Origin of the sequence: Planotetraspora mira (assembly GCF_016863275.1) — a bacterium.
GTDB classification, from domain to species: domain Bacteria; phylum Actinomycetota; class Actinomycetes; order Streptosporangiales; family Streptosporangiaceae; genus Planotetraspora; species Planotetraspora mira.
Map to the genome: position 1 here is coordinate 226,483 of NZ_BOOO01000017.1, position 57,671 is coordinate 284,153.

The following is a 57,671-nucleotide window of genomic DNA, read 5'->3' on the forward strand; positions in this document are numbered from 1 at the left end:
GACACCGCACCAACGCTGACGCTGCGCCAGAGCTGACACTGCGCCAACGCTGACACCGCGCCAGAGCCACGGCTCGGAGATGGAATCACCGGCTGCTGACGGCCAGCCAGCCCAGCTTGGCCAGCCCTGCCGCGGACGGGCTGCCGGGCTCGGCCTGACCGACGACCAGAACATGCCCGGGGGCACTGTTGATCGTGAACCCTTCGAAGTGAAGGGCGAGGTCGCCGACATCGTGGTGGTGCAGACGAATGGACTCATGGGTCCTGACATGGACGTCGTGGCGGGCCCACAGCCGTCGGAAGGTCTCGCTTCCACGTGACAGCTCCTCGACCAGTTCGAGCAGGAACGGGTCGTCGCCACCCGCTCCCACCATGGCGCGAAGATGGGCCGCGTAGGCGTAGGCCTCCCGTTCCCAGTCAGTGGGGAGGAACTCCTGCGCCGCGGGGTTGAGGAACACCAGCCGCATCATGTTGTCGCTGTTCTCGAGCCACCCGCAGACAGCGGCGGACAGCGTGTTCCTGGCGAGCACGTCCCACCGGCGGTTCACGATGAACGCCGGCGTGTGCTCCCACGCGTCGACGAGTTGGAGCAAGTGGGAATCGACGTGGTCGGCCCGGCCCATCCGACTGCGCCGGGACCTCCGACCGCGAGCGAGTTCGTACAGGTGATCGGTGGCGTCCAGGTCGAGTAGGAGCGCCTGGGCCAGGGCGTCGAGCACCTGATCCGACGGATGTCGTTCTCTGCCCTGCTCCAGCCGGGTGTAGTAGTCGGTGCTGACGCCGGCCAGCATCGCGACCTCGTCGCGGCGTAGCCCGGGCGTCCGGCGACGGTCCCCGACCTCCGGCAGGCCCACCTGATCGACGGTGGTGACCCGGCGCCGGGCACGGAGGAACTCGCCCAGGGAACTCCTCATGTCGGACACAGTAGGAAATCCCAGGTCAATGCCGGGCAAATGATGGCTCAGCCTTTGCGTATATACGGGGCGCTCTCGACGTCGACCGGCGGACGGCGATCACGGCGTCATTGGGTGGGCGGTCACCCGAAACGACCGGGCGACGGCGGCCGCGGCTTCGGCGAGCATCGACTCGACACGTGCGGTCGCCTCCTCGGAGGGGAGTCCCGCGATCGCGGCGCGAGCCTCGGGCGAGGTCGCCAGCCGGACGATGCCGACGAGTTGGATCGCGTGCATGCGGTGTCGCGGTGTCGCCTCCGTGCCGGCCTCGCGGGCCAATTCCGCGGTGATCCGGTCCTCGAAGTCGGCCCACATCCGAAGCAGACCCGACTGGAGCGCCGCCGACTGACCGTAGCCGCGGTGGAAGCCTTCCAGGCCCGGGGTGCCGTCGCCGCCGCCCAGCGCCGCGATCAGCACTCCGGCCACCACCTCCGCCGCCGCCGTACCGGCCGGACGGTTCGCCAGCCCTTCGAGGAGGGCTTCAATGAGCCGTTTGTCGGCGAAGGCGAGGTCCTCCTTCGACCGGAAGTAGACGAAGAGCGTCTTCACCGACACGTTCGCCGCGTCCGCGATCTCCGCCACCGTCACCGCGTCGAAACCGCGCTCCTCGAACAACCGCTCCGCGGCGTCGATCAACGACTGACGGGTCATCGCCTTCTTGCGTTCCCGCAGCGGGGGTTTCGTGTCGGCGGTCATCGGCACAGTCTATGCGCGAAGAACAGTCAGTCACGTTCCTCAGCCATGGCGATACTGGATTGACACCATTTAGGTGAGTGACTTACCTTTCACATCTGCTCACCTACAGAACGGATCTCGCCGTGCCGACGACCACGCCGCCCCTGCTCACCCATCGCGCGATCATGGCGATCCTCGTCCCGCTGATGCTCGTGCTGTTCATCTCGAACCTCGACCAGACGATCGTCGCGACCGCCCTGCCGACCATCGGCAAGGAACTCGGCGGCGCCGATCAGATCTCCTGGGTGGCATCCGCGTATCTGCTCACCAGCGCCGTCACGACACTGCTGTTCGGCAAGCTCGGCGACATGTTCGGCCGGAAGCGGATCTTCCTCGTCTCGATCGTGGTCTTCCTGATCGGCTCGGTCCTGGCCGCGGCCTCAGGGAACATGCTCTGGCTGATCACCTTCCGTGCCTTCCAGGGCATCGGCGGAGGAGGCCTGAACTCCCTGGTGATGGCGATCGTCGGCGACATCGTGCCGGCCCGGCAACGCTCCCGATACCAGGCCTACACGGGCATCGTCGCCACTCTCGCGCTGATCGCCGGCCCGTTCCTCGGCGGCCTGTTCGCGGACACGGTCTCCTGGCGGTGGATCTTCTACATCAACATCCCGATCGGAGCGTTCGCGATCATCATGATCGCCCTCCGTGTCCACCTGCCCCGGCGTACCGGCCCACGCGGCCGCGTCGACGTCGCCGGGGGCCTGCTCGCCGCGATGGTGACCACAACGGTCCTGCTGTTCACCACTTTCGGCGGCCCTGTCCATTCCTGGGACTCACCCTTGATCCTCGGCCTCGCCGGGGTCAGCGTCGCAGGCCTCGCCGCCTACATCCTCGTCGAACGGCGGGCGTCGGAACCGATCACACCGCTCAGCCTGTTCCGATCGGGCATCTTCACCATCTCCTCGATCCAGTTCGGGTTCGCCTCCCTGGTCCTGTTCGTCGCGATGCTGTACGTTCCGCTGTTCCTGCAGACCGTGCAGGGATACTCCGCATTCGTGGCGGGGCTGTTCCTGATCCCGATGCTCCTCGGCCTCGTCGTCGCCACCGCGATCGCCGGGCCGTTCATCACGAGAACCGGCCGATACAAGATCTACCCGGTGATCGGGTCCGCGCTGGCGGGCCTGTCGATGTGGGCGGTCAGTCTCGCGGCTCAGGAAACCCCGGCATGGGCGATCATCGTGCCGCTGACCCTCGCCGGCGCCGGAATCGGATTCATGATCCAGGTCGCCCTCCTCGCCGGGCAGAACGCCGTCGAACACCGGCACCTGGGCACCGCGACCGGGGCGCTGAACTTCTTCAAGAGCATCGGCGGCGCGTTCGGCGCGGCGATCTTCGGCGCCATTCTCACCACCGCCATGGGCTCACACCCCACTCCCCTCTCGACCCTGCACGCGTTCCAGACGGTGTTCCTCTGGTCCGCCCCCTTCATGATCGCTTCCTTCGTCCTGGCCCTCGTCATGCGGGAGAAGCCGCTGTCGGAGGAGATGATCGAGGTCGCCGAGGGCAGGGTCGAGGTCCCCGAATACTGACCCACGCCGCCGATCAGCTGCTCATTCCTGCCTATTCTGGGCAAAGTACGAGATCGAGATGGGAGCGCACTGATGGAATACGTTCGTTTGGGAGCCTCGGGACTGGAAGTTTCGCAGGTGGTGCTCGGATGCATGAGCTTCGGCGATCCGGATCGGGGCACCCACAGCTGGTCATTCGGCCTCGACGAGGCCAGGCCGTTCGTCCAGCGGGCGATCGAGGCCGGCATCACCACCTTTGACACCGCCAACGTCTACTCGGCGGGAGCCAGTGAGGAGATCACCGGACGCCTGCTGGGCGAATTCGCCAAGCGCGACGAGGTGGTCATCGCCACGAAGGTCCACGGCCGGATGGGTCCCGGGCCGAAGGGCCGCGGCCTGTCCCGGGCCGCGATCCTCACCCAGGCCGACGAGAGCCTGCGGCGGCTGAACACGGACTACATCGATCTTTACCAGATCCACCGGTACGACCCGAATGTGCCGATCGAGGAGACGATGGAGGCGCTGCACGACCTCGTCCGAGCCGGCAAGGTCCGCTACATCGGTGCCTCGTCGATGTGGACCTGGCAGTTCGCGCAGGCGCAGTACATCGCCGACCTCAACGGCTGGACCCGGTTCGTGTCGATGCAGGATCAGTACAACCTGCTCATGCGGGAAGAAGAGCGGGAGATGCTTCCGTTCTGTCTCGATCAGGGCGTCGGAGTGCTGCCGTGGAGCCCGCTGGCACGAGGGCGCCTCACCCGCGACTGGGACGCCACGACCAAGCGGAGCGAAACCGACGCGTTCGGCGGCAGGCTCTACCGGCAGGCGGAGGAGTCCGACCGGAGAATCGTCGACGCGGTCGGCACCGTCGCCAAGGAGCGGGGAGTCCCCCGCGCCCAGGTCGCGCTGGCCTGGCTGCACCATCAGCCGTCGGTCACGGCGCCCATCGTCGGCGTGACGAAGGTCGAGCATCTCACCGATGCGATCGCCTCGGTCGACCTGCGGCTCGACGCCGACGAACTCGCCCGGCTCGAGGAGCACTACGTGCCCCACGCTCCCGAGGGCTTCTGACCTCATCGGAGCCTCCGCACGTCCGGTACGGCGAGCACGGCCAGGCCGGTGGTGATCTGCCAGATCGCCCCGAATCCCAGCACGGCCGTGGTCCCGGCCAGGGCGGCCACCGGACCCGCCGCGGCCAGGCCGAGCGGCCCGAGGGCGAACGCCCCCACGGTGGTGAGCGAGGTGATCCGGGCCATGACCTCGGCCGGCACGTGCCGCTGGTTGGTGGTCGCGTAGAGCATCCCGCAGACCGCCGAGCCGATCCCGGCGACGAACGCGGCCCCGGCCACGGACATCACCGGGAGGCCTGCGGCGATGGCGCCCGAGGGTAACGCCCATCCCGCCGTGGCGACCGTCGCGACGACGAGCGGCCTGCGCGGGATCCGGCCGCCCAGCGACGCCAGGCCGCCCACGACCGCGCCCGAGCCGTAGAACGCCATGATCAGCCCCCAGTCGCGGGCGCCGCCGAGACGCTCGTGCGCCACGACCGGTCCGAGCACGAGGAACGGCGCCCACACGAGCAGGTTGAACAGCGTGAACTGCAACGTCGTCACCCACAACCAGGTCCTCGACCGGAACTGCGCCCAGCCTTCGAGCAACGCCGCCCCTCCCCCGCGCCCCGCCTGGCGGGAGGGCCGGTCCTGGACGCGCAGGGCAAGCAGCGCCACGGCGCTGACCACATAGGTGAGCGCGTCGACCGCGACGACCACGCCGGAACCGGCCGTCGCCACGGCGATCCCGGCGAGCGCCGGACCCGCGACGGACGCCAGCGACCCGGCCATGCCGGCCAGCGCGTTGGCGTCACGCAGTTTGCCCTCGTACGGCTCGCCCCCGGCCGCGATCTGCGGGATGAGCGCGCCGCGCGCGGGGGCGTAGAACGACTCGCCCGCTCCCCACATCGCGAGCAGCACCACGAACGTCCAGACGGCAGGCCTTCCGGTCAGCAGCAACGCCGCCAGCACGGCCTGCACGACGCAGCGCAGCACGTCGGAGGCGACCATGACCCGGCGGGGGCCGAATCGGTCGGCGACCGCGCCGCCCACGAGCATCAGGACCACCATGGGGACGATCCGCGCCGCCATCACGTAGCCGAGATCGGCCTCGGTCCCTCCCCCGTCGAGCACGGCGAAGGTCACCGCGACCGTCGCCATCGACGATCCCAGCAACGACGCCGACTCCCCGATGAAGAACAGCCTCAGGTCGTGATGCGCCAGAGCGGCCAGCCGTGTCCTCGCCATGCCTCATCACCCTGCGAGGTCACGGGCGATCATTCAAGATTTCCGGCTCAACAAGGTTGAGTCCCTTTACTGCATAGGGCTGTGGACGCCCGGATGGACGGTTGAACCTGCGGAGTTATACTCACCACGACTCTGCCCAGCCCGGCCATTTACTGCGGAACGAGCCACGTATGACGTCGCCCCCGGCCCCCGTCGAATACGCGGTGGCGGTCGAGCACTACCTCGCGGCGCTGCGCCTGAGTGAGGCGTCCCGCCGCGTCTACCGCATCGCCCTGGCCACGTGGGCATGGGCGCTCGTCGCGAGAACGCCGCCGAACGGGAGGGCGCGCCGGGGGGCCGCCGCGCCGATCGTGCCGATGGCCCTGCTCGACGCCTCCGGCGCCGCGGGGCGACTGGCAGACGCCCTCGTACGGCGGGCCGCCACAGCCGACCCACGCACCGTCAGCAGGGAGTTGTCCATCCTGCGTGGCGCGATCTCCTGGTGGCGGATGCGCGGCTGGATCGACGCGGACCCGCTGGACGGGCTCCGCCCGCCTGTCACGCCGTCTTCCACACCCTCCACGCTGACGCCGGAGCAGGTGGCGGAGGTCTTCGCCCTCCCGGCGCCGCTCCGGGAGCAGACATGCTGGCGCCTGCTGTATGAGACGACCGCCCCCATCGAGCGTGTGCTCGCCCTGAACGCCGACGACCTCGACCTGATCAGACGACGGGTGCGCAAGGAGCCGGGCATCCGCTGGCGAGCCGGCTCGGCCCGCCTGCTCCCCCTGCTCCTGGCCGGCCGTACGACGGGGCCGGTGTTCCTGGCGAGCCGGCGGGCGGCGGCGGGCACGGCGGCCCGCGACCGCTGCCCCGTCACCGGGCGGGGGCGGCTGTCCTACCGCCAGGCGGCCGAACTCTTCGCCGAGGCCACCCGGCATCTCGACCCGGCGGGACGCGGCTGGACCCTGCGGCGGCTCAGGGCGGCCGGCACGTCGGCATGAGCCGCGGGTTCAGGGACACGGTCTACGAGGTCAACGGAGGTCAGACCCAGCTGTGAGCGCCGCCTGCCGCCTCCGCGCCCCGGGTGGTTCGAACAACCACGTCGCGTGTATCGCCATGAGTCCGCGGTGAATCGCAAGGCTCAGGCTCATCACCACGGCGGTCAGCACGATCGGGTAGCCCGCCGCGACGAACGCCTGGCCGTCTGCGCCCAGGCCTGACATCGGGCCGACGAGGAACCGGTGCGACAGGGCCAGCAGCGGCATGTGGATGACATAGATCGGCAGCGTCCGGCGCCCGAGGCCGGCGAGCGCGTCACCTACCGCCCGCCACCGGCTCAGTCGCGCGGCGGCGGTGATGCCGAAGGCCACCGCCGTGACGGACACCGCCAACCACACCCCTGCCCAGTGCTGGGCACCGGCTGCGGCCATGGCCGTCAGAGCCGCGGCGTACACGACGAAGGTCAGAACCATGCGGCGGTTCGTCGCGGTCGCCGCCCACCGCTCGACATAGGGCTTGAGGTACAGACCGCCGAGGAAGAAGACCAGATTCTGGTAGAAACCGCCGCGGTCTCCCGGGGTGGCGAGCACGCCCGCCGCCGTGATCACGGACAGGGCCGCGGCCGCGGCGAGCATCACCGGCCGCGGCACCCGTCGTACGGCCTTGGCGAACGCGAAATAGAGCGCGAGGGCATACAGGTACCACAGGTTGGAAGGGGTGATGGTGAGCTGTTCCACCAGGTCGAGCACGGAATCGGCGTGGTCGGTGAGGAAATCCGGGACCACGGCCAGGACCGCGGTGTGGATGAGCAACCAGACGGCGTACAGGTAGAGGAATTTGGCGATCCGGGACCTGACCAGCACCCGCCACGGTCGTTTTACAGCGTTCGCCGCGAATACCCCGGAGATGGTGAAGAACACCGGCATTCGGAGCGGCAGGAGTTGCTCGCCCAACGTTCCCCACGCGCTGGGGACGGGCACCCCGATATGCCAGCTGATCTGCAGGTAGTGCTTGACAATGACGTGCCACAACACCACGAGGATGATGCAGACGCCCTTCGCGACATCCGCCCACTGCGCTCGTTGCCGGGTCGCGCCGGCGCCGGACGCGGTCCGGGCATTCTCGCGGTCAACCCGAACAGTGGTCACGCGGTTCTCCTTGATTTGGGCATACGAAAAAGCACGCTCGATCGGCTGATGAATTACGGCGGGGGTCCGCTACTCCAGGCGTACGGACCCTCACGACCCGGGCCGTGTGGGGGATCCGGAGGCCGAATCAAGGGCCGCCGGGCGCCCCACGTCGTCCTGCCGGGAAAAGCGTGGCCCCCGGACCCGGACCGGCACATCGGTCCACAGCGGGAGCCCGGGTCGCCCCGGCTCTGACTTTCGGCCGATATGGGCATGACCGCAGGCTGACTACGCTGGTCCCGATGATGACTCCGCAACTCCGACGTTGGTGGTTCCGCCTGGGCCAACTGGCCGGGCTCGCGGTGATGGCGGTGCTCGGGATCATCGACATCCGGTTCGGTCTGATCCGGCCCTACGGTTCACTCGACCTTCTGCTGTCCCTGGAGCGGGTGGTGCTGGCGCTGGCCACCGTGATGGTCTGGATGCCCGCGCATCGGCAGGGCTCCCGGCGCCTGCCGAAACTCGCCCTGCTGCTCGCCGCGGGGTCGATCCTCGTCACGTTGGGCACGGTGGTCGCCGGCGGCGGCCCCCTGGGCACCTGGGGCCTCGCCGAGTCCTGCGGCCTGCTCGGAGGTCTCTATGTGGTGGCGCGCCGGGGGGCGGCCGGGTGGGCGGTGACCGCGGCCCTGGCCACCGGGGTGGCCGTCATCCTGTTGCCGTTGCGCGCGGTCACCGACAGCACGTACATCATCGCCGGGCTCGGCCTGGCCCTCGGCGCCGCCGCCGCGGCCGCCGCCGGGACCTACCTGCGCTTTCTTGACCAGGGACGGGAGCAGGCGCTGGCCGCCGTCCGGTCCGAGCAGCGCGCCGAGTTCGCCCGGGAGTTGCATGACTTCATCGCCCACCATGTGACCGGGATCGTGGTCCAGGCGCAGGGCGCGCGGTTCGTCGCCGAGCAGGATCCGCAGCGGGTGATCCTCGCCTTGGAACAGATCGAGCACGCCGGCGCGGAGACGATGAACTCGATGCGACGGATGGTGGGCATGCTGCGTGACCCGGACGCCCCGCCGAACGCGCCCTTGACACCGCTGGCCGGGTTGGCGGATCTCGACTCGCTGCTGGCGGGCTTCAACGGTTCGGCTCCCCCGGTGGCCCGGCTGCATGCCGACGGAGGGCTGGACGGGATACCCGTCGAGGTCTCCACCACGGCTTACCGGGTGGTGATGGAGGCGCTCACGAACACCCGCAGGCACGCGACCGGTGCCCGATCGGTGGACGTGCGGATCCGCCGCGGCCCGGAGTGGCTGCTGATCCAGGTGACCGACGACGGCGCCGCGCCACGCGCCACCGCGGCACGCGGGCAGCACCGGTACGGTCTGATCGGTCTGGCTGAGCGGGTCAGGACCCTCGGCGGCCGGATCGATGCCGGGCCCGGCATCGACGGCGGCTGGGTGGTCGACGCGGCGCTGCCGCTCAATCAGGAGGTGGCGCGGTGATTCGCGTGATGGTCGCCGACGATCAGGCGATGGTCCGGACCGGCTTCGGAATGATCATCGACAGCCAGCCGGACATGAAACTGGTCGGCGAGGCGGCGGACGGCATGGCGGCGGTCGCCCTGGCCCGGCGACTCCGGCCGGACGTGGCGCTGCTGGACATCCGCATGCCCCGGATGGACGGTCTGGAGGCGCTCCGGCTGCTGGCGGGGAAAGGTGTCGCCGACCCCATCAAGGTGGTCGTGGTGACCACCTTCGACCTGGACGAATACGTGCACACAGCGCTGAGCACCGGCGCGTGCGGGTTCCTGCTGAAGGACTCCGGCCCGGCGTTGCTGGTGGAGGCCGTGCGTGCCGCGGTGTCCGGCGACGCCCTGATCAGTCCCTCGATCACGGTACGGCTGCTGCGGCACCTCAGTCCCCCCGCCCCGGCGCGCGACGACGCGGGCCTGTCGCCACGAGAGCTCGACGTGGTGAAACTGGCCGCCCGGGGCCTGACCAACGCCGAGATCGCCGAGCGGCTGTTCATCGCCATCGGCACCGTCAAGACCCATCTGGGCAGCGTGCACATGAAGCTGGGCGCCCGCAACCGGGTGGAGATCGCGGCGTGGGCGTGGGAGCGCCGGCTCATCGACTGAAAATCGCCCCGGTTCGCGTGCCCGAGCGTGCGCTGGACCACACGGCCATGGAGATCCTGCCGCCGGAGAAGCGGGCCGCACCTTCGTTGACACACAAATATCAAAGTGATATCACTTTTTTAACCCGGCGCGGGCCCCCGGCGAAAGGGCGGCACAGATGGACGACCAGAACCACGGCGAGCGCACCCCGGCACTGTCCGTGCACGGTCTGAGCAAGCGCTTCGGGAACCGTGTCGCCTTCGAAGACGTCTCGTTCGAGGTCGGCCGCGGCGAGGTGTTCGGATTCCTCGGGCCCAACGGCGCGGGGAAGACGACGACGGTGCGGACACTCGGCACCCTCATCGCGCCGACGTCGGGGTCGGCGGTGATCGCCGGCATCCCGCTCACGCCCCAGAACGCGGTGCGGATCCGCCGGCGAATCTCGATCATGCCCGAGTCGCCGGGCCTGTACCTGCGCCTCAGCGTGGCGGAAAACCTCGAGTGTTTCGCCGACCTCTACCAGACACCCGACCCGCGCGAGAGCATCGCGCGCGCCCTACGGGCCGTCGACCTGACCGATCGGGCGAATGACACCTGCGCCTCGTTGTCCAAGGGCCTGCGTCAGCGAGTCGCGCTGGCCAGGGCGCTGCTCGGCGACCCGCAGATACTCTTCCTCGACGAGCCGACATCGAGCCTCGATCCGGTCGCCACCCGAGCCGTTCACGAGCTGATCGACCAGCTCCGCAGGCGGGGCGTGACCATCTTCCTCACCACGCATCGCCTGGAGGAGGCCGAGCGACTCTGCGACCGCGTCGCGATCTTGAACACCACGCTGCGGACGATCGGCCGACCCGACGAGTTGCGCGATCAACTGTTCGCCAGGTCCCTCACCGTCACCACCCTCGCCCCGCTGCCCGACCCCGATCGCGTCTTCGCCGGCCTCCCGGCCGTCGACGGCTGGCGCCCGGACGGCCGCAGCTCCTACAGGCTGGCGGTCAGCGACCCGGCGGTCGCCGCGCCGGCCGCCACCCGAGCCCTGGTGGGCGCCGGCGCCGACGTGCTGTCGATCAGCTCGTTGCACCACTCGCTCCAGGACGTCTACCTCGAACTGCTCGGCACCGACACCTCCGCCGACGAACGGGCAGGGAGCAGATGAGCGTGAGCAGCAGGTGCATCCGGGCCATCGTCCGCAAAGAGCTGCGCGAGTACCGCCGCACGCCCTCCATCGTCGTCGCGATGACGATCATTCCACTGATCTCCCTCATCCAGCCGCTCGTCCTGGTCTTCGGCTTGCCCTCCTCTTCCTCGGGGCGGCTGGCGCACGAGCATGTCCTGCTGTACCTGCTGGGCATCCCGGCGCTCGTGCCGGTGCTGATCGCCGCGTACGCGGTGGCGGGCGAGCGCCAGCAGGGCACCCTCGAGCCGCTGCTCACCACACCGGTACGCCGCGAGGAGTTTCTGCTGGGCAAGGCGCTGGCCGCACTCCTCCCCTCGTCGGTGGTGGCGTACGCGGTCTATGCGGTCTTCATCGCCTGCGTCGGGCTCTTCGCGGATCCGTCCGTGGCCTCAGCGCTGCTGCAGTCGCCGCAGATCCTCGCTCAGGTGGTCTTCACGCCGCTGATCGCCGCCTGGTCGATCTGGACCGGCATGCTCATCTCCGCGAAATTCACCGACGTGAGGGTCTCCCAGCAACTCGGCATTCTCGCCGGCCTCCCGACGATCGCGCTGACGTCCCTCATCGCGTTCGACGTGATCCACCCGACGCTCGGCCGTGCCCTCGCCTTCGTGGCGGCGCTGCTGTTGCTCGACGCCCTCGGCTGGCGGATCGTGTCCGCGGCGTTCGACCGCGAACGGCTCATCACCGGCACCCCCTGACCGGCGGGCCGATCAGCGCGCGGGGGGAAACCTGGTATCGGACATAAGTGCCATACCCCCCATAAAGGTCGACTCGGGCCTTCACATATAGTTGCCCTCGGCAACCAGATGAGCCGACTGATGGCGTCTGAGAACCGCCGACAGCTGTTTCCCTCCGTACCACCTCGCCGAGCCCCCTCGATGACCCGACGAGGAGATCGCCGAACTCCCCGCCGCGCGCGCCTCCCGCACCCCACCGCGCGGTCGGACAGTGAAAGGACTTAGATGACAACCGCAGTACCGGCCGAGGCGCGGGATCTGCATTCTGCTGCTCCGATGTCGCACAGGCAGATCCTGGAGGCGCTGTCGGGACTGCTGCTCGGCCTGTTCGTGGCGATCCTGGCAGCGACCGTCGTGTCGAACGCACTGCCCACGATCATCGCCGACCTGCACGCGAGTGAGACCACCTATACCTGGGTGATCACCACGGACCTGCTCGCGACCACGATCTCCACGCCTCTGTGGGGCAAGCTCGCCGACCTGATCAGTAAGAAGTTGCTCGTCCAACTGAGCCTGATCATCTTCGTGGTCGGCTCGGCGATCGCGGGGCTCTCGCAGGACCCCGGGATGCTCCTGGCCGCCCGTGTCGTCCAGGGCATCGGCGCCGGTGGTCTCACCGCCCTCACCCAGGTGATCATGGCGGTGATGATCTCGCCGCGCGAGCGCGGCCGCTACTCGGGCTACCTCGGCGCGGTCTTCGCCCTCGCCACCATCGGCGGCCCGCTCATCGGCGGCGTGATCGTGGACACCTCCTGGCTGGGCTGGCGGTGGTGCTTCTACGTCGGCGTGCCGTTCGCCGTCGTCGCGCTGATCGTCCTGCAGAGAACGCTCCGCCTCCCCGTGCACAAGCGGGAAGTCAAGATCGACTGGACCGGCGCGGTGCTGATCGTCGCCTCGGTGTCCCTGCTCCTGATCTGGGTCTCCTTCGCCGGCAACAAGTACGACTGGCTGTCGTGGCAGTCCGGCGTGATGGTCGGCGGCGCACTGGTGCTGGCGCTGCTCTTCCTGCTCGTGGAGAGGAGGGCCAGCGAGCCGGTCGTGCCGCTGCGCCTGTTCCGCAAGAGCGCGATCAGCCTGGCCGTCGTGTCCAGCCTGCTGGTCGGTGTCGCCCTGTTCGGCGCGACCACCTTCCTCAGCCAGTACTTCCAGCTGGCGCGTGGTGAGACGCCGACGAAGGCGGGGCTCATGACCCTGCCGTTGATCCTCGGTCTGGCCGTGTCCTCGACCGCGGCCGGGCAGATCATCACCCGCACCGGCCGCTGGAAGATCTTCCTGGTCATCGGCGGCCTGTTCCTCACCGCCGGATTCGGGCTCATGGGATCGCTGCGGTACGACACCGACTACTGGCTCCTGGCCGTCTACATGGTCGCCATCGGCATCGGCGTCGGTCTGACCATGCAGAATCTCGTCCTGTCCGTCCAGAACCAGGTGAGCTCCGCGGACCTCGGGGCGGCCAGTTCGGTCGTCGCGTTCTTCCGTACGCTCGGCGGTGCGATCGGCGTCTCGGCTCTCGGAGCCGTGCTGGGTCACCGCATCACGGACTACCTGGACGAAGGCCTGACCAGGTTGGGGATCCACAACACTCTGACCGAGGGCGCCGTTCCCCGGCTGTCCGCGCTGCCCGCCCCCATCCGGGCGGTGGTCCAGAGCGCGTACGGCCACGGCGTGGGCGACGTGTTCCTGTACGCGGCGCCGAGCGCGCTGCTGGCACTGATCGCCATCCTCTTCATCAAGGAGATCCCCCTCCGCAGCGCCGGTTCCGAGCAGCTTCCCGCGGGCGCGGACGCGCCGGCGGCGAACGGCTCGGCGCCCGGCCGGCACGCACAGCGCGACACGCAGGAACTGGTGTCCGTCGGCGCCGGCGCCCAGGGAGGGTCCAACGGCCTGGCCGGGGCACCGGCAGGGGCCCGGACAGCGGCACAGCACGCGGCGTACGCCTCGGCCGCCGAGCCTGGGGACGACAGCGGAATCCGCGGCTTCGTCCGCGGCGCGGACGGCACGCCGATGAGCCACGCCACCCTCACGCTGATCGACGTGCGGGGTCACCAACTCGGGCGCGCGGTCACGACGCCCGACGGCGCGTACGGCATGTGGACGCCCGGCAGCGGCACGTACGTCCTGATCGCCTCCGCCAGCGAGTACGACCCTCAGGTCGCGACCGTCGTCGTGGGCGACCGGCCGCTGGACTTCGACCTGGTGCTCGCGGGCTCGGGGAAGCTGTCCGGAACCGTGCGCGACACGGAGGGCGCACCGGTGGCCCAGGCGATGGTCATCGTGACGGACGTGCGGGGCGAGGTGGTCACCACGGCGGTGACCGACTCGGACGGCGCCTTCGGCTTCACCGGAGTCGTCGCGGGGACCTACACGCTCGCGGTCAGCGCCGCCGCGTACCGTCCGGCCGCGGTGCCGGTCGAGGTCGGGACCGGCCAGACCAGGCAGGACATCGAACTGCGGCCTGGCGCCCACGTCCGCGGCACCGTCCGGGTCAAGGGCGGCGGCGACCCGCTCGCCGACGCCAGGGTCACGCTGCTCGACTCCGGGGGCAATGTCGTCGGCACGGCGACGACCGGCGAGGACGGAGAGTACGCCTTCGCCGACCTCACGGATGGTCAGTACACCCTCATCGCCACCGGGTACCCGCCCATGGCGAGCGCCCTCAACCTGACCGGGCAGGGCGACGACGAGCACGACCTGTTTCTCGGGCACCCCGAGTGACGCCGGGGCCGCGTCCCCCTATTCGGGGACCGGCCCTGCGGGAGCCCTGCGCCGCCACGCCCGGGAACGGAGCCTGGCGGCGAGGGCGACGAGAAGACCGGCCGGCCATCGAAAGGGCGGCGAGGGGGGATGCCGGGCGGCCCCGGAAGAGGCGCCCGGCATGGCGGACGCCGCCCGACGAGCAGTGAAAGCAGGAACAGCATGTACACCAGCCCGCAGACCTCCGAGAGCGCGCCCGCGGGGCGGCGCGGCCTGCACGCCCTCTTGCGGACGAAAGACGGCTGGGCGGTACAGCACGCGGTCGTCACCGTGACCGACATGTCCGGCCACCAGGTCGTACGTGCCGAGGCGGACGACGACGGGGAGGTGCTGACCGGCCCTCTCGCAGCCGGCGTCTACACCGTCGTCGTCACCGCGGTGGGGTACTCCCCCATCGCGTCGACGGCGATCGCGACCGCCTCCGGCACCGCCGAACTGGGCACCCTCGTTCTCACGCGGCAGGGCGGCGTGGAGCTCCCGCCGCCCGGTGTGTGGACCATCGACCCGGCCCACTCCAAGGTGGCCGCGACCGCGCAACATCTCGGGCTGTCCAGCGTGCAGGGCCGGTTCGCCGAGTTCTCCGGCCGGATCGACATCGGCCCGAGCGCCGGTGCGTCCAGCGTCGTGGCCGAGATCGACGCCGCGTCGATCAACACGGGCAACAGCACGCGCGACGACCATCTGCGCTCGGCGGACTTCCTCGACGTCGGGCCGCATCCGACGATCTCCTACCGGAGCACCGGGCTGTCCCCCGCGGGCCCGGATCGGTGGACCCTGCATGGTGTCCTGAACATGAGCGGCATCACCCGGCCGGTCGACCTCGATCTGAGCTACCTCGGCACGAGCCCCGACCCGTGGGGTGGCCTGCGAGCCGCGTTCCGCGCCGTCACCGAGTTGCGCCGCGAGGATTTCGCGATGAATTACAACCAAGTGGTGCAGGCGGGCATCTCACTGATCGGAGCCACCCTGAAGGTCGAGTTGGACATCCAGGCGGTCCAGGGGGAACTCCAGCCACAGGCCTGATCGTTTCCGCGCCACGGCGAACACGCCGAGTGCCGATCGTTCCTGATACCGCTGAAGAAAGGGGGGTGACAGCGAGATGACCAAGACGACAGCGGTGGTCCCCGTCGAGGGGCGTGAAGCGTACTCCGCGGTCGAGCACCAACTCGGCGTCCTGTTCCGGCGATCTCGCGCCCTGTCCGCCGAGATGAGGCGCGCGGTGCACCCCGAGCTGGACGCCGCCGCGTATGGGCTGCTCGTCCGCATCGACGAGGCCGCTCCGGCGCGTCCCAGCGACCTGGCCGCCTATTACGGCATCGGCAAGGCCACCATCAGCCGCCAGCTGAAGGTGCTCGAGACGCTCGGGCTGATCGGGCGCGCCCCCGATCCCGTCGACGGCCGCGCCCACTTCCTTGAACTGACCGACGAAGGACAGCAGAGGCTCGACCGTGCGCGAAGAGCCCGCCAGGAGCGTTTCCGCGCGCTGCTCGACACCTGGCCGGAGGACGAGGTCCGGTTGCTGGCCGACATGTTGTCCCGTTTCAACGCCCTCACCGAAACCTTCTGAGGCCGTCCGCACGGGAGGCCGCGCCGCCTCGCCGCCGTCATCCGTTGTAGGCCGCGACGGCGCTGAAGAAGATGACCAGGGTCGCGCCCGTGGCCCCGCCACCGGTCAGGACCGCACGAGCCCAGCCCACGCCGGTCCGCAGCGTGATGAAGGCGGCCACGCAGCCGAAGTTGACCGCGACCGACATCGCCAGAAGCAACACGAATACCTGAAGCACGCTCATTTGCCGGTGACCTCTTCTCGTCCGCATTTCCCCGCCTTGGGGTGACGCAGTCGAGCGTGGCCGTCCAAACCGGTGTCCAGCACCCCTTTGATCGGTTTTGGACAGCTTTCCCATCACCGGCCAGGTCACCGTCTTATCCTGCATGAGCGAAATGCCCGTGGACGGACGACAGGAGCGTCGGTGGCCAGTGGTCCGTTCTTCGATGCCCTGCGGGCGGTCGGTGAATTCCGCGACGGGAAGCTGAAAGGCGAGCCCGCGAACAGGGAGCTGGCCCGGCGGGCGAAAGTCTCGCCCACCACGATCGGCCATTGGCTGGCCGGCCGGCATTTCCCGCAACAATTCGACGCTCTCCGGAACGTCGTCGAGGGGCTCCGTTCCGAGGCCCACCTCCGAGGCGTGCTCGACGACGAGGTGGCGAACCTGCTGAGCGTCGGCCACTTGCACGATCTGCATGAAGCGGAGGCCCGGCAGCGAGCCGTCCTCACCGGCGAAAAGGTCATAGGAGCGCAGGCCCGTTCCATCCTCGACGGACAGAGCCGCCGATCCCGTTCGCCGTGGCCGCATGGCGGCCTGCCGGACAAGGACGGAGATCTCGTAGGCCGCGAGCGGGAGATCGGCGAACTCCTGAGCATGTTGGACCCGGGGACCGGCGGCCCTTCGGTGGCACTCGTCGCCGGGATGGCCGGGGTGGGCAAGAGCGCCCTGGTGACGGAGGTGGCGCACACGGCCGTGGGGAACGGCTGGTTCCCCGGCGGAGTGCTGTTCGTGGACCTGTGCGGCTATGACCCCGACGAGTCGATGGACGGCGACGAGGCCGTCCGTACGGTGCTGCGCGACCTCGACGTGCCCGAGCCGGACATGCATCCCACCGCGAAGGCACGCCAGGCGCAGTATCGCTCGCGGCTGGCCGAGCGCGGCGGCCCCGTGCTCGTCGTCCTGGACGGCGCATCCGCCGACAGACAGGTCCTGCCGCTGCTCCCCGGGCCGGGGGGCCACCGGGTGCTGGTGACATCCCGGCACACGCTCGACAATCCGCGCAACGCCCTGCGCGTCGATCTCGACGTGCTGACCACCGCGGCCGCGGTGGAGGTCCTCGGCGTACCCGGCGCAGGCGACCCGGAGCAGGAGCGCCGGTTGGCCGAGCTCTGCGGGCACCTGCCGCTCGCCCTTCAGATCGTGGCGGCGTTGTTGAGGTTCGACCGGTCCCGCCCTCTGGCCGACCTGGCACGGCAACTCGCCGACCAGCACCAGCGCCTGGACACCCTGGAGTACCACGATTCCCAGGTGCGCGGCGTCCGAGCGGCTCTCGCGTTGTCCTACGCGAAGCTGACGGACGCGCAGAAACGACTGCTGCGCCTGCTGGCGTTCAACCCCCGCCATTCGGTCGGCGAGATGAGACGGCTCATCCCCGTCAACCCCTATGTGTCCACCCCGGCGGTCGTGGCGTTGGCGGCCGCCCCGCATTCAGAGGTCCGGGAAACGCTGCTCGCGCTCACGAGAGCGCATTTGCTCCAGCATGTGGTGCGGGATCGTTCCTTGGAACGGGAGCACTGGCGCTTGCACGACCTGGTGCAACTGTTCGCAAGAGAACAGGACATGGCGGGGGACGAACCAGGCGAAGCCATCCTGCGACTCGGACGGTACTTCCTGTCCCATGAGTCCGTACGCGACATCAGGGTCCATGCCCTGAGCGACGGCGGTGCCGCGATCCACGTCGAATGGGTGGACGAACTGGGCGACTACGCGATCTCCGGCGACCTACCCGCCGACCACGTTCCGCCAGGCTTCGAGTGGAACGCGGAACACCGCGTATGGGTCGACCAGGACGGAGCCACCGCGTTGCGCAAAGCATGGGCGATAGCGGAGGCCAAGGCGATCGGCGACCGGCAGGCCGAAGGCGTCGCCCTCGCCGAGTATGGGGTCGTGGCCCTCCAGGAGGGAGAACTGGCCACGGCCGTCGACGCCCTCCAACGATCGGTCAAGGCCCTGGCGGATGCCTGTGACCAAAGTGGCGTACGAGACCGAGCCCTGATCGACCTCGCCATCGCCTTGGCGGCCGGCGGGCGATGGGAAGAGACTCAGATGCCCGTCCTCGCGATCGTCACGTCATCCGAGAAGACCGATGAACTGCGCGACCGCGCCGAGGCCGTCATCCAGGAGACCGGCGACCGCCACACCCAGGGCGCGATCCGGGCGGGCCTGGCGAACATACTGAGAATGAAGCGGCGTCCCGAGGAGGCCATCCACGGGCTGCACAAGGCCGCCGCCGTCTTCCGCGAGATCGCCGACCGGCACTGCTGGGGCTACACCCTGGCCAATCTCGGCTGGGCACTGCACGAGACCTCCCGCCACCAGATCGCCGAGGACTACCTGCGGCAGGCGGACAGGATCCTCAAGGAATGCGGCGGGCAGGCGTCAGCACGAGTCCTGCGCCTCTGAGCAGCATCACCGACGGCTGCCGACCCGGCGCCCGCTCCAGGCGGCTGACCTGCGTCAACCGGCCACACGTGTCCTCACCCGCACCCCCACGGGTGATTTATGCCCGAATGGGGTTACTGTCGGAATTAGACCCACCTGAGGAACCGACCAAGGGAGGGATCGATGGGTATCGGAAAGATCTTCCCAATGAACCTCGGCTCATCTGATTCAGAGAGCTGGGGCTGTTGCAGGCGACGTCGGCGGCGGCGCTGGCGTCGTTGGCGCAGGCGCTGGTGGTGGTGAGCACACCGGCACGACCGGATAGGAGCCGGCGGGTCACCCGTCGGCTCCCTTCCTTCACACGTTCTCCGGAAGACCCGCCAGGCGCGCACGCCCTTTCCGTCGCGCCCTTCGTGTCCATCCGTACGAGTTTTCGGCGGTTCTGGCCTTACACCCATGGCCTGCGCTGGCTGCTGGCCGTGAGCGTCGCCGCGGCGATCCTGGCCGCGGCCTGCGAGGTCGCCGCGATCCGGCTCTTCGGGCTCATCACCGACGAGGTCCTCAGCCGCCAGGACCTCGGCGCGTTCTGGACGCCCGCGCTGGCCTGGCTCGGCCTCGCGGCCGTCGCCGGCGTGGCGTCGTTCGCCGGCGCCTACGGCGCGGCCGTCGTCGGGGAGCGCTTCCTGCTGCGACTGCGCGACAACGTGTTCGAACATCTCCAGACGCTGACTCCCGACTTCTTCGAGAACCGCCGACTCGGCGACCTGATGGCCCGGCTGACCGACGACATCGAGGCCATCGAGGAACTCGTGGCCTCCGGCCTGATCCGGCTGATCACTGCTTTGATCAGCGCGGTCTTCTTCGCCGCCGCCGCCATCTACATCAGGTGGGACCTCGCGCTGGTGACATTCGCGCTGGTGCCGGCGTTCCTCCTGATGGCCAAGGTGTTCGCGGCGCGCTTCAGGCATGCGGCCGCGCGTGAGCGCTACAGCAACGCCCTCATGAACAGCACCATCGAGGAGGCCCTGTCGAACCAGTCGCTCGTGCAGGCCTACAACCGCCAGGACGCCGAGGCCCGGCGCCTTCACGAGGCCGGCCGTGGGTGGCTGCTCGCCAATCTCTCTCAGGCGCGGTTGTCCTCCCTGTACGGCCCCGCCGCGCAGGTGATCGAGACCTGCTGCCTGCTCGTGATCATCGGCGTCGGGGCGTGGGAGATCGCTGAGGGCAGACTCACCATCGGCGGACTGCTGGCCTTCGCCGCCTACCTGGCCTACCTGTATCCGGCCGTCCAGCAACTCGGGGAGATCGCGCTCACCGTCTCGGAGGCCGCCGCGGGCTCCGACCGCATCATGGAGGTGCTTCGGGCCCGTCCCGCCGTCAGCGACCGGCGTGACGCCCACCTCATCGCGCCCCGTTCCCGGGGCCACGTCGAGTTCCTCGACGTCTACTTCACCTATCCCACCAGGACCCGCCCGACGCTGAGCGGGCTGTCGTTCAGCGCACTGCCCGGCGAGCTGATCGTGTGCACCGGCCCGAGCGGGGCGGGCAAGTCGACCGTCGCCAAACTGCTGATGCGGTTCTACGACCCCACCGCGGGGCGCATCCTGCTCGACGGCGAGGACATCCGCGATCTGCCGCGCCATGTGCTGCGCGACCGCATCACCCTTCTCCAGCAGGAGAACCTGCTTTTCTCCGGAACCGCGCGCGACAACATCGCCTACGGCCGGCCCGGAGCGGGCCAGGCCGAGATCGTGGAGGCCGCGGTCGCGGCCGGCGCGCACGACTTCATCCGGGCGCTGCCGCTCGGCTACGACACGCCCATCGGTCAGCGGGGGCGGCTGCTGTCCGGCGGCCAGCGGCAGCGGATCGCCATCGCCCGCGCGCTCCTGCGGGACGCTCCCGTGCTGGTCCTCGACGAGCCGATGACCGGGCTGGACGAGCCGACGGCGTTGAGGATCATGGAACCGCTCCGCAGGCTGATGGCCGGGCGCACCACCATCCTCATCACCCACGACCTCCGTCTCGTGCCGCAGGCGGCCGAGAAGGTGGTGCTCGAACCCGGCCGAGACTCCGGACGAATCCGGCTCCGGATGTCCCGGCGTCAGGGCGCGACACTGCGCGGTGCGTGAGCCTGCCGCCGGGACGGTCCTAGCGTCGATCCTTCAGTGACTTCGGTGGTGTGGTCCGCGAGTCCAGCCAGGCGTCGATGAACGCGGTGAAGTCCTGGCCGGTCTGCTCGTTGACGAAGGCGGTGAACGAGGCCCGGGTCTGCTGGGTGTTCCGGTGGTCCTGCGCCCAGGCACGGGCGAGCGCGAAGAACTTCTTGTCGCCCAGCGTGTTGTTCAATTGACGGAGCATCGCCGCCGCGCAGATGTAGACGTTGCTCGCGGCGAACTCCGACGGCCTGGGGTGACCGGGCGGGCCGAACTCCTTACGCAGAGCGGCGTCGGACTGCCGGAACCAGGCGTCGAGGGAGGCGTGCGGGATCTTGTCCCGTTCGCTCTGGTAGAGGAACTGGGCGTACGTCGCCCAGCCCTCGTTCAGCCACACGTCCGTCCAGTCGGCCGGGGTGACGGTGTCGCCGAACCAGTGGTGGGAGTACTCGTGCAGGACGTCCAGTTCCAATCCGTCCGCCCCTTCCTTGGCCACGGCGGACCCCAGTGTGATCATCTGCTGGGTCTCCATCCCGGAGTCGGAGTCCACCATGACGATGCCGCCGCTGGGGAAGGGATAGGGGCCGAATTTCTTCTCCAGCCATGCCAGGTACTTCGGAGACTTCTTCAGAACGGGGACGGCGTCCTTGTCGCGCGGCAGGTACCAGTAGGTCAGCGGAAGCCCGTGCGGGCCTTTCGCAACGACCTTCTTGTACTTCCCGACGGCGAGCGTGGTCAGGTAGGACGCCACCGGATCGGTGCTCTGGTAGCGGAAGGTGTCACCGTCCCGCCCCTTGGGGGTGCCGCTGGCGACGCCCGACCAGCCCTTCGGCACCGTCACCGAGATGTCGTACAGCGCCTCGTCCGACGGCTGGTCGTTCGCGGGATACCAGGTGAAGGCCCCGAACGGCTCCTGCATCGTCCACAGACCGCCGTCCCGGTCGACGGTGAGCCCGAGCGGATGGGCGTCACTGCGCTTCGACGGCATCGGGGTGGTCATCGGCTTGCCGTGGTAGCCCACGACGAGGGTGAACGGCTTGTCCTCGGTGACGGGGGTCGCGACGGTGAGCTTCTCCTTGGCCACCTTGCCGGTGGCGGGAGCGTCGTCGACCGTCAGGGAGTCGATTTCGTAGGGCGTGAAGTCGAGGCTGAAGGACGCCGCGTCCTTCGTCGGCCGCACCTGCAAAGTCGCCGTGCCGGTCAGGACGCGCTCGGACGGCGACCAGTCGAGCGCCAGGTCGTAGTGCAACACGTCCAGGGCGTCGGTGCCCCGCTTCGGGTAGATCGGGTCGGCGACGGGCGTGGAGCGCCCGGCGTTCCAGACGGCGTACTCGTCCTCGGCCGCCGTCGGCGACGCGGTGGCGGACACGATGGGGCGGGGAGCGGGTTCGGACGGGGTGGATGTCTCGGCCGTACAGCCGGTCATGAGCAACACCGGCACGAGCGCGGCATAAAGGAGGGGGCGATACACGGACGACAACCGTATAGCGCATGATCACAGCGCGAAACGCGTTATATGCCCTTTCCGAAGATGCCGCGAGAGACCGGCGCGGCGACGCACCCGCCGGCGGAGAGCCCCCCACCCGGGCGAAGGGCTCTCTCATCCTCGCGAAAACGGCACGACCTCAGAAGTTGATCATGTGTCCGGCCAGCCCGTGGACGGCCTCCTTGACCGCCTCCCCGAGCGTGGGATGGGCGTGCACGTTGCGCGCCACCTCGTGCACCGTCAGATCCCATTGCTGGGCCAGCGTCAACTCGGGCAGCAGTTCGGTCACGTCGGGCCCGATCAGGTGCGCACCGATGATCTCGCCGTACGTCGCGTCGCTGAGGATCTTGACGAAGCCGGCGGTGTCGCCCAGGCCGTGGGCCTTGCCGTTCGCCGTGAACGGGAACTTCGCCACCTTGACGTCGAAGCCGCGCTCGCGCGCCTGAGCCTCGGTGTGGCCGAAGCTCGCGATCTGCGGCTGGCAGTAGGTGGCCCGGGGGATCATGACGTAGTCGAGCTCCATCGTCTCGGCGTCCGCGATCGTCTCCGCCGCCACGATGCCCATCGACTCGGCCGCGTGCGCGAGCATGAGCTTGGCCGTCACGTCTCCGATCGCGAAGATGTGCGGCACGTTCGTACGGCAATGCCCGTCGATGTCGATGGCGCCCCGGTCGGTCAGGCGTACGCCGGTGTTGTCCAGCCCGTAGCCCTCGACCCGCGGCTGGAAGCCGATGGCCTGCAGCACCTTGTCGGCCTCGAGGGTCTCGGGCCGCCCGTCGCGCGAGACCGTGACCCTGACCTTGTCGCCGGACTCGTCGATCGCCTCGACCCGGGTCGAGGTCAGCACGTCGATGCCGAGCCGCTTGTAGCGCCGCGCCAGCTCGGCGGAGACCTCCTCGTCCTCGAGCGGCACGAGGCGGTCGAGGAACTCGACGATCGTCACCTTCACGCCGTAGCCGTTGAGCACGTACGCGAACTCGACGCCGATGGCGCCCGCACCCGCGATCACGATGCTCTCGGGCAGCTTCTCGCTGAGGATCTGCTCCTCGTACGTCACGACCCTCTCGCTCAGGGACGTGCCCGGCAGCAGCCGGGTGGTGGCGCCTGTGGCGATGATGCAGTGGCCGAACGTCACCGTCGTCGTGGTGCCGTCGGCGCCGTCCACGCGCAGGGTGTTCGGATCGGTGAAGGTGCCCCGGCCGTCGTATTCGGTGATGCCGTTCTTCTTCATCAGGAAGTGCACGCCCTTGACCCGGCCGTCGGCGACCTTACGGCTGCGCCGGAAGGCCTCGCCGTAGTCGAAGGTGATCTCACCGTCGACCTGGATGCCGAACGTCTTGGCCTCGCGGGACAGGAGGTTGACGAGCTCGGCGTTGCGCAGGAGGGCCTTGGAGGGGATGCACCCCACGTTGAGGCACACGCCGCCCCAATAGCGCTCTTCGATGACCGCCGTACGGAGCCCGAGCTGGGCCGCCCGGATCGCGGCGACGTACCCACCGGGTCCCGCGCCGAGGACCACGACGTCGTAATGATCGCTCATGCCCGGACCCTACGCTTCTCCGTCCCTCGCACGGCGGCGGGGGTCCCACCGACGGCTCATCTCTTCAGCTCCATGGATGGCCATTTATGGCAGGCTTTAATCTGAAATATCACCTCTCACACCAAAAGCGTGTTTGATGGCACTTTTCATCACCTCCTCGCCTGGCAGCGAGTGCCGCGTGACCCCCCGCGGGTCCGGAACCGGCCTCGATCACGATGATCAGCGACATGCGTGTGGACCGGCGGCGTGGAGACCGGCGAAGACGGACGAGGACACGATGGGCACCTTTCAGAAAGCGACCGCGGTGGTCCGGCGCGGAGACGTCCACGAGACCGACTTGGACCCCCAGTGGAGCGTGGCCGGGAAGTTGCACGGCGGCTACCTGCTCGCGGTGATGAGCCGCGCGGCCTGTGACGGCTCGGCCGAGGATCATCCGCATCCGAGCGCGGTGAGCGGGTCCTTCGTCAGCGCGCCCTCGCCGGGTCCCGCCGAGATCCGCGTCGAGCCCCTGCGGACCGGGCGGAGCACCGCCCAGGTGCGGGCTCGGCTGACCCAGGGCGGTGCCGTACGCGTCGAGGCGTTGATCACACTGGAACGCCTGGAGGAGGCCCCCTCCCGGTGGTCGGGACTGGAGCCGGTCGATCTTCCCGCGGAGCGCGAATGCCCGCGCACCCCGCCCGAGGCGCCTGGCGGCGCCTTCCCTGTGCCGCTCATGGAGGTGATCGAGCAGCGACTGGACCCCGGCCGCCTCGGTTTCCTGTCCGGTGCGCCGTCCCGCCGAGGCGTCATCGCGGGCTGGCAGCGCCTCGCCGACGGCTCCGACTGGGACCCGCTCTCGCTGCTCGTCGCCCTCGACCCCGTCCCGTCGGTCAACTTCGACCTGGACCTGCCGGGCCGGACTCCCACCATTCAACTGAGCGCCTACATCCGGCGCGTCCCCGCGCCCGGGCCGCTCCGCGTCCGCACGCACACCGCCGATGTCACGAACGGGCGGATGGACGAGACCACGTATGTCTGGGACGGCAAGGACCGCCTGGTCGCACAGGCCACTCAGCTGGCGGCGATCCGCATGCCGATGTGAGCGGACCCCGTCGGCAGGAAGAGAGGTGGAAGGGATGACCTCCATCAAGGGAGCCGCCGTGCTGGTCACCGGCGGGCAGCGGGGCCTGGGTGAGGCGTTCGTCGCCGAATTCCTGGATCTCGGCGCCGCGAAGGTGTACGCCACCGCGCGCGACCCCGCGCCGGCCGGCGACGCCCGAATCGAGGCGGTGGCCCTGGACGTCAGGGACGAGGCGGCGGTCGCCGATCTCGCCCGCCATGCGCGCGACGTCTCGATCGTGGTCAACAACGCCGGGGTTCCCGCCAGGGAACCGATCGTGAAAGAGTCCGTCGCGAACGTCCAGGCCGTGTTCGACATCAACGTCTTCGGCCCGTTGCGCGTCGCTCATCATTTCGCACCGGTCCTGGCCGCGAATGGCGGCGGAGCGATGGTGAACATCCATTCCGCGCTGTCGTGGGCCGCGGGCGCGGGGGCGTACGGCGCGTCGAAGGCGGCGCTGTGGTCGGTGACCAACGCGCTGCGCGTCGAACTGGCCGGGCAGGGCACCCAGGTCCTGGGCGTCCATCTGGGCTACACCGACACCGGAATGACGGGCGACCTCAAGGTGATCAAGAACGATCCGCGGCGTGTCGCGCGCGATGTCCTGATCGCCCTGAACGAGGGAGAGACCGAGGTCCTGGTCGATGACGTGAGCCGGCGGTTCAAGGCCGCGCTCTCCGGCCCCGTCGAGGGATTGTCCTGGACCATCCGCGACGGCGAGGTCATCGTCGGTGACCCGGCCCGCACCGCCTCGGACCACCACAACACGTAGCCGCGTCGCAGGGCGGCACTGCCGGCTTTGAACGGGTAGGCCCGGCCAGGCTTCGATTCTATTGTCGGGGCATGGATCTGCTGAGTGCCGCGGCCTCGGTCGCCGGGGTCGCCGCACTGGGGGTCGGCGCGTGGCAGCTTCGGGTGGCGGTGCTGGATCGTCGCGATGTCCGGCGCGCCGGAGGCGGACCACCACGTTCGCCGTCCGCCGATTCCACTGGCGCGCTTCCAGTCGCGGCGCCGTACGGCCGTCTGCCGTCCGAGGTCCTGGGCCGCGACGACCTCAAGGCAGAGTTGAGGAGCGTGCTGACGTACAGGGGCAGGCGCGCTTCCCGGGTGTTGGTGCTGGCCGGGATGGGAGGAGTCGGCAAATCGACGCTGGCGCTGTGGCTGGCGGCGGAGTTCCGTCGGCGCGGGCGGCCCGTATGGTGGGTGAACGTCGCGGATTCGATGTCGTTGCGTGGCGGGATCGTGGAGATCCTCCGACGGCTGGGCGCGCCCGAATCACTCCTGCGGGACGTGAACGATGCCGCGCCGACCGCGGCCGACCGGTTCTGGACGTTCCTGGCCGAGCGTCCCGCCGGAAGCCGAAACGCTCTGCTGGTGTTCGACAACGCGGACGTGCCATCCGTCCTGGCCACCGACGGTACGTCAACACCTGCGGATGGCGCGGGTTGGGTACGGGAAGGCGGCGGGATCCTCACCGTGGTGACCACGCGGGTAGTCGATCCGCAGGTCTGGGGCAGCGGGATGCGGGTGGTGCCGCTGAAGCCTCTTGACGACATCACGGCGGCAGCCGTACTTCGAAGAACCGCTCCGGACATCCCCGATCCGGACGGGCGGCAGGCGGTGGAGCTTGCGCGGCGCCTTGGCGGGCTGCCCCTCGCGCTGCATCTGGCGGGGGTGTATCTGACCTCTCCGTTCGCGAGGTGGCACAGCTTCGCGGACTACCGGCGAGCGCTGGACAGCGGTCAGGCGGCGGTCACCGAATTGGATGCCGTGCGCTCCGATGCGCGAGCGGCGGTCTCGCGGACCTGGGAGCTTGCCCTGGACGCGCTCGCGGAACAGGGCGTGGACCGGGCGAGGGAGGTGTTGTATCTGCTGGCCTGCTTCGCGCCGACCACGCCGATTCCCATGGCCATGCTCGCCTCGTCGGTGAGCGAGCAGACCTTGCGCGCTCTCGCCGAGCTGGCGTTGATCGACGCCGTTCCGGTGCCGGGTGACCTGCCCGACCTCACGCTCCATCCGGTGGTGGCCGACACCTGCCGGGCGCGGATGACGAAGGACACCTCGATTCCGGAGATGGCCGTACGGTTGGTCAGCACCGCTGCCGAGGCGCTGGAGATCGAACGTCCCGCGGACTGGCCGCGCTGGGAGAAGCTGATCCCCCATGTGGAGGCACTGCTCACCTGGGCGGCCCCTCATCTCGACACCCCGACACTGCTGAACCTGTTGCAGGTCGCGGGTCGCGCGCACTACTCGCTGTGGCTGATCGGGAACAAGGAGGGCGCGGGTGGTGAGGGGATAGCGCGGCTGCTCCTCGCCGCGGCGTCCAGGCTCGGGGATCTGCATCCCGAAGCGATCGAGGCCCGCCACGTTCTCGGTGTCACACTGGTCGCCCGAGGTCGGAACCGCGAGGCCGAAGACCTGTTCCGTACCGTCCTTGAGGACCGGCAGAGCGTGCTGGGCGATGCTGACCTGCGCACGCTTCTCACCAGAGACCAGCTCATCGGGGCCATCATGGCTCAGGGGCGCTACGGCGAAGCCGAACAGATGTACCGCGATCTGATCGCCGACCAGGAGGCATTTCTGGGCCCTGAACACACCGACACGTTGACGACCATCGTCGATCTCGCCTGGTCGGTCGGAATGCGGGGAGACGCCGAACAGGCCGCCGACCTGTGCCGCCGAGCGCTGGAGATCGACCGCCGCGTCCTGGGCGACGAACATCCCAGAACGCTCGACGCCTGGGCGGATCTGGCGCATTGGACCAACGAGGGCGGCGCACACCAGGACGCCGAAGCCCTGTGCACCCAAGTCGTGAACACCTTGTCTCGCGTGCTGAGTGCCGAGCATCCACTGACGCTGACAAGCAGGGCGACCCTGGCCCGCACGCTCGCGGCACTCGGCCGCCCATCACAGGCCGAGAGCATGCTGCGAGACGTCCTGGCCACCATGGACCAGGTCCTCAGCGCCACCGACGCCCGGCTGTTCACCACTCGCCGCGACCTCGCCGACGTACTCGCCGCCCAGGGCCGCACTCACCAGGCCGAGCGGATCTACCGTCAGGTGCTGAACCTCCAGCAGCAGTACCTCGGACCTGCCCACCCTGAGACGCTGAAGACGAGCCGTTCGATGACCCTCCATCCGCGATGAACGGGCCGCGAGCCGACGCGAGGTCAGCAGAGGACGGCGCGCAACCAGGCCGCCGTCACGGCAAGCGAGTCGGGGCGATCGAACTCCACTCCCTCGTGACCGGCGCCGCCCAGGAGGTCGAAGCGGGTGTTCACCCCGGCTCGGCTCAGCGCGCCATGCAGGGCTTCGCCTTCCGAAGGCGGGATCACCCGATCCCGATCGCCGTGCGCGATCAGGAAGGGCGGCGCCTGCCGAGAGACGCGGGACAGCAAACTCAACTCACGGGCACGGTCGGCGACCTCGGCGACGGTGGACACGCCGAGCAGGTCCGCCTCGAACGCGAACGGCAGGACGCGGGCTTCGAGTTCGCTGCGGGAGCCGGACACCAGCAGGTCGGACTGGCCGAACCAATGGACGGCGGCCTGCACTTCGCTGGACTGATCGAGGTTGCCGCCGACCGTGCCCTCGTACTCCGCGTCCCCGGGCGTCAGGGCCAGCAGGGAGCCGAGATAGGCCCCTGCCGATGCGCCCCAGACGCCGATCCGCTCGGTGGCCACACCCAGGCCCGCACTGTGGGCCCGCAGCCATCGCACAGCCCCTTTGAGATCGTGCACCTGGTCGGGAAAGACCGCGTCGGGCACCAGCCGATAGTTCACCGACGCCACCGTCACGCCGTACGCGGCCAGCGGCGCCAGCCGCTCGGCGCTCCCATCGGCCTTGTCGCCGTGCCGCCAGCCGCCACCGTGGACGTACAGCACCAAAGGCGCGTCGGGCTGCGGTGCGCGATACAGATCCAGTCCGAGTCCGGTCCTGCCGACGGTGGCGAAGACGAGATCGTTCTCGACCGTCACGGAAGTCATCGATCTCAGCCGTCCAGCCGTCGCGGGGTGGCGGCGATGGCCGGCCACAGCACGGCCACGACGCGTTCGGATATGTCCTGCTTCGGCTCGCCGGCGTAGAACGCGGCGAAGTAGCTGCCGAAGCACATCATCGCGATCGCGCGGGTATCGATGTCGGCGTTGACCACGCGGCGTTCCTGCAACTGCTTCAGCACCTCCTCCACCAGGGCGATGCGGGGCTCGACGCCGTGCTTGCGCAGGATCTCGAGCAGTTCCGGTGTGCGGATCGCCTCGCCGGCGAAGTTGCCCATCAGCACCATGGCGTCAGGGTTGAAGTAGGCGGGGTCGAGCCGGCGGACGGCCTCGACGAGCGCGTCGCGAGGCTCCAACTCGGACAGGTCGACAGCGTACATGTCGCGCTGTTTGCGAAAACCGTAGTCGAGCGCGTCGACCACCAGATCGAACTTGTTACTCCAGCGGCGATAGAGCGTGGGCCGGGTCACCTTGGCGTCGGCGACGATGTCACCGATCGTCATCCTCGAGTAGCCGTCACGTACAAGCCGCTCGCGGGCGGCAAGGATGATGGCCTCGTCGATGGCCTCGTCCCGAGGCCGGCCTCCGGGGCGCGCACGGTCGGTCTCGCCCGTCGCACCATCGCCGCCGGGTCGCCCACCCTGTGGCTGTCGTGCTCGGACCATGGGATCACCTCACGGATTGCGGCCGTCACAGCACCATACTTGATTCGTTACAGTTAGTAACTGTAACACGAAGTCACAGGCCGACTTGAGGGCCGAAGAGCAGTTACGTTACACTCATCGCTTGTAACGTAAGATCATGAGGGCGAGGACTGACAATGGTGTCGCGTGAGTCGGTCCAGCACTGGTTCGACTTCATCTGCCCGTTCTGTTACGTGGGACAACAGCGGAACGACATCCTCGAAAGACACGGCCTGGACGTCGTCCAGCTGCCATTTCAGATCCATCCCGGCATTCCGCCTGAGGGAATCGATGCGGGGCCGCGTGTCGGTCCGATGTACACGACACTCGAACGCGAGGCGGCCGAGGCGGGACTGCCGTTGAACTGGCCGGTGCGGCTGCCCGACACACGGACGGCATTGGCCGCGGCGGAGTGGGTTCGCCTGTTCCGGCCCGATGTGTCGGACGGCTTCAACAGAGACCTGTTCGCCGCCCATTTCGCGCTCGGTGAGGACCTCGGCGACACGGCGGTGATCGAGCGCCACGCGAACGAGGTCGGCGTCGATCTCGACGACCTCCGTCCCGCGCTGACCACCGGCACCGCGATGGCGGCCCTGCTCGGAGCCGAGTCGACGGGCGCCCTGCTCGGCGTGCGGGCGACGCCGAGCTGGCTCATCGCGGGCGAGTTGATCACAGGTCTTCTCCCGCAGTGGGAGTTCGAACGCCTTGCGGACAAGGCGACGTCGCACGGGTAAGCGGCCTGACGGCCTCCGTCCGTGACGGCGTCGCACAGGTGTCACAGATCGAAGCTCTGCCCGGTCCTTCTGTGTGGACGAAGGCGCGCGGCGACAGGAGCAAGGTCTTGCCATCAGCAGGCATCAGAATCCGGGTCCGGATGAGCGCGCGTGCGATCGACGAGCCGCACCGCGTCTCGAGCCAGCTCGAGTTGCTCTTCGACCTCACCTTTGTGGTCGCGATCGCGGCCGTAACCGCCCAGTTCGCCCACGGCATCGCCGACGGTCACGCCCTGGCCGGGCTCGTCCCGTTCCTCCAGGTCTTCTTCGCGATCTGGTGGGCGTGGATGAACTTCACCTGGTTCGCCTCGTCCTACGACACCGACGACGCCGCCTACCGGCTGCTGACCATGGTGCAGATGGCGGGCGTGCTGGTCCTCGCCGCCGGCGTTCCGGCCGCCGCCGACCACTCCGACTATCGCGCAGTCACGTTCGGCTACCTCATCATGAGGATCGGGCTCGTCGCCCAATGGCTGCGGGCCGGCGCCGACGACGCGGCGAGCCGGCGCACCGCACTGCGCTATGCCGCCGGGATCAGCCTCATGCAGGCCGCCTGGGCACTCCGGCTCGTCCTCTCGGAAACGGGCACCCTGCCGCCATCGGCCCAGCTGCCGTTCTTCGCCGGCCTGGCCGCCTTGGAACTCGCGGTGCCACGCTGGGCCGAGCGGACCAGACCCACCAACTGGCACCCGCACCACATCGCCGAGCGCTACGGCCTGTTCACGATCATCCTTCTCGGCGAGAGCGTCCTCGCCGCTACGAGGAGCGTCGAAGGAGCGATCAAGGCGGACGAGGTCAGCGGCTCTCTCGTTCTCATCGCCGTCTCCGGTCTCGCCCTGCTGTTCGCCCTCTGGTGGCTCTACTTCCTCGCACCGGCCGGCGAAGGTCTCAGCGTCCGTCGCCATCGTTCCTACCTGTGGGGATACGGCCATTACGGCCTCTTCGCGGCCCTCGCCGCCCTCGGCGCCGGCCTCGAGGTCGCGGTCGAGCAGACCGGACACGACCTCAACACATCACCCCTCGCCGTCTGCTATGCCGTCGCGATCCCTGTCGGCGTGTTCCTCGTCCTGCTCTGGATGGTCCACGCGTCGATCCTGGCGAGGCCCGTCATCCATCCCGCCGTGACTCTGGGCTGCGTCACCATGATCCTGCTGTTGCCGCTCGCGACGTCGCGGACCGGAGTCCCCGCCGCGGTCGCGGCGATCGCAGTCGTCTGCACCCTGGCGATCATCGTCACCATCGCCCCGAAACCCCGGGCCCGGCGGGCAGCCGCTCTCGCCGAATGAATCCACACGACGGATCACCGTTGCCGGCTTGCCGCAGCCGGCGCGATTCCCCGATGCGAGGCATGTGAACCGGCACGGAAGGGACCATCCGCGCAATGTCTACCAAACTTAGCATTTGATTATTTAAAGGAATCTAATCCTAAAACCCTGACATATGCTGAAACGCCGTACCTGTCCGTAACTGAACGATCACAGTGATGATCTACCGATCCCCTGCCGATCCGCGTATTCGATGAGGCGTACATCCAGGGACTCGGGAGCGTCGTCACTCCGGGGGAAAACGATGAACGCCTGGCCCATCCCGGGATACCGGGAAGAACGCGTACTCGGGTCCGGAAGGAGCGGCCAGGTCGTCCTCGCCACGTATACCGAGACCGGCGTCCCTGCCGCGATCAAATATCTGAGCGACGAGCTCAACGCGGATCCCCGCTTCCGCCTCGCGTTCCGCGAGCAGGCCGGCCGGATGACCGAACTCGCCGATCCGCACATCGTGCGGTTCTACGGACTCGTCGAAAGCCCTCTCGGCGCCGCCGTCGTCATGGAGTTCGTGAACGGCGTACCGCTCCGCGAGATCCTCGACGAGTACGGTTCCACCAGCCCCGAGGCTGCGCTGGTCATACTGAAGAGCTCGCTGCTCGGGTTGTCCGCCGCCCACGGCGTCGGCGTCGTCCACGGCGACTTCGCGCCGGGGAACGTCCTCGTCCAGGCCGACGGGTTCAGCAAGATCGCCGATCCGGGCATCGCCGCCGTCATAGACGGCGGCCCGGGCGTGTTCGCGGGGACCCCCTCGTACATGGCACCTGAGCTGTGGAACGGCGCGTCCGCCAGTCCCGCGACCGACATCTACGCGGCGGCATGCGTCTTCTTCGAATGCCTCACCGGACGCGCACCGTACCGAGCCGATCCTCTGGCGTCCCTCCCGCACCTGCACCAGAGCGCGGCGATCCCGGTGGAGGCCGCGCCCAGCTCGGTCCGGAACCTGGTGATCCGTGGGCTGGCCAAACATCCGGCGGACCGACCCTTGACCGCTGGGGCGTTCGCCCGCGAGGTGGAGGCGGCGGCGCTCGGCGCGTACGGGCCGGACTGGGAGCACCGTGGCCGGCGCCACCTCGCCGAGCTCGCCGCCCCTCTGGTCCCGGGGGTGCCTCTGGAAACGTCCGCACCCCGGACGAACACCACCCCCGCGCGGACCAGGCACAAACGACCACTCCGCTACGGCCCGAGGGTGCTGATCGGAGCCGGGGCTGTCACGGCGGGCGTGATAGCGGTGGCCGTGCTCGCCGCCAATCGCGACGACACGACCCTTTCCCAGGCCTCGGCGCCGCAGGCGACCTCGCAGGGCACCCACACGGCCTCTCCGGCCCCGGCCCCGACAGCGACACCGACGCCCAGCCCGGGCCGTACACGCACTCCGGCCTCCGTCGCGGTCAAGGTGAGCGACCTGACCATCGCCCGCTTCGACGGGCGCACCGCCACGATCCAGGCGCGGACGTCGACGCCGCGGAACGTCACCCTCACCGTGCACTTCGCCCAGGGGGCGTCCGCGTCCACGCTCGCGGCGGGCCGCACGACGACCTTCGTCCTCACCGGCTCCACGGCCTACAAGCGGGCGATCGACGGGGGGTTCACCACGCCGGGCTGCGGAGAGACCGTATACCGGCAGGTCACGGTGTCGACGACCACGAAGGCGTCCGTCGGGGCGCGCAGCGAGGTCGTCGCGGTGAAGGGCGACCCGTGCACGCCGCCCACTGTGTCGATCTCCTCCTGGAACGGCAGCACTCTCTCGGTCAGGGTCGGGAACACCACGCCGGACCCCGTCACGCTGACGGCCACCTTCCGCCAGACGATCACCGTGGGCGCGAGGACCGTGGAACGCAGCTTCAAACGGCAGGTCGAACTGTCGGGCCATTCGGTGTACGACCAGAAGTTCAAAGTGCGGTTCAAAACCCCTCAGTGCGGATACGTGGACGTCAGAAAGGTCACGGTCAAGGTCGGTTCCGCTCTCGGCACGGCCGGCGACTCCGCAAGGGTCGTGCACAAGGGCGCCTGCGCCGAACCGGCCCCGGAACCGGCCCCGAGTCCGACCACGGAACCCCACACCGGCAAGCCTCCGCGTGGCCCGTCCGGCCGACCCGGCCACAAGCCGAACGTCGATTCCCGCCGCAAGCCGAGCACCAAGCCGGACACCAAGCCGGACACCAAGCCGAGCACCAAGCCGGGCACCAAGCCGGACATCAAGCCGAGCGGCGACTCCACGGCCGAGCAGGACGCCACGTCCAACGTGCCTTCGCCGGCCCACGACCGCGGGTAGCGGCAGCGAGCCGGTAGATCACCGGTGCGAGTGGCCGCGTCCGTCACCCGTCGGCGCACGGTCCCCCGCGACGTAACCCCGCTGCCACGGCCGGGCGGCCATGTGGTCCACTGGCAGGGGGAGTGGAATGAGTGCGAGACACCGACTCTCGATCACCACACGCGTCACTCTGTTCACCGGTGTCGTGGCTGCGGTGCTGTCCACGCTGCTGGCCACCACGGTCATGATCGCGATTGAGCGCTACGCCGTCGAGTCCGCCACTGAGGAGATCACCGCGGCGGGAGCGCGCGTGGCCATCCAAATGGAGCAGGGGCGGCTGCAATACCCTCTCGCGACCCTCCCACTGCGAAGCATCCAGGTCGTCGACTCACGCCGTCATGTCGTCGCCTCGACTCCGGACCTGCGAGGGAGGCCGCCCATCACGGCGTTCACCCCGCAGGGGAGGAACGTCGCCACGTCCGTCATCTGTGGAGGAGTCCGCCCCGGCAGATGCGACATCGTGGTCGCGCAGCGAGTCCATCGCCGCGGCGAGCAGTGGATCGTCTACGCCGCCTCGCCCGCGGTCCCCTTCTGGGTGCACCCGCGGCTGGCCGCGATGGTCGGCGGCTTGGCGGCCTTGCTGGCCGTGGTCGTCACCTTCCTCGGCCATCGGACGGTCGTCGCCTCCCTGCGGCCCGTGACCGCGATCCGGAGCGAACTCGACCAGATCAACGCGGCCAGCTCCGGACGCCGTGTTCCCGTGCCTCCCACCGACGACGAGATCCACGAGCTCGCGGAGAGCGTCAACCAGACGCTGTGCCGGCTGCACGCCGCACTGCGGGAGCTGCGGACCACGCTGGACCGGCAGCGCCAGATGGTCGCCGACGTCTCCCATGACCTGCGGACTCCTGTCACCGCCATGCGCGCGGAGGTCGAAGACGCTCTGCTCGCGCCCGACGAGACCAGCGTGCCGGCGCTCGGCGCGGCCGTCCTACCCCGCCTCGATCGCCTGCAGGCGATCGCGCAGAACCTGCTGACCATCACGCGGCTCGACTCGGGGATGCCGGGCGCCCACGAGCCCGTCGACCTGTCCGAACTCGTCGCCGCGGAGCTGCGCGCCCGGCCGCCGGCCAAGCGGATCGACACCTCGATCGACCCCGGCGTGGTCGTGCTGGGCGACAGGTCACGACTGGCTCGCCTGTTCACCAACCTCATCGACAACGCCGAACGGCATGCCCAGATCGCGATCAGGATCACCGTACGGCAGGAGCCGGGCGCCTCCCTCGATGATCCACGTTTCCCGTACGGCGTCGCGGTCATGGAGGTGATCGATGACGGCCCGGGCATCGATCCGGACAAGCGTGAGCTGGTGTTCCAGAGGTTCACCCGGCTGGACCCCCCACGCACCACGTCCGCCGGAGGGGCCGGGCTCGGCCTGGCGATCGCCCGGCAGATCGCGGAGGCCGGCGGCGGGACCCTCGGAATCGAGGACAGCCCGTGCGGCGCGCGGTTCGTCCTCCGGCTCCCGGCCGCATCCCCGCCGGGCCGGCCGCCTGACTTCTGATCAGACGGAGGGCTTCCACCCCGAGGGACTGTACGAGTTCAAACTCGACCTCGACGGCGACGCCGTCACAGACCTTCCCGTATGTGCCCGCCGCGGCATGATCGGCAGCGTCCGCGGACGATCTTGCTCGGTGCCCGCGAGCACCGGGCAATCGCTCGCCCGCGGCTCGTCAGGCGTCGTCGTTGAGGCGGGCGTGGAGGTGCATGTCGTCCCAGCCATCGATATGGCGGGCCTCGCTCCGCTTCGTGCCCTCTTCGGCGAAGCCGGCGTAGTGCGCGACCCTGCAGGACGCGACGTTCGCCGTCGAGTGGGACAACTCGACCCGGTGCAGTCGGAGCGTTTCGAAGCACCACGCGCTAAGCGCTGACAGCGCTCGCGGGGCGATGCGACGACCGCGCGCGCCGGGCAGCACCCAGTACGACACCTCGGCCAGGCCTTCGAAAAGATCGATCCGACGCAGGCTGATCTGCCCGGCGACGTCCCCCGCGTCGAGCACGGCCCACCCGGCACCGGTCTCACCGCGCCACCGGCCCGGCCAGGAACCTATCCACTCGCGGGCCTCGTCTTCGGTCATCGACCGGCAGTGCCAGCGCTGAATGGCGGGATCGGTGTAGCCCGCCACGACAGCCGGATGATCCGACAGTCGCCAGGGCCGAAGCACTACGCCGTTCGCATGGATCTCGGGCTGTGTCAGCGCCGCCATCGAGCCGGGAGGCACGGCGGGCGTGGCGAGTAATGGCACCTGCTGACTGTAAAGCACGCCGCAACGCCCGGTCTTGATGGCGTTGGACGAGCTCACCGAGACCAGGCGTCATCGGACATGAATCCAATGGCAACCATCTCGCGCAATAAGTGGCCGGGGAGATCCGCCTATGAGACTCTTCATTCTCGTGAGTGACCGTCTGGGGCCACAGGACTGACGCGGCAGACCGAAAAGCAATGGGATTGCGATCAGTCCGTCCGAGCCTGAAGGAAGGATGCACCCCACTACCGCGAAGGGCGGACGCCATGGCCAGTGAGCAGCACGCCGAGTTATCGGCCGTCGACTTCCGCCAGATGCCGATCATGGATCTGGTCGCCATCCACGACGAAAGCACCGAGGGCCTCCGGCCCCTTCCTCCGGCAGTGATGGACCGCATCTGCGAGGTAATACGGGAGGGCATCCACTTTTGCGGATGCGACCTGACCGACATCATGATCAGGCTCCTCGGCGGCTAGTTGTGCGCGGCCGGCGGCCCCCGCCGCCCGAGTGGACGGCGGGGAACCGAGACGGACTACGGCCGGATCACCGTCCGGGGCACGTTGTAGCCCTCCAGTCGCAGAGCGGGCCGGTCGGAGGGCAGCGCCGCGGCGGGCCAGGAGAGGGTGACGGCCCGCGACTCGCCGGGCAGCAGCCACAGGTAGTTGTCGCCGTACAGGGTCGGCAGCACCCGCCCGCCGGTCCGGTCGTCCAGGAGCGACAGCCGTACCATCGCCGCGACCGCCGAACCGTGGTTGGCGACCGTCGCGGTGAACGAGCGGCGCGTCTCCGTCCTGGTCACCCGCGCGGCGTGGGCCGACACCTTCACCTGCGGGGCGTCGTTGAGCGCCATCATGTGGGCGGCCTCCCGATACCGCCAGTAGACGTTCTCCGACAGCACGCGGCCCCGGCCGTCCTCCAGTGTCAGCCGGAGGATGTGGAAGTCCGGCATGCCGGGCGTCCACCCCGCGGTGAACGCCTTCTCCGTGGCCGACGGCTGGACGTCGAGCTTCGTCCGCTGAGGGACACCGAGCGTGCGTCCGCCGAGGTCGAACGCGGCCGCCGTCACCGTCACGCCAGTGAGCGCCCTCGGGGTGTGGTTGACGGCGATGACCTGCCAGTCATCCGGGTCGGCCTGGACGTGGACCGGCTCGCACGCCTTGCGGGCCCCGAAGTAGGCGCCGTTGACGTCGAAGTCGTAGTCGTAGGTCTGCCAGACCGTGCTGTGCCAGGCCGGGTGGGACATCCAGAGCATGAGGCCGCTGGCGTCCTCCCACAGGTGAGCGTTCCACGCCTCGAACATGGCGCGGTGGTTCTCGTAGTTCACGAACTGGGCCTTGCGCGTGAAGTCGTCCAGCCCGGTGGCCGTGCCGAGGCGGGTCTCGATGGCGGCCTGGTAGTTCTGCGGCGCCTGGTTCCCCCTGGTGCTCCAGTCGTGGTAGTTCCACGGGCCGCCGATCGGCCACTCGGGCTCGCCGCCGACGAGGTTGCGCATGCTCTCGGCCGTGGACACCACGGGCATGCCGATCTCGGTGTGGAAGCCGAAGACGCCGCCGTACGTGGACGGCGAGTGGTAGCGGTCCGGCTCGATCCAGCCGTACGGGCCGCCGCCGCTGACGATGCCCCCGGCCGAGTTGTTCTGGTACAGCACGGCGGGCGCCTCCGCCTGGACCGCCTCGCGCATGCCCTTGTCGATCGGCGCGGGCGGGTTGCCCTCGTTGGCCCCGCACCACACGACGACGCTGGGGTGGATGCGGTAGCGGCGCACGGTGTCGCGCGCCAGGTCGAGGAACGCCTGATGGTCCGGCGGGTCCATGGCCCAGGCGTTGGGGAAGTCGTTCCACACGAGCAGGCCGTGCTCGTCGCAGCTCGCGTAGAACTCCTCCCGGTTGCTGCTGCCCACCCAGTTGCGGATCATGGTGAAGTTCATGTCGCGGTGCATCCGCACGGCCGCGTCCATCCGCTCGGGGGGCATGCGGCGCAGCAGTTCGTCCCAGCCCCAGTTGCCGCCCCGGCAGAACACCCGGACGCCATTGACACTGATCTTCAACGGGACCGTGATGTTGTCGACGGATTTCACGTCCGTCCAGGTCTCGCCGTCGTCGGACACCTGGATGACGTACGTCTTCGCGTAGGCCTGCTCCCACACGATGACGACCCGGTCGAAGGTCGCGGCCGAGCCGAGGTCGACGCTGACCCACTGGTCGTCCTCGAACGCCGACGACCACCGCGTGTTCGGGTCGCCGTCGGTGACGTTGCCGGGCTGGTTCCACGACTCGTCCACGGTCGAGGCGGTGGCCGTCTTGTGCAGGGCGAGGTCGGTGCCCGGCACGGCGCTGTCGATGACCGACAGGCTCCACATCGACGACCCCCAACTGCTGGCCCGGGTCAGGCATCTGATCCTGATGTGCCGCGCCGTACGGGCGGGGAAGTCCACGGTCTGCAGGCTCGCCGAGGCCCGGTTGAACGGCAGCGGCACGGCGCCGTTGTCCACCGACTTCGCGTCGGTCCACGTGTCGCCGTCCCGGGAGACCTGGATGACGTACGTCTTGGCGTAGGCCTGCTCCCAGGACAGGTCGATCCGGTCGAAGGCGACGACGGACCCGAGGTCGACGCTGATCCACTGGTCGTCCTCGAACGACGACGACCAGCGCGTGTCCGGATCGCCGTCGGTGACGTTGCCGGACTGGTGGGACGTCTCGTCCACGGTGGAGGCGGTGGCCGTCTTGTGTAACGCCAGGTCGGTGCTCGGCACGGCGCTGTCGAAGATCGACAGGCTCCACAGGGAGCTCCCCCAGTTCGTGGCCCGGGTCAGGCACCTGACCCGCACGTGCCGTGCCTCCTGCCGCCCCAGGTCGACCGACTGGGTGTACGCGTCGCCGCCTTCGCCGCCGAAGGACAGCGGCACCTCGTACTCGTAGCCGAACTGGCGGATGCCGAACCGGGTGGTGCGCCGGTCGCTCTCCGCGCCGTCGACCGAGGCGACGAGGGTCAGGTCGTGCAGGGCGGGCTCACCGTATCCGTTGGGCCACCACAGCTCGGGGTCGCGCAGGCGCAGCCGTCCGTACGCGGCGGGGGTGAAGGTGACGTCGGCGCTCTGACCGGCGGGGACGGTGACCGTCTGGGAGACGCGGACGTCGCCGAACGCGGCGGACACCGTCACCCGCCTGTCCGACGTGTCGGCGTTGCGCACCGGGACGACGATCGTCACCTCGGCGATGCCGGTGTCGGGCAGACCGGGGAGCCTGGTGTCCACGCGGGGGTCTCCGATGACCGCGTGGCCGGTCGAACGGATCCGCACGTGGTTCCAGATGCCCGCGGCGCGGTCGCGCACCGCCGGCATCCAGTCCCAGCCGGAGGAGGCCAGGTAGGTCGGCGAGTTGCGGTTCATCATCGTGGCGCCGGCGTCCACCCACGACAGGCCGGCCGGTCCCTTGTCGGCGGGGCTGCCGGGGAAGGGCATCGGGGTGATCTTCACGGCCAGGGCCTGCTCGCCGTCGGCGGCCAGCAGTTCCGTGACGTCGTACGCGGACCGGGCGAACGGGTAGGTCATCGTCCCGGCCTGCCGGCCGTTGAGCCAGATGTCGGCCGTGTGGTTGATGCCGTCGAACTCCAGCCAGACGTGGCGGCCGTGGCCCGTGCGCAGGCCGTGGGGCAGGCGGAAACCGCGCCGATACCACCACGAGTGCCGTGACAGGGCCTCGGGGACATGGAGGTTGTTGAACCCGGACACCGGGTCGGGCAGGTGCCCCTGCTCCACGAGCGAGGTCAGAACGGTGCCGGGGACGGTCGCCGGCAGCCAGCGGCCGGTGTCCACACCCGGCCGGGACAGGTCGGCGCCCTGGCCGCCGGCCCACTCGTCCATGGTCAGCGTCCAGCCCGACTCCAGCGGCACCGTGCCGTCGGCCGCGACCTGCAGCGCGGGCGCCTTGTGGTGGTGGGTCCCCCAGTCGGTCCAGCCGGTGGCCGAAGGCCGGGACGCGAGAGGCTTGCCGTACACCTCGAAGCCGTTCAGCCCGAGCGGGTTGGCGGTGGAGCGCCTGCTGACGGTCATCCGCACCCAGCGCGCGACGACCGGGGTGGCCAGGCCGATCTCCACGACGCCGCCGGTCCCGGAGGTGGCGCGGTGGACGGTGGTCCACGACCGGTTGTCCCGTGACGTCTCGACCGTGAAGTCCACCGCGCAGCTGGACAGGATCTCCTGACCGGTCGTGCTGTCGCGCGGGTTGCCGCCGCTGGAGGGCACGAAGACCGGATCGTCCGCCGTGGCCTCGAAGGTCAGGCGGATGGATTCGACCCGGCAGTCCGCCTGCAGATCGACGGAGATCCACTGGGGGTCGCCGTCGGCGGCCCGCCATCCGGTGCCCCGAACGCCGGTGGAGGTGAGCCCGTCCACCGCGAACTCGGCGGGGGCGGGGGCGTAGTCGGTGGACGACACGGCGACGGGCCGGTAGACGGCGAGGTCGCCCGACGCGGCCTCGGCCGGTTGCGACGCGGCGGCGGCGCTCCGCGCGGGAAGCGCGGCGCTGACGCCGAAGCCGGCCAGGAGGGCGGCACCCGCGGTGAGAACCGATCGTCGGGAGGGGGGCGGCGACTGATCTGACATGACCCACAGTCCAATTTCAGGTGATCCGAAAATACTCAAGTGAAATATCACGCCTGGGATCATCCGTGAACGATCCTAGGAGGATTGTTCAGTATTTGTAAGGACAAATCGGGATCGTTGGCGCCGTCGCACCACGGGCCGCAACCCCCTGACGGGCGGGGCGGTCAGGGTCAGGCCAACAGGGACTTCGCGATGTAGGCGACGATCACCTTGTTGCCGTCGACCGCCTCGGCGACGACGAAGTCGACCGCGATGCTGCACAGCGCGTAGGCGTCGGCGGTCGTCAGCGCACCTTCGGTGGCCTCGACGAGATGGCCGACGGCCTGCTCGACCGCGATCCGCAGTGCGACGTCGAGGTCGGCGTCGATGCCCATGCACCAGAAATACTCATCGCTCTCCGCGCGCGGCCACTCCAGGCTCGCGCCCTTACGGACGATGAACTGCACGGTGAGCGACATCGAGTGCTCGACGGCGGTCTGGTCGACTTCGCCGTGGCCCTGCGCGCCGTGCGTGTCGCCTGTGTAGAACATGCCGCCCGGCTGGAAGACCGGCAGGTACAGCGTCGTACCGGCGACGAGGTCGCGGAAGTCCAGGTTGCCGCCCCACCGGTCCGGCGGGTTGGCGGAGACGAAGCCGGCCGACGTGGGCGGTGCGACTCCCATGATCCCCGCGAACGGCTTGAAAGGGACCTTGATGCCGTGCCCGAACGAGTAATGACGGCCCGAGTGGTCCAACTGGAGCAGGCGGGTCGACGCGGTGTCCAGCAGATCGCCGCAGACTCCCGCGCCGGGTCCGGTGCTGTTCACGCCGTACGGGACGCGCGGAGAGACGTCCAGGATGCGGATCTCCAGCACGTCTCCGGGTTCCGCGCCCCTCACGTGGACGGGGCCGGTGAGAATGTGGCCGCTGGAGCCGGCGGGACGGGGGTTCTTCGCGACCTCCGCCAGCTCGGGCAGCACCTGGTCGGCGGGCACGCCCAACATCTCGAAGTAGGCGACCGGCCCCTCGGCGGCGGACACTCCTGCCTGGTTCACGGCGTCGATCCTGACGACCGTGCCGGAGTCCACCGTCAGCACCGGCGCCCGGTCGGTGGGAAAGTAGCCCCAGATCGCGGTCTCCTGGGTGGTCGCGAGCACGACGGGTTCCGGGATGGCGGGGCGGTCGGGCGGCTCAGTCGGTGTCGCGGACGAGTTTGGCGGTCTCACGTCAGTCGGCCTCCAGGAGAAGGGGAAGATCGCCAGCAGATCTACCACGGCGCGTTCCGTCGCGACATCCCTTGTTGACACCGCGCGGCGAACGCGCACTGGTCGCAATGGCGACGTCATCCTCAAGCTCGTGCTCGGCGATCCCACTGCCAGCGGCACAACTCAAAGATCAATAAGTGCGGCTGGAGTACTAGGAGGCGCGGATGAGCGTGAACGTCCGCTCTCCCAGTAATGCCATCGTGAGTCGATTCCCTCCGCATGTGTACGTGCCGCTGTGGAGGGTGATGTCAACCGTCTTCCGTTCCGTTTCGACGCCGTCCATGGACGACACCAAGGAGAAGGAGCCATTCTGCTCGGAGAATGTGATGACACCTGCATCGGTATCGGCGACGAAGGACCTGGTCCCATCCATTGTCATCTCGGCGGTCCGCCCATTGACGTTGAGAGTGGTTCTGGACACCGCCTCAAGAGTCCCGATCCCCTCCCTCGAGAAGCGCAGGGCCAAGTCCGTCTTCGAGTCGGCGGAATCCTGACCGTCCGTTCCGCTGAACTCGCTACCGGGCCCCTCATATCTCCACAGCCCGACGAGGCAGGGGTCGATCGCCGGATCGGCGGAACCGACAGGGTTCGACGTGCCGGAGTCCTGCGCCGTCGTCACGGGTAAGAGCCATGCGGCGAGCCCGATGGCCGCCCCGATTATCGTCGCCACAAGCCCGGCGACGACATAGCGGTGTTTCGTCTTCTCCGAAGGCCCGTCATCCGGACGCCCATACCGTGAAGCGGGATATGCCATAAGACCTCTTCGGAGAAGTCGCTATTAAAGTGGAAGAACCATACACCGCCCCGATATATAGCCGAAAGATAGCATAAGATCATCCATACGAAAGGCGCTATTTATGCCATAGCACTCAAGGTCGCCGATCAGCCCCTCCGCCACCCGTGCCTTTCCGAACACATCGCATCAATTCCCTGAGGGCGGAGACCCGGCGAGCGGCGCCGCCGGCGGCTCGTCTCCGTCGAATTCGATGCCCACGTCGGAGCATGACTGCAGGACGATGTCGGGCGTCGGCCGGCCGAGCCGTACGATGCCGTTGTTCCGGAAGCGGATGCCGTGTGTGCTTTTCGCGTCGAGCGCGGACACGCCGTCGAGCACGAATCGGTTCTCCGCCACGACCACACCGCTGTGAACCGGATGCCCGGGATCGGATCGGGTGTTCCTCGGATCGAGGAAGATCGCCGGGCCGCCCGGTTCGATGAACTCGTTCCCGCGTATCGTCAGGTCGCGCACCGGCCCGGACTCCCACCACTCGTCGGCGTCGCAGGAGACGTAGATTCCGGCCATCTCGGTGCGCTCGAAACGGTTCTCCTCGATCAGCACCGCGCGCCGGGTGGTCACGAGCACCCCCCGCGTGGGGACGTTGCGGAAGATGTTGCGCGCGATTCGCACGATCGGCGTCCGGGTGACGTTCTCCACCGCGGTCCGGCCGACGAGATCGCCCAGGAGTTCCGCGTCGACGGTCACGACGATGGTGCGCAGCGGCTGGTCGTGGTCGCGACCGCTCGGCTGCCGCACGGTGCGCACCGTGGCCGACGCGATCGCCTGGAGCGTGGCGCGATCGACGATCTCGATCTCGTCACCGGGCGAGAACTGGGGAAAGCCCGCCGTCTCCGGGTGGGGGTACTCCAGTTCGAGGGTGCGGCTGTCCGGCTGACCGGCAACCCGCAGGTAGGTGCCGTGGATGTTGATCGGATCGTCGTGCGGCCCGTCGAAGAGGCAGTCGCGCACGACCGCCCGTCCGGAGCAACCGGAGAACTGGATGAAGTCGGCGAAGCCGGCGCTGTGCCGGCCGCTGTCCGGCGGAGTCTGGAATTCGCACCCCTCGAACGAGACGTCCCGGCTCATCTGGGCGACCACGCCGAATCCGTGCAGGAAGCGGAACCGCAACCGCGACAGAGTCACATCGGAGCTGTCGAGCACGAGCCCGCCGGGGTGGTCGCGGGTCGTCGACCGCATCGAATAGACGAGCCCCAGGTCGGACGGTTCCTCGGCGTGCTCGTAGTCGATCCGTACGTCGCGCTCGCCCACCGGCCTGATCGACCGGACGCGGTCGAAGAGGGGGTTGGGAGCGCGCCACGTCCGCCGGCGGGCGGGGTCGTGGATCTGGGTGTACTCGAGCGCGTCGCGCCCTGACCAGGCGACCTCGCCGGAGCCGAGGGTTTCCCCATGCCACCGGATCGAAGCACCTTCGACGGAGAAGAGGGTGGCCGCGGGCACCCGGATCTGCCGGTAGGCCCGGCCCTCCTCGACGCCCGCGTCCACGACGGTGGCGTCGACGACCGTCGGCACCGCGAAGTCGAACTCGAGGCCCTCGACGCGTATCCGGTGCGAGTCGATGACGGCGAAGGTCGTCTGGAGCCCGTGCAGGACGAGACGGGCGCCCTCCCCGGCGATGACGAGATCGTCCGCCTCCTCCACGACAAGCGCGATCGCCTTGACGCCGTACCGCGGGTCGTCCCCCACCGTGTTGGAGACGTACAGCTCACGGCGCTGTGCGTCGTCCGGCCACAGGTGGTACTCCCCCGGCGGGAAACGGAGCACCACCGGGCCTGCGACATCGCTCGCCGCACGCAGCGCCGCCCGGGCCCCGGGCGTGGCATCGATGTGGCGTCCGGGGAGCACCCCGAAGTCGGTGACGTCGAGCAGTGTGCGCATGTGCGTCAGGCCTCCGCCCAGTTGGCGCTCCGCGGCGAACACCGTCGCGCCCAGCCGGCCGTTGCCGGCGGGAGCGGGATCGGCCCGCTCCGCGGCCGGCACCGGCCGGCTGGGCGCGGTGTCACTGACCGGCCTTGTACTTGTCGTAGGCCTGCTGGTTCAGCTCCAGGTATCGCTTCAGGCCGACGCCGTCGAGACCCTGGACGAAGGCGTCCCAGTCGGTGTCGATGTTCTTCGACCCCGTGATGAAGGCCAACTGACCCTGGGCGACATAGCTCTCGAGGTTGGTCTTCAACGTCGCCATCTCGCCGCTGACGCTCGGGTCGACCCAGACCGAGACGGTCGGGAAGAACTGCGCCTTGTCCTCGTGACCCTCATACATCTTGGTCGCCTCGAACAACCGCCGCTCGTATCCGTCCTCGGAGTAGATGTCCTTCGGCGTCACCTGGGCGTTGCGGTAGTCGAGGGTCAGGTTGTACTGCGCCATCGCGTCCCAGGAGAGGTTCTTGGGCGCCTGCGTACCCGGGGTGCGCTTGTAGAGCGGCTTGATCGACTCGTCCAGCGCGATGTCGTCGGGTCCCGGCTTGTTCCAGCCCACGCCCTCCGGACCCATCACCGCGGTCTCGGTGCCCTCGGTCGTGTAGATGTAGTCGAGCATCTTGATCGCCGCGACCTGCGCCTCCTTGCTGGCCTTGTTGGTCAGCATGAAGGTGAAGGTGCTGGAGCTCGGGTAGTTCAGACCGCTGTAGCTCTTGCCGGAGGGCCCGGTCAGCGGCGGCGCGGCGTCGTACTGCTTGTCGCGGCCGTCCTTGGAGCCCAGCTGCACGAAGATGCCCGGGTGCAGGAGAGGCGCCGAGCCGACCATGACCGCGTCGGGGTTGTTGCCGGTCGCCTGCAGCGCCTCGGCGTTCTGAGTGAACGCCGCCTTGTCGATCAGACCCTCCTTGACCAGCGAGTTGATGTACTTCAGGCCCTCGCGCCACTCCGGCGTGATCACCGGGGTGGTGACCTTGTCACCGGCGAGGGTGAGCAGCCCGACCCCGCCGTTGTTCGCACCGGCCGGCGGATAGGCGAACGCCCCCATCAGATACTCGATCAGGTGGCTGTCCTGAACGTCGGTGGTCATCGGGATCTCGTCGGCCTTGCCGTTGCCGTTCGGGTCCTTGGTCTTGAACGCCTCCAGGACCGTGCGCAACTCCTCGGTGGTCTTCGGCATCTGCAGGTTCAGCTTCTTCAGCCAGGCGGTGTTGATCCACAGCTTGTCCGGATAGCTGCAGTGGAAGCAGTCCGACCACTGCGGGAGCGCGTAGATGTGCCCGTCGGGCGCGGTCGACATCTCCTTGAGCGTCTTGTTGGAGTCCAGCGCCTTCTGGATGTTCGGCGCGTTGTCCTTGATCAGTTGTTCCAGCGGGACGGCGACGCCCTGCTTGCCCAGCTTCAGCACCTCGGCCTGGGAGAACCCGTCCACCCAGGGGATCAGCATGAACAGGTCCGGGTAGTCGCCGCTGGCGAGCGCGATCTGCCGCTTCTCCTTGGCCGGACCCGCGTCGAACGTGGTGGTCTGCCAGCGGAACTGGATCTTGAACTTGTCACTCATCAACTTCGTGACCGGGTTCGTGTCCAGTTTCGTGTCCGCGTCGGCGGGCGCGAGCGTGTCGATGATGACCTTGCCGTCCGCACCGAGCTCAGGCTTGGAGGCGTCTCCCTTGTCGCCGGAGGTACACCCCGCTAAAGCCAGTGCCGTGGTGATCGTCAGTGCGGCGGCCGTTTTCTTGACGGAGCGCGTTTTCATGGTTCCTTCCAATCGTGAGTTGCTGTCAGCCCTTGACGGCGCCGACCATCACGCCCTTGGTGAAGTGGCGGGCTACGAACGGGTAGATGATCAGTACGGGCAGGCTCGAGACGACGATGAGGGCGTACTTCAAGACGTTGGCGAGCTGCTGCTGTTGGAGCTGTTGCGCCACGTCCGTCACGCCGACGTTGCGCTGGTTCAGGATGAGGACGTTCCTGAGCACGATCTGCAACGGATAGAGATCTTGATCCTTGAGATAGACCAGGGCGTCGAAGTAGGTGTTCCACTGGAAGATCACGTACATCAGCGCGAGGACGGCCAGCAGCGGCTTCGACAGCGGCAGCACCACCGACCGGAGGTAGCGGAGCTCGCTCGCCCCGTCGAGCATCCCCGCCTCGTGGAGGTCCTCCGGGATCGAGTTGGCGAAGAACGTGCGCGCGATGATCACCTGCCAGACACCGACGGCGTTGGGGATCAGCAGCGCCCAGCGGGTGTTCAGCATGCCGAGGTCCTGAACCACCATGTACGTGGGGATCAGGCCACCCGAGAACAGCATGGTGAAGATCAGGCCGGTCATCAGCACGTTGCGCCCGAAGAACCTCTTGCGCGACAACGGGTAGGCGATGGCGACGGTCAGCGTGACGCTGATGAGGGTGCCGCAGACGGCGTAGATCAGCGAGTTGTAGTACCCCTGCAGGATCTGCGGGTTGCTCAGGGCGGCCTGGTAGGCGCGCAGCGAGAAGTCGACCGGCCAGAAGGTCACCCTGCCCGCGGACACGGCACTCGCGCTGCTGAACGAATTGGCGACGATGTAGACCAGCGGCAGCAGTACCAGCGCCAGGATCACCACCAGCATGATCGTGACAACGATCACGAAGACGCGGTCGCGGAACGGCTCGCGGATCTTCTCCGTGGCCTGCTTGCGACGCAGCCTGGACAGGCCCGACGTCGTCAGCGTGCTCATCCCCACAGCCCCTTCCCGGTGATCCGCTTGGCGGCGAAGTTGACGAACAGCAGCAGGACGAGGTTGACCACCGAGTTGAACAGACCGACGGCCGTCGCCATGCTGAAGTCGGCGTTGACCAGGCCGGTCTTGTAGACGTAGGTCGCGATGATCTCCGACTGCGCGAGGTTCAGGTCGTTCTGCAGCAGGAAGGCCTTCTCGAAGCCGATCGCCATCATGTTCCCCACGCCGAGCACCAGGATGATCACGGCGGTGGGCATGATTCCCGGCAGGTCGACATTCCGGATCCGCTGCCACCGGCTGGCACCGTCGATCTTGGCCGCCTCGTGCAGCGCCGGATCGATGCCCGCGAGGGCGGCCATGTAGATGACCGCGGAGTAACCCGTGGTCTGCCACACGTCCGACCACACGTAGATGTGCCGGAAGTAGTCCGGGTCGCCGAGGAAGTCGACCGCGGGGATCCCGAACAGGCCGAGCGCGTCGTTCACGATGCCCAGCCGCGGCGACAGGATGAGGATCGTCATCGACACCGCCACGACGGTGGAGATGAAGTAGGGCGCGTAGGTCAGCAACTGCACCGTGCGCTTGAACAGGCCGTTGCGGATCTCGTTGAGCGCGATGGCCAAGATGATCGGGATCGGGAAACTGGCCAGCACCAGGTAGAACGCCAGGATGAAGGTGTTCTTCAGCAGCGTGCCGAAGACCGGGTTGCTGAAGAACAGCTCGAAGTTCTTGAATCCGACCCAGTCGCTGCCCCAGATTCCCTGGATGACGTTGTAGTCCTTGAACGCGATGACGGCGTTGCTGATCGGGATGTACTTGAAGATGATGAAGTACGCCACCGGCGCGATCACCAGGAGATACAGCTGCCAGTTCAGCCGCCAGGACCGCCGGGCCTCGGCCGACTGGCGACGCCAATAGCGCGCGAGCGCGTTCCGGGGCCCACGGGACCGAACCGGCGGCTCGGTCGCGCGAACCGGCGGGCTCGAGCGCTGCGTGGTGATCTCCATCAATCCACCCGCAGGTCGTCAGTGGCGTCGAAGTCCCCGTCGATGCCGATATCGGGTTCCGTCGGCGGCCGGAATCGACCGTCCGTGATCACCGGTCCGGTGCGGGTGATGGCTCCCAGCTGCGGAATGCGCCCGGTATGGCTGCCGTTTGGCACAGCGCAGGCCGGTATGTGCAGCTCCATCAGGAAATGGGGTGACGTCACAGTCACACCTCCTGGTTGAGGGGGTGGGGTGGCACCTGTTGCGAGGTGGCCGGATCGGGGTCGGGGGTCAGGGAACGACGAGCGACTGATTGCTCACCACGACCACTCCGCACGCCCACAGCGGGCGGACGGATGCGGCCGGCTCAAGCGGGTCGAAGCATTGCTGAGCAGGCACGCGGCCTTGGTGACGACGGCGGAGAACAGCCCGAGCCGGCACGCGAGACTCACCCGACTGAGTGGTCCTTGGTCAGCACAGCCATGAACAACCGCCATTGCCGCCGGTGCCACAGCGAGCGAAGCCGTGCCGTTCCCGGGAAACATAGGCGAAACCTAGGAGCAATATTTAACTTCGTCAAGTATTGATTTCCGCTCCGCGCCGGTCCTACGCTCAGCGCACCATCGGCCTGTCGGCCCCGCAGAACCGAGGACCTGATGCCCCCCGTGCTGTCCGACCCTGATCGCCGCCTGCGGCGGCTGCGCGGCCGACCATCAGGCGTCATGCGAATCGACCTGCGCCATCGCGGCCGTACGCGATCCGGCGAAGGTCGTCAGCGACAGGCGGCCTGCCCGGTGGCGGGGAGCCTGAGCACGAAGCGTGCTCCGGCACCGGCGGCGTCCTCCACGTGCAGGGTGCCGTTGTGCGCGTGGGCGATGTCGCGGGCGACGGCCAGGCCGAGGCCGGCGCCGCCGCGGCGCCTGCAGCGGGCGCTGTCGAGCCGGAAGAAGCGTTCGAAGACCCGCTCGCGATCCGGGGCGGGGATGCCTGGCCCGTCGTCGGTGACGATGAGTTCGGCCGTGGATCCATGCCGCCGGACCTGGATCTGGATCGCCTGCTGGGCATATCGGCGGGCGTTTTCCAGCAGATTGGCCACCAGCCTGTCAAGGAGCGTGGGCGCCGCATCGACGATGACGGGGTCCGCGGCCCGCAACTGGACCTCCGGGCCCGCGGCCGGCACGACGGCGTGGACGCGGGCCACCGCGGAAAGATCGACCGGCTGGTGCCCTGCCCACGTGCCCTCCGCGATCTGCGCGAGCAGGAAAAGGTCGGCGACGATCGCTTCGAGCCGGTCGACGCTGCGCAGCGCCGCGTCGAGGACCTGGGGCAACTCGGTCTGGCCGGGATTCAGCCGGGCCTCCTCGAGCTCGGCCCTGAGCCCGGCGAGGGGCGTGCGCACTTCATGAGAGGCGGCGGCGAACCAGCGCTGGGCCAGATCACCCTCCGTGGGCGAGCCCGCACCAGTTGTGTTCATGTTCACTCCGGAAGGGTTCCGGCCGTCAACGGCACCGGCCCGTTCGAACAAGACGAGACCTGGACACCTCAGGGGCTCTGCCACCCCGCCAGATCCAGGCCGCGCAGCCGGAGCCCGGAGCCGTTCCGCGGCATGCGATCCCCTCGTGTCGTCATGGACCCATCGTGCGTCCACTCGGCGCCGTCCCGCCATGACCAGCTGGCTCCCTGCTGGTAGGCGAAACCTCCTACAGAACTACGATGAATGGATGGAGCTCCGCCAGCTGCGCTATTTCGTCGCAGTGGCCGAGGAGCTGAACTTCGGCCGCGCCGCGGCCCGGTTGCGCATCGCGGGTCCGTCGCTCTCCCAGCAGATCAAGGTGCTGGAGCGCGATCTGGGCGTATGTCTGTTCGATCGGGACCGCCGCTCGGTCGCGCTGACCTCCTCAGGACAGGCCCTGCTCGCCCCGGCCCGAGCGCTGCTCGAGCAGGCCGACCAGATGCGCCGCTCCGCGGCCGGCCTGGCCGCCGCCGAGTCGGTCCGGCTCGGCTACATCGGCTGGCTGCCGCCCGATCTGACCACCCGCGTGTCCGGCGTCGCGCAACTGCACGTCGAGTCGTGGGTCATGCCGTCGCACATCCAAGTCGGCCGGGTCGCCGACGGCAGCATCGACCTGGCCATCTGCGGGGTGCGGACCGACGACCTGACCGCCCACGGCCTCGAGGCCCGGCTGATCGGCGCGGACCAGCTCGTGGCGATCTCCACCCGCAAGGGGGCCTCCGCCGTGCAGGCCAAGGACACCATGGTGCTGGTGGACGCCGACACCGCCGCCTGGGGCTCCTGGAACCGCTACGCCGAGGCGTTCGCCCGCGACACCGGCGCCCGCATCGTGCGAATCGACGACGGCGGCATCGCCGGCCGGGCCTTCTTCGACCACGTACGCCGGCTCCACGGCCCCGTCATCAACTCGGCGAAGGGCCAGACCACGCAGTTGCCCCCCGACCTTCACCTGCGCAGGGTGGTCAACCCGGCACCGTACTGGGCCTGGGCCCTGGTCTCCCGGCGCGACGAGACCCGCAGGGCCGTACAGGCCACCGTCGAGGCTCTGACCCACGACGTCGGCAGGCTCAGTCTGGACGACGACAGGGCCTGGCTGCCGACCGGCGACCCGTTCCGCGCCGCCGGGCCGAATCCTCCGGATACGGCGACGACGGCGTGACCGTGCCGCGCCGTCGCACGCCTGTGGTTCGCGGCACCCACCCGGGCCCGGCCCCGCCCGCGGACTCGGTCGCGATGTGCTCGTGGTCCGAGCATGGCGGGAAGGGCCGGCCTTCGGTGAGGGACTGAATCAGCCGGTGATGCTGGCCTCTCCGGTCTCGAGGTGGCCGACGAACCGCTGCGACCAGGCTGCGTCGCAGTTGGCCGTGACCGTCACGTCGTACCAGCCGCTGCTTTCCTTCAGCGGGTTCACCGTCCACTCCGCCTCGTCGTGCGCGGAGACCTTCACGGTGTGCGGCTTGCCCGAGATGTAGTGGTTGTGCGTGATCGTGAACGTCACGTGCGACTTCCCACGGTTGCGCAGCTTCAGCGTCAGCTCCGGCTTCGTGGTCGCCTTGCCGTCGTAGTAGTCCGCCTCGACGACGAGGTCCTTGCCCGCGGTGGTGACGTCGCCGACGAACCGGCGCAGGAACCGGTTCGGCCCGGTGACGGTGATGTCGTACGCGCTGTCGTCGGCGGACGCGCCCACGGCGCCGGTCCCGGACGCCGTCGCGTGGGCCGCGACGGTGTACTGGCCCGGGAACGCGGCCGGGTACTGCGCCAGCGTCGGGATTGCGGCCCGGTTGTTGTAGACGGCGAAGTGGCTCGCCTTGGTCGCGAACGGAGCCACGTTGCTGAACTTCAGGTTCGCCACGACGCCGGACGCCCCGCTGGTGAAACCGGCCAGGTTGGCGTTCGGCTGGTACGGCAGCGGGCGCGCCCGCCTGGTCCCCGCCTCCTGAGTCGGCATCGTGTTGTCGCCCGGCAGCGGGGTGTACCGAGTCTCCGGGATGAGTGCCCCGGTGGCCGGAAGGGCCGGCATGCCGTAAACCGGCTTGTCGAAGTCGAAGGCGTTCGTGAGGTCGCCGCAGACCTTGCGCCGCCAGTCGCTGATGTTGGGCGAGATGGCCGGCTTGCCGAGCGCGGAGGTCCACTTCTCCATGAACTGGATGACCGAGGTGTGGTCGGAGACCTCCGAGGTCACCCAGCCGCCGCGCGTCCAGGGCGAGATGAGGATGAGCGGCACACGGAAGCCGAGTCCGACGGGGAGCGGCGCGGTGACACCGTACGCGGCCATGGTGCCGGAGACGAACTCGTCCGCCTCGCCCGGCGCCGGCATGGGCGGCGGGACGTGGTCGAACTGGCCGTCGTTCTCGTCGTAGTTGATGATGACCAGGGTCGAGTTGAACACATCCGGGTCGGCGTTGAGTGCCTCGAGGACGCCGCGGAGGAAGTACGCACCGTTGCTCGGCGCCGTGACCGGGTGCTCGGAGAAGAACTGGTTGTTCACGACCCAGTTCACCTGCGGCAGCGTGCCGCCCACCACGTCGGCGCGGATCGCGGCGATGAGGTTGTCGGCGTTGCCCGACAGCCCGGTGACCGGCTCGGGGACGTTCTTCACGCCGTTGTCGTAGAAGACGTTGCCCGGAGCGGCGGTCCCGCCCTGGGTGGGGTCGAGCTTGGCGAAGGTGTCGAAGTATTCCAAGCCGTTGTCGCCGTAGTCGTCGGCGCACTGGTAGACCCGCCAGCTGACACCCGCCGTCTGGAGCGTCTCGGCGTAGGACTCCCAGGGCAGGAACTTGCCGCGCTCGTCGCCGCCGTCGTTGGCGGTGAAGGTGCCGTGCTTCTTGTTCGCGTTGATCGTGCCGCTCCACAGGTAAGTGCGGTTGGGCCCGGTCGCGCTGAGCACGGAGCAGTGGTAGGCGTCACCGACCGTGTAGGCGTCGGCGAGGGCGTAGTGGAACGGCAGGTCGCGACGGTCCATGTAACCAAGCGTGGTCGGTCCGCCCTTGGAGTAGTACCAGCCCGTCATCAGCCCGCCGTACCAGGCGCCGTGCTGGTCGGTCCAGCCGTGGCTGGTGCCGCCGTAGTTGGCGGCGCCGAGCTCGGGGCTCGGCGGCGTCGCTCCACTCCAGGTCTTCGCTCCGCTCAGCCGCCAGGGGTACTGCGTGGCGGCCCCGGCGGTCAGGGGGGTCACCGGCTGCTCCCAGACGGTCTTGCCACCCGGCAGCGTGATGGTGGAGCGGTCACCGAAACCGCGGACTCCCTTGAGAGCGCCGAAGTAGTGATCGAAGCTCCGGTTCTCCTGCATGATCACGACGACATGCTTGATGTCACGGATGTCTCCGTGCGCATGCCCGTGCCCATGGCCGTGATCGTGGCCGTCATGGCCGTGATCATTGCCGTGGTCATGGCCGGAAGAAGCGGAAGCGCTCGCACCGGGCAAGGCGGCGCCGGCGGCGGCCGCTCCAGTGACGGCAGCGGCGGTGCCGAGGAAATTTCTGCGGGACAGCTTGGACATGCTCAAAGACCTCCGAGTGCAAAGACGTGCCACTCGATCCTGGCCTCGGGATCTTGACCCCAAGCGACGGGAAGTCGAAGCTGTAATTGCCGGTTGCGCAAGACCAGGGGGACGGATGCGCCCGGCCTTGCGGCAGATGACCATGAAGTGAGCAGTTTTGGAGAAGCGCCGGTCACCGGGCCACGCATAGCCTGACCACCGTGGACATCACCACTCACTAGGCCTTCCCCCCGGACGCCTCCCCGCCCTTTCCATCGCGACGCCTCGGCTTCGAGGGTCCGCATCGACGTCGGACACGGCGGGATGCGCCGGATCAGGTCGGCCCGGCACCTCGACGGGCCTCTCTTTCGTCTCTTCGATCTCGACGGGACACACCGGGTCTCCGCGACCCACGACTTCAGGAGTGACCATGACCGACTCTTCCACTCAGGGGATCAAGACCGTGCTGCATCCCGTGTCCGACCTGGCGAAGGCCAAGGCGGTGTACGCCGCCCTGCTCGGCGTACCGCCGCAGACCGACGGGTCCTACTACGTCGGCTTCGAGGCCGAGGGCCAGCACATCGGGCTGGTGCCGAGCGGTGGGCCGCAGGGCATGACCTCACCGGTGGCCTACTGGCACGTGCCGGACATCGAGGCGAAACTGGCCGAGGTGACCGCCGCGGGCGCCACCGTGAAGGAGCCCGCGCACGACGTCGGCGGCGGCCGTCTGGTGGCCACCGTCACCGATCCCGACGGCAACGTCCTCGGGCTGCTTCAGGACCGCTGAGCGCCGGCCCCCGCCGTCGCCGCCGATCGGGTAGACAGAGGACCGTTGCCGCGACCGCGCCGACGAAGGAAACCAGACATACTGCTCGAAGCTGGTCGGATCAAGCCAGGCGACGCCGATGGAGACCGCGAAAGCGGGCCCGCCTAACAAATGGAGACACGATGAGCATGGCCACGACGGCGGACACGCAGTCGCCTGCGCTGCACGTTGCCGACAGCCACGATCTGATCCGCGTGCACGGCGCGCGCGAGAACAACCTCAAGAACGTCAGCGTCGAGATCCCGAAGCGCCGTCTGACGGTGTTCACCGGCGTCTCCGGCTCGGGCAAGAGCTCGCTGGTGTTCGGCACGATCGCCGCGGAGTCGCAGCGGATGATCAACGAGACGTACAGCACCTTCGTGCAGGGCTTCATGCCGACGCTGGCGCGGCCCGAGGTCGACGTACTCGACGGGCTGACGACCGCGATCATCGTCGATCAGGAACGGATGGGCGCCGACCCCCGCTCCACAGTCGGCACCGCCACCGACACCAACGCGATGTTACGGATCGTCTTCAGCCGACTCGGGCAGCCGCACATCGGCTCGCCCAAGGCGTTCTCCTTCAACGTCGCCTCGATCAGTGGAGCGGGCGCGGTCACGCTGGAGCGCGGCGGGCAGACCGTGAAGGAGCGGCGCAGCTTCAGCATCACCGGCGGCATGTGTCTGCGCTGCGAAGGCCGGGGCTCGGTCACCGACTTCGACCTGTCCCAGATCTACGACGACAGCAAGTCGCTCAACGAGGGTGCGCTCACGATCCCCGGCTACAGCATGGACGGCTGGTACGGCCGCATCTTCAGCGGCTGCGGCTTCTTCGACCCGGACAAGCCGATCAGCAAGTTCACGAAGAAGGAGCTCCACGACCTGCTCCACAAGGAGCCGACAAAGATCAAGGTCGACGGCATCAACCTGACCTATGAGGGCCTGATCCCGAAGATCCAGAAGTCGATGCTCTCCAAGGACGTCGACTCGCTGCAGCCGCACATCCGCGCCTTCGTGGAGCGGGCGGTCACCTTCACCATCTGCCCCGAGTGCGACGGCACCCGGCTCAGTGAGGGGGCCCGCTCATCGAAGATCAAGGGGATCAGCATCGCCGACGCCTGCGCGATGCAGATCAGCGATCTCGCCGTGTGGGTCCGCGACCTCGACGAGCCGTCGGTGGCGCCGCTGCTGGCCAAGCTGGCGCACACCCTCGACTCGTTCGTGGAGATCGGGCTGGGCTACCTCTCGCTCGACCGGCCGTCGGGCACACTGTCGGGCGGGGAGGCGCAGCGCACCAAGATGATCCGCCACCTCGGCTCCTCACTCACCGACGTCACCTACGTCTTCGACGAGCCCACCATCGGACTGCACCCCCATGACATCCAGCGGATGAACGGCCTGCTGCTGCGGCTGCGGGACAAGGGCAACACGGTGCTCGTCGTGGAGCACAAGCCGGAGACGATCGCGATCGCCGACCACGTCGTCGACCTCGGCCCCGGCGCCGGCACCGCCGGCGGCGAGGTGGTGTTCGAGGGCACCGTCGGCGGGCTGCGGACCGGCGGCACGCTGACCGGGCGGCACCTGGACGACCGGGCCTCCTTGAAGCCGTCGGTGCGGACACCGTCGGGCGTGCTGGAGGTGCGCGGCGCCCGCGTCCACAACCTGCAGGACGTCGATGTCGACATCCCGCTCGGCGTGCTGGTGGTGGTGACCGGCGTGGCCGGATCGGGAAAGAGCTCGCTGATCCACGGCTCGGTGTCGGGGCGGGACGGAGTGGTGTCGGTCGACCAGGGCGCGATCCGCGGATCTCGGCGGAGCAACCCGGCGACGTACACCGGACTGCTCGACCCGATCCGCAAGGCGTTCGCGAAGGCCAACGGCGTGAAGCCGGCGCTGTTCAGCGCCAACTCCGAGGGCGCCTGCGCCGGCTGCAACGGCGCCGGCGTCATCTACACCGACCTGGCGATGATGGCCGGCGTCGCCACCACCTGCGAGGAGTGCGAGGGCAAGCGGTTCCAGGCCGAGGTCCTGGAGTACAGGTTCGGCGGGAAGGACATCAGCGAGGTGCTCGCGATGCCGGTCATCGAGGCCGAGGCGTTCTTCGCCGCCGGCGAGGCGAAGACGCCGGCGGCGCACAAGATCCTCACCCGGCTCGCCGACGTCGGCCTCGGCTACCTCAGTCTCGGCCAGCCGCTCACCACGCTGTCCGGCGGCGAGCGGCAGCGGCTCAAGCTGGCCACCCACATGACCGAGAAGGGCGGCGTCTACGTCCTCGACGAGCCGACCGCCGGCCTGCACCTCGCCGACGTCGAGCAGTTGCTCGGCCTGCTCGACCAGCTGGTCGACTCCGGCAAGTCGGTCATCGTCATCGAGCACCACCAGGCGGTCATGGCGCATGCCGACTGGATCATCGACCTCGGCCCCGGCGCCGGCCACGACGGCGGGCGGATCGTCTTCGAGGGCACGGCCGCCGACCTCGTCGCCGCCCGCTCCACCCTCACCGGCGAGCACCTCGCGGACTACGTCGGCACCTGATCGGGATGGGCCGCCGGGGCCATGGGCAGGGAAACGATCATGGTGAGACCTCCCCCGGGTGTCTCCTCAGGTACGAGCGTCCCGCCCATCGCCTCGGACAGCCCCCGAGACAGGGCGAGTCCCAGGCCCACCCCCGAATGGTTGTCTCGGTCGCCGAGACGCTGGAACGGCAGGAACACACGGTCGTAGGATTCGCGCGGAATCCCGGGCCCGCGGTCGATGACCCGGATTTCGACGTGGTTGCCGTGCCAGCTGCCGGTGACCAGGACCTTCCGCCCGGCGGGGGTGTAGCGGACCGCATTGGACGTCAAGTTGACCAGCACGCGTTCGAGCAGGGCCGGATCGGCGACCACCTCGGGCAGGTCGGTGCTGAAGTCGGTCTCGATGGCGGCGCCGAGCGGTCCGAGATCGTCGATCGCCCTCGGCACGATCTCGTCGAGCGCGACGGGCTGCAGCGCCAGGCCGAGCACTCCGGCCTGCAGACGGCTCATGTCGAGCAGGTTGACGACCAGACGATCCAGCTTGACCAGGGACTCGTCGGCGGTCGCCAGCAACTCCTCGCGGTCCTCGGCTGACCACTCGACGTCGGTGCTGAGCAGGCTGTCCACGGCGGCCTTCGCCGACGCGAGGGGCGTGCGCAGGTCATGGCTGACGGCGGCGAGCAGGGCCGTCCGCATCCGGTCGGCCGCGGCGAGCGGTCTGGCCTGCTCGGCCTCCTCCCTCAGCCGTTCCTGCCGCAGTGCCACGGCGGTCTCAGCGGCGAACGCCTCCAGCATGCGGCGGTCGGAGGCCTCCAGGAGCCTGCCGCGCGCGGCGAGGACCAGGTTGTCGTCGATGGCGACGTCGGTGTCGGCGAGGGCCGGGTAGGTGCAGGG

At 68.8% G+C, this 57,671-nt stretch carries 44 protein-coding genes (1 of these 44 running past the window's edge); 23 read left to right on the top strand and 21 right to left on the bottom strand.

What is annotated here, in order from left to right; translation table 11 throughout:
* Nucleotides 1-85 precede the first annotated feature (85 nt).
* Complete coding sequence (locus Pmi06nite_RS17615; protein WP_203954099.1) at nucleotides 86-913, bottom strand: helix-turn-helix domain-containing protein; 828 nt, start codon at nucleotides 911-913, stop codon at nucleotides 86-88.
* A gap of 99 nt (nucleotides 914-1,012) precedes the next feature.
* Nucleotides 1,013-1,648 (bottom strand): TetR/AcrR family transcriptional regulator, encoded by a 636-nt coding sequence (locus Pmi06nite_RS17620; RefSeq protein ID WP_203954100.1) that lies wholly within the window; start codon nucleotides 1,646-1,648, stop codon nucleotides 1,013-1,015.
* Between the two features lie 77 nt (nucleotides 1,649-1,725).
* Between Pmi06nite_RS17620 and Pmi06nite_RS17625 the strand changes: the two genes are divergently transcribed.
* Complete coding sequence (locus Pmi06nite_RS17625) at nucleotides 1,726-3,219, top strand: MDR family MFS transporter (RefSeq protein WP_203954101.1); 1,494 nt, start codon at nucleotides 1,726-1,728, stop codon at nucleotides 3,217-3,219.
* A gap of 72 nt (nucleotides 3,220-3,291) precedes the next feature.
* Nucleotides 3,292-4,269 (top strand): aldo/keto reductase, encoded by a 978-nt coding sequence (locus Pmi06nite_RS17630; RefSeq protein ID WP_203954102.1) that lies wholly within the window; start codon nucleotides 3,292-3,294, stop codon nucleotides 4,267-4,269.
* Between the two features lie 2 nt (nucleotides 4,270-4,271).
* Here Pmi06nite_RS17630 and Pmi06nite_RS17635 read toward each other — a convergent pair whose 3' ends face one another.
* Nucleotides 4,272-5,495 (bottom strand): MFS transporter, encoded by a 1,224-nt coding sequence (locus Pmi06nite_RS17635; RefSeq protein ID WP_203954103.1) that lies wholly within the window; start codon nucleotides 5,493-5,495, stop codon nucleotides 4,272-4,274.
* Between the two features lie 170 nt (nucleotides 5,496-5,665).
* Between Pmi06nite_RS17635 and Pmi06nite_RS17640 the strand changes: the two genes are divergently transcribed.
* Nucleotides 5,666-6,475 carry a site-specific recombinase gene (locus tag Pmi06nite_RS17640; RefSeq protein WP_203954104.1) on the top strand — a complete coding sequence of 270 codons (810 nt, stop codon included), beginning with the start codon at nucleotides 5,666-5,668 and terminating at the stop codon, nucleotides 6,473-6,475.
* 30 nt (nucleotides 6,476-6,505) lie between these two features.
* Here the strand turns inward: Pmi06nite_RS17640 and Pmi06nite_RS17645 are convergent, their stop codons facing one another.
* Nucleotides 6,506-7,621 (bottom strand): acyltransferase family protein, encoded by a 1,116-nt coding sequence (locus Pmi06nite_RS17645; protein ID WP_203954105.1) that lies wholly within the window; start codon nucleotides 7,619-7,621, stop codon nucleotides 6,506-6,508.
* Nucleotides 7,622-7,902: 281 nt separating this feature from the next.
* Here Pmi06nite_RS17645 and Pmi06nite_RS17650 point away from each other — a divergent pair, with 281 nt between their 5' ends.
* From Pmi06nite_RS17650 to Pmi06nite_RS17680, 7 genes are all read left to right on the top strand, one after another.
* Entirely contained in the window at nucleotides 7,903-9,096 is a 1,194-nt protein-coding gene (locus Pmi06nite_RS17650) for a sensor histidine kinase (protein WP_203954106.1), read from the top strand.
* 8 nt (nucleotides 9,097-9,104) lie between these two features.
* A complete protein-coding gene (locus Pmi06nite_RS17655; RefSeq protein WP_203954169.1) occupies nucleotides 9,105-9,731 on the top strand; it encodes a response regulator in 627 nt (208 codons plus the stop codon).
* A gap of 157 nt (nucleotides 9,732-9,888) precedes the next feature.
* Nucleotides 9,889-10,866 (top strand): ABC transporter ATP-binding protein, encoded by a 978-nt coding sequence (locus tag Pmi06nite_RS17660; protein WP_203954107.1) that lies wholly within the window; start codon nucleotides 9,889-9,891, stop codon nucleotides 10,864-10,866.
* A 2-nt stretch (nucleotides 10,867-10,868) separates the two neighbouring features.
* Nucleotides 10,869-11,585 carry an ABC transporter permease subunit gene (locus tag Pmi06nite_RS17665; RefSeq protein ID WP_203954108.1) on the top strand — a complete coding sequence of 239 codons (717 nt, stop codon included), beginning with the start codon at nucleotides 10,869-10,871 and terminating at the stop codon, nucleotides 11,583-11,585.
* A 264-nt stretch (nucleotides 11,586-11,849) separates the two neighbouring features.
* Nucleotides 11,850-14,339: an MFS transporter gene (locus tag Pmi06nite_RS17670; protein ID WP_203954109.1), complete on the top strand. Its 2,490-nt coding sequence runs from the start codon at nucleotides 11,850-11,852 to the stop codon at nucleotides 14,337-14,339.
* Between the two features lie 201 nt (nucleotides 14,340-14,540).
* On the top strand, nucleotides 14,541-15,401 hold the full coding sequence (locus tag Pmi06nite_RS17675) for a YceI family protein (protein WP_203954110.1): 861 nt from the start codon (nucleotides 14,541-14,543) through the stop codon (nucleotides 15,399-15,401).
* 76 nt (nucleotides 15,402-15,477) lie between these two features.
* Nucleotides 15,478-15,945, top strand: a complete 468-nt coding sequence (locus tag Pmi06nite_RS17680) for a MarR family winged helix-turn-helix transcriptional regulator (protein ID WP_203954111.1) — start codon at nucleotides 15,478-15,480, stop codon at nucleotides 15,943-15,945.
* Between the two features lie 37 nt (nucleotides 15,946-15,982).
* Here Pmi06nite_RS17680 and Pmi06nite_RS17685 read toward each other — a convergent pair whose 3' ends face one another.
* The gene (locus tag Pmi06nite_RS17685) at nucleotides 15,983-16,168 is read right to left on the bottom strand and encodes a hypothetical protein (RefSeq protein WP_203954112.1); all 186 of its coding nucleotides are present in this window, start codon (nucleotides 16,166-16,168) and stop codon (nucleotides 15,983-15,985) included.
* Nucleotides 16,169-16,348: 180 nt separating this feature from the next.
* Here Pmi06nite_RS17685 and Pmi06nite_RS17690 point away from each other — a divergent pair, with 180 nt between their 5' ends.
* Nucleotides 16,349-18,607 carry a tetratricopeptide repeat protein gene (locus tag Pmi06nite_RS17690; RefSeq protein ID WP_203954113.1) on the top strand — a complete coding sequence of 753 codons (2,259 nt, stop codon included), beginning with the start codon at nucleotides 16,349-16,351 and terminating at the stop codon, nucleotides 18,605-18,607.
* Nucleotides 18,608-18,999: 392 nt separating this feature from the next.
* Nucleotides 19,000-20,715, top strand: coding sequence for an ABC transporter ATP-binding protein (locus tag Pmi06nite_RS17695; RefSeq protein WP_239113981.1), 1,716 nt, complete (start codon nucleotides 19,000-19,002; stop codon nucleotides 20,713-20,715).
* Between the two features lie 19 nt (nucleotides 20,716-20,734).
* Here the strand turns inward: Pmi06nite_RS17695 and Pmi06nite_RS17700 are convergent, their stop codons facing one another.
* Complete coding sequence (locus Pmi06nite_RS17700; RefSeq protein ID WP_203954115.1) at nucleotides 20,735-22,210, bottom strand: M1 family metallopeptidase; 1,476 nt, start codon at nucleotides 22,208-22,210, stop codon at nucleotides 20,735-20,737.
* Between the two features lie 154 nt (nucleotides 22,211-22,364).
* Complete coding sequence (gene lpdA / locus Pmi06nite_RS17705; RefSeq protein ID WP_203954116.1) at nucleotides 22,365-23,765, bottom strand: dihydrolipoyl dehydrogenase; 1,401 nt, start codon at nucleotides 23,763-23,765, stop codon at nucleotides 22,365-22,367.
* Nucleotides 23,766-24,042: 277 nt separating this feature from the next.
* Here lpdA and Pmi06nite_RS17710 point away from each other — a divergent pair, with 277 nt between their 5' ends.
* The 3 genes from Pmi06nite_RS17710 to Pmi06nite_RS17720 all read left to right on the top strand — a co-directional run bounded on the left by Pmi06nite_RS17710 (nucleotide 24,043) and on the right by Pmi06nite_RS17720 (nucleotide 28,011).
* Nucleotides 24,043-24,846 (top strand): thioesterase family protein, encoded by an 804-nt coding sequence (locus Pmi06nite_RS17710; RefSeq protein WP_203954117.1) that lies wholly within the window; start codon nucleotides 24,043-24,045, stop codon nucleotides 24,844-24,846.
* Between the two features lie 34 nt (nucleotides 24,847-24,880).
* Nucleotides 24,881-25,636: an SDR family oxidoreductase gene (locus Pmi06nite_RS17715; protein ID WP_203954118.1), complete on the top strand. Its 756-nt coding sequence runs from the start codon at nucleotides 24,881-24,883 to the stop codon at nucleotides 25,634-25,636.
* 71 nt (nucleotides 25,637-25,707) lie between these two features.
* Nucleotides 25,708-28,011 (top strand): tetratricopeptide repeat protein, encoded by a 2,304-nt coding sequence (locus tag Pmi06nite_RS17720; RefSeq protein WP_203954119.1) that lies wholly within the window; start codon nucleotides 25,708-25,710, stop codon nucleotides 28,009-28,011.
* A 23-nt stretch (nucleotides 28,012-28,034) separates the two neighbouring features.
* Here Pmi06nite_RS17720 and Pmi06nite_RS17725 read toward each other — a convergent pair whose 3' ends face one another.
* Both Pmi06nite_RS17725 and Pmi06nite_RS17730 read right to left on the bottom strand, forming a co-directional pair.
* Complete coding sequence (locus Pmi06nite_RS17725; RefSeq protein ID WP_203954120.1) at nucleotides 28,035-28,850, bottom strand: alpha/beta hydrolase; 816 nt, start codon at nucleotides 28,848-28,850, stop codon at nucleotides 28,035-28,037.
* A gap of 5 nt (nucleotides 28,851-28,855) precedes the next feature.
* Nucleotides 28,856-29,527 carry a TetR/AcrR family transcriptional regulator gene (locus tag Pmi06nite_RS17730; protein WP_203954121.1) on the bottom strand — a complete coding sequence of 224 codons (672 nt, stop codon included), beginning with the start codon at nucleotides 29,525-29,527 and terminating at the stop codon, nucleotides 28,856-28,858.
* Between the two features lie 155 nt (nucleotides 29,528-29,682).
* Between Pmi06nite_RS17730 and Pmi06nite_RS17735 the strand changes: the two genes are divergently transcribed.
* The 4 genes from Pmi06nite_RS17735 (at nucleotide 29,683) to Pmi06nite_RS17750 (ending at nucleotide 35,458) form a co-directional block, all read left to right on the top strand.
* Nucleotides 29,683-30,279, top strand: coding sequence for a DsbA family oxidoreductase (locus Pmi06nite_RS17735; protein WP_203954122.1), 597 nt, complete (start codon nucleotides 29,683-29,685; stop codon nucleotides 30,277-30,279).
* Between the two features lie 140 nt (nucleotides 30,280-30,419).
* Nucleotides 30,420-31,604 carry a low temperature requirement protein A gene (locus Pmi06nite_RS17740; protein WP_239113982.1) on the top strand — a complete coding sequence of 395 codons (1,185 nt, stop codon included), beginning with the start codon at nucleotides 30,420-30,422 and terminating at the stop codon, nucleotides 31,602-31,604.
* A 283-nt stretch (nucleotides 31,605-31,887) separates the two neighbouring features.
* Nucleotides 31,888-33,915, top strand: a complete 2,028-nt coding sequence (locus Pmi06nite_RS17745; protein ID WP_203954124.1) for a serine/threonine protein kinase — start codon at nucleotides 31,888-31,890, stop codon at nucleotides 33,913-33,915.
* A 127-nt stretch (nucleotides 33,916-34,042) separates the two neighbouring features.
* Nucleotides 34,043-35,458 carry a sensor histidine kinase gene (locus Pmi06nite_RS17750; protein WP_203954125.1) on the top strand — a complete coding sequence of 472 codons (1,416 nt, stop codon included), beginning with the start codon at nucleotides 34,043-34,045 and terminating at the stop codon, nucleotides 35,456-35,458.
* 169 nt (nucleotides 35,459-35,627) lie between these two features.
* On the opposite strand, the gene Pmi06nite_RS17755 is transcribed toward Pmi06nite_RS17750, so the two are convergent.
* Nucleotides 35,628-36,200, bottom strand: coding sequence for a GNAT family N-acetyltransferase (locus Pmi06nite_RS17755; protein ID WP_239113983.1), 573 nt, complete (start codon nucleotides 36,198-36,200; stop codon nucleotides 35,628-35,630).
* A gap of 266 nt (nucleotides 36,201-36,466) precedes the next feature.
* On the opposite strand from Pmi06nite_RS17755, the gene Pmi06nite_RS17760 reads away from it, so the two are divergent.
* Complete coding sequence (locus Pmi06nite_RS17760) at nucleotides 36,467-36,676, top strand: hypothetical protein (RefSeq protein WP_203954126.1); 210 nt, start codon at nucleotides 36,467-36,469, stop codon at nucleotides 36,674-36,676.
* 56 nt (nucleotides 36,677-36,732) lie between these two features.
* Here Pmi06nite_RS17760 and Pmi06nite_RS17765 read toward each other — a convergent pair whose 3' ends face one another.
* From Pmi06nite_RS17765 to Pmi06nite_RS17805, 9 genes are all read right to left on the bottom strand, one after another.
* On the bottom strand, nucleotides 36,733-40,803 hold the full coding sequence (locus Pmi06nite_RS17765) for a discoidin domain-containing protein (protein ID WP_203954127.1): 4,071 nt from the start codon (nucleotides 40,801-40,803) through the stop codon (nucleotides 36,733-36,735).
* A gap of 170 nt (nucleotides 40,804-40,973) precedes the next feature.
* The gene (locus Pmi06nite_RS17770; RefSeq protein ID WP_203954128.1) at nucleotides 40,974-42,008 is read right to left on the bottom strand and encodes an acetamidase/formamidase family protein; all 1,035 of its coding nucleotides are present in this window, start codon (nucleotides 42,006-42,008) and stop codon (nucleotides 40,974-40,976) included.
* Between the two features lie 190 nt (nucleotides 42,009-42,198).
* Nucleotides 42,199-42,801: a hypothetical protein gene (locus tag Pmi06nite_RS17775; RefSeq protein WP_203954129.1), complete on the bottom strand. Its 603-nt coding sequence runs from the start codon at nucleotides 42,799-42,801 to the stop codon at nucleotides 42,199-42,201.
* A 168-nt stretch (nucleotides 42,802-42,969) separates the two neighbouring features.
* Nucleotides 42,970-44,823 (bottom strand): right-handed parallel beta-helix repeat-containing protein, encoded by a 1,854-nt coding sequence (locus Pmi06nite_RS17780; RefSeq protein WP_203954130.1) that lies wholly within the window; start codon nucleotides 44,821-44,823, stop codon nucleotides 42,970-42,972.
* 19 nt (nucleotides 44,824-44,842) lie between these two features.
* Complete coding sequence (locus tag Pmi06nite_RS17785) at nucleotides 44,843-46,513, bottom strand: type 2 periplasmic-binding domain-containing protein (protein ID WP_203954131.1); 1,671 nt, start codon at nucleotides 46,511-46,513, stop codon at nucleotides 44,843-44,845.
* Nucleotides 46,514-46,538: 25 nt separating this feature from the next.
* Nucleotides 46,539-47,477, bottom strand: coding sequence for a carbohydrate ABC transporter permease (locus tag Pmi06nite_RS17790; protein ID WP_203954132.1), 939 nt, complete (start codon nucleotides 47,475-47,477; stop codon nucleotides 46,539-46,541).
* Entirely contained in the window at nucleotides 47,474-48,487 is a 1,014-nt protein-coding gene (locus tag Pmi06nite_RS17795; protein WP_203954133.1) for an ABC transporter permease, read from the bottom strand. The genes Pmi06nite_RS17790 and Pmi06nite_RS17795 overlap by 4 nt, the downstream gene beginning before the upstream one ends.
* On the bottom strand, nucleotides 48,487-48,690 hold the full coding sequence (locus Pmi06nite_RS17800) for a hypothetical protein (protein ID WP_203954134.1): 204 nt from the start codon (nucleotides 48,688-48,690) through the stop codon (nucleotides 48,487-48,489). Before Pmi06nite_RS17800 ends, Pmi06nite_RS17795 begins: the two co-directional genes overlap by 1 nt.
* A gap of 548 nt (nucleotides 48,691-49,238) precedes the next feature.
* Nucleotides 49,239-49,940 carry a sensor histidine kinase gene (locus Pmi06nite_RS17805; RefSeq protein ID WP_203954135.1) on the bottom strand — a complete coding sequence of 234 codons (702 nt, stop codon included), beginning with the start codon at nucleotides 49,938-49,940 and terminating at the stop codon, nucleotides 49,239-49,241.
* Nucleotides 49,941-50,187: 247 nt separating this feature from the next.
* Between Pmi06nite_RS17805 and Pmi06nite_RS42595 the strand changes: the two genes are divergently transcribed.
* Nucleotides 50,188-51,138 carry a LysR family transcriptional regulator gene (locus Pmi06nite_RS42595; protein ID WP_203954136.1) on the top strand — a complete coding sequence of 317 codons (951 nt, stop codon included), beginning with the start codon at nucleotides 50,188-50,190 and terminating at the stop codon, nucleotides 51,136-51,138.
* A gap of 129 nt (nucleotides 51,139-51,267) precedes the next feature.
* Here Pmi06nite_RS42595 and Pmi06nite_RS17815 read toward each other — a convergent pair whose 3' ends face one another.
* Nucleotides 51,268-53,478 (bottom strand): phosphocholine-specific phospholipase C, encoded by a 2,211-nt coding sequence (locus Pmi06nite_RS17815; protein WP_203954137.1) that lies wholly within the window; start codon nucleotides 53,476-53,478, stop codon nucleotides 51,268-51,270.
* Between the two features lie 409 nt (nucleotides 53,479-53,887).
* Here Pmi06nite_RS17815 and Pmi06nite_RS17820 point away from each other — a divergent pair, with 409 nt between their 5' ends.
* Both Pmi06nite_RS17820 and Pmi06nite_RS17825 read left to right on the top strand, forming a co-directional pair.
* The gene (locus Pmi06nite_RS17820) at nucleotides 53,888-54,244 is read left to right on the top strand and encodes a VOC family protein (protein WP_203954138.1); all 357 of its coding nucleotides are present in this window, start codon (nucleotides 53,888-53,890) and stop codon (nucleotides 54,242-54,244) included.
* A gap of 161 nt (nucleotides 54,245-54,405) precedes the next feature.
* The gene (locus tag Pmi06nite_RS17825; protein WP_203954139.1) at nucleotides 54,406-56,796 is read left to right on the top strand and encodes an ATP-binding cassette domain-containing protein; all 2,391 of its coding nucleotides are present in this window, start codon (nucleotides 54,406-54,408) and stop codon (nucleotides 56,794-56,796) included.
* On the opposite strand, the gene Pmi06nite_RS17830 is transcribed toward Pmi06nite_RS17825, so the two are convergent.
* Nucleotides 56,781-57,671, bottom strand: partial view of a DUF4118 domain-containing protein gene (locus Pmi06nite_RS17830; protein WP_203954140.1) — the 3' end only. It continues 1,665 nt past the right edge of the window; the window shows 891 of its 2,556 coding nt (coding positions 1,666-2,556); its start codon lies beyond the right edge, outside the window; it ends in the stop codon at nucleotides 56,781-56,783. The genes Pmi06nite_RS17825 and Pmi06nite_RS17830 overlap by 16 nt on opposite strands.

Bases quoted from the DNA above. Each gene is read 5' to 3' on its own strand.
- Pmi06nite_RS17795 (WP_203954133.1), bottom strand. From the start codon at position 48,487: ATGGAGATCACCACGCAGCGCTCGAGCCCGCCGGTTCGCGCGACCGAG.
- Pmi06nite_RS17615 (WP_203954099.1), bottom strand. From the start codon at position 913: ATGAGGAGTTCCCTGGGCGAGTTCCTCCGTGCCCGGCGCCGGGTCACC.
- Pmi06nite_RS17775 (WP_203954129.1), bottom strand. From the start codon at position 42,801: ATGGCATATCCCGCTTCACGGTATGGGCGTCCGGATGACGGGCCTTCG.
- Pmi06nite_RS17710 (WP_203954117.1), top strand. From the start codon at position 24,043: ATGGGCACCTTTCAGAAAGCGACCGCGGTGGTCCGGCGCGGAGACGTC.
- Pmi06nite_RS17725 (WP_203954120.1), bottom strand. From the start codon at position 28,850: ATGACTTCCGTGACGGTCGAGAACGATCTCGTCTTCGCCACCGTCGGC.
- Pmi06nite_RS17720 (WP_203954119.1), top strand. From the start codon at position 25,708: ATGGATCTGCTGAGTGCCGCGGCCTCGGTCGCCGGGGTCGCCGCACTG.
- Pmi06nite_RS42595 (WP_203954136.1), top strand. From the start codon at position 50,188: ATGGAGCTCCGCCAGCTGCGCTATTTCGTCGCAGTGGCCGAGGAGCTG.
- Pmi06nite_RS17765 (WP_203954127.1), bottom strand. From the start codon at position 40,803: ATGTCAGATCAGTCGCCGCCCCCCTCCCGACGATCGGTTCTCACCGCG.
- Pmi06nite_RS17655 (WP_203954169.1), top strand. From the start codon at position 9,105: ATGGTCGCCGACGATCAGGCGATGGTCCGGACCGGCTTCGGAATGATC.
- Pmi06nite_RS17815 (WP_203954137.1), bottom strand. From the start codon at position 53,478: ATGTCCAAGCTGTCCCGCAGAAATTTCCTCGGCACCGCCGCTGCCGTC.
- Pmi06nite_RS17670 (WP_203954109.1), top strand. From the start codon at position 11,850: ATGACAACCGCAGTACCGGCCGAGGCGCGGGATCTGCATTCTGCTGCT.
- Pmi06nite_RS17675 (WP_203954110.1), top strand. From the start codon at position 14,541: ATGTACACCAGCCCGCAGACCTCCGAGAGCGCGCCCGCGGGGCGGCGC.
- Pmi06nite_RS17790 (WP_203954132.1), bottom strand. From the start codon at position 47,477: ATGAGCACGCTGACGACGTCGGGCCTGTCCAGGCTGCGTCGCAAGCAG.
- Pmi06nite_RS17750 (WP_203954125.1), top strand. From the start codon at position 34,043: ATGAGTGCGAGACACCGACTCTCGATCACCACACGCGTCACTCTGTTC.
- Pmi06nite_RS17635 (WP_203954103.1), bottom strand. From the start codon at position 5,495: ATGGCGAGGACACGGCTGGCCGCTCTGGCGCATCACGACCTGAGGCTG.
- Pmi06nite_RS17785 (WP_203954131.1), bottom strand. From the start codon at position 46,513: ATGAAAACGCGCTCCGTCAAGAAAACGGCCGCCGCACTGACGATCACC.
- Pmi06nite_RS17740 (WP_239113982.1), top strand. From the start codon at position 30,420: ATGAGCGCGCGTGCGATCGACGAGCCGCACCGCGTCTCGAGCCAGCTC.
- Pmi06nite_RS17745 (WP_203954124.1), top strand. From the start codon at position 31,888: ATGAACGCCTGGCCCATCCCGGGATACCGGGAAGAACGCGTACTCGGG.
- Pmi06nite_RS17650 (WP_203954106.1), top strand. From the start codon at position 7,903: ATGATGACTCCGCAACTCCGACGTTGGTGGTTCCGCCTGGGCCAACTG.
- lpdA (WP_203954116.1), bottom strand. From the start codon at position 23,765: ATGAGCGATCATTACGACGTCGTGGTCCTCGGCGCGGGACCCGGTGGG.
- Pmi06nite_RS17825 (WP_203954139.1), top strand. From the start codon at position 54,406: ATGAGCATGGCCACGACGGCGGACACGCAGTCGCCTGCGCTGCACGTT.
- Pmi06nite_RS17660 (WP_203954107.1), top strand. From the start codon at position 9,889: ATGGACGACCAGAACCACGGCGAGCGCACCCCGGCACTGTCCGTGCAC.
- Pmi06nite_RS17620 (WP_203954100.1), bottom strand. From the start codon at position 1,648: ATGACCGCCGACACGAAACCCCCGCTGCGGGAACGCAAGAAGGCGATG.
- Pmi06nite_RS17680 (WP_203954111.1), top strand. From the start codon at position 15,478: ATGACCAAGACGACAGCGGTGGTCCCCGTCGAGGGGCGTGAAGCGTAC.
- Pmi06nite_RS17640 (WP_203954104.1), top strand. From the start codon at position 5,666: ATGACGTCGCCCCCGGCCCCCGTCGAATACGCGGTGGCGGTCGAGCAC.
- Pmi06nite_RS17820 (WP_203954138.1), top strand. From the start codon at position 53,888: ATGACCGACTCTTCCACTCAGGGGATCAAGACCGTGCTGCATCCCGTG.
- Pmi06nite_RS17735 (WP_203954122.1), top strand. From the start codon at position 29,683: ATGGTGTCGCGTGAGTCGGTCCAGCACTGGTTCGACTTCATCTGCCCG.
- Pmi06nite_RS17630 (WP_203954102.1), top strand. From the start codon at position 3,292: ATGGAATACGTTCGTTTGGGAGCCTCGGGACTGGAAGTTTCGCAGGTG.
- Pmi06nite_RS17805 (WP_203954135.1), bottom strand. From the start codon at position 49,940: ATGAACACAACTGGTGCGGGCTCGCCCACGGAGGGTGATCTGGCCCAG.
- Pmi06nite_RS17730 (WP_203954121.1), bottom strand. From the start codon at position 29,527: ATGGTCCGAGCACGACAGCCACAGGGTGGGCGACCCGGCGGCGATGGT.
- Pmi06nite_RS17760 (WP_203954126.1), top strand. From the start codon at position 36,467: ATGGCCAGTGAGCAGCACGCCGAGTTATCGGCCGTCGACTTCCGCCAG.
- Pmi06nite_RS17715 (WP_203954118.1), top strand. From the start codon at position 24,881: ATGACCTCCATCAAGGGAGCCGCCGTGCTGGTCACCGGCGGGCAGCGG.
- Pmi06nite_RS17685 (WP_203954112.1), bottom strand. From the start codon at position 16,168: ATGAGCGTGCTTCAGGTATTCGTGTTGCTTCTGGCGATGTCGGTCGCG.